Raw genomic sequence first — 57,671 nt, 5'->3', positions numbered from 1 at the left:
ATGCCAGGAAGCGCCTCTACAAACATCACACGAAAGATGATCTGAAATTTCGAGCTACCAAAGCTTTGTGCTGCTTCGATGATGCCTTTATCAACCTCTTTTAGGGCATTTTCAATGAGCCTTGCTACAAAGGGAGCCGCTCCGATAGTTAGCGGAACGATCGCAGCTGTAGTGCCGATGCTTGTACCTACGATCATTTTTGTGACAGGAAAGAGCACGATGATCAAAATGATAAACGGAAAGCTTCTAAGCACGTTTATAACGATATCAAGGACAAAATAAAGCTGCTTGTTTGGCTTTAAGCCGTTTTTGTCTGAAAGTATGAGCAAAACCGCTGGTATTATGCCTATAGCAAAGGCGAGCAGGGTGGAGACGATACTCATATATAGCGTCTCGCCGATAGCTGGCAAAAGTATCCTAGAGAAAACATCTGGAAATTTAGAAAAATCAATACCAAACATCAAGCAACCTCCCACAAAACGCCACTTTGCTTGATGTAGTTAAGCACGTTTTCTTTATCTTTTTCATCTATGTTTATGACAAGCGAGCCAAGGACGTTGTCGTTTAGCTTTTCAAGCTTGCCCCAGACTATGTTAAAGTCGATATTTAGGCTTCTAGCCATGTGCGTGATCACGCTGTTTTGAGCCACTTCTTTTGGGAAAAATAGCCTGATATTTGTCCCAGTGCTTGGCAGAATTTCCACCTCACCCAAAAACTCTTTCATCTTCTCATCTGGCTTTAAAAATAGCTCTTCGATGCTTCCAGAGCCTATGATCTTGCCGCCTTCAAGCAAGATGGCGCGTTTTGCGATCGATTTAACCACCTCCATCTCGTGCGTGACGATGATGACGCTGATGTCTAGCTCTTTGTTTATCTTTTCAAGCAGCTCTAAAATTTGATTTGTCGTGTTTGGATCAAGAGCCGAAGTCGCCTCGTCGCTTAGTAAAATTTTAGGATTTAAAGCAAGCGCTCTAGCGATGGCGACACGCTGTTTTTGACCGCCGCTTAGCTCGCTTGGATAGCTTTTTGCCTTGCTTTCAAGACCGACTAAATTTAAAAGCTCTCTCACTCTTTTTTCAGTTTCATCGCTTTTGTAACCCCAAAATTTAAGCGGAGTAGCGACGTTTTCAAAGACATTTTTTCTAGCCATCAAGGCAAAATGCTGAAATATCATCCCAACATCTCGCCTCAAATGTCTTTGCTGTGTCTCATCTAAATTTTTTATCTCTTGATCAAAGACTTTTAAACTGCCACCTTGATAGCTCTCTAACCCGTTTATGCACCTTAAAAGCGTTGATTTACCAGCGCCACTATGACCCACGATAGCAAAAATTTCACCCTTTTTAACCTCTAAATTTACATCAAAAAGGATCTGTGTATCACCATAAAATTTGGTTAAATTTTCTATTTTTATCACTAAATTTTCCTTATTTTTAACTGCCTAAATTTATAAAATTTCTCGCCTTAGCTCATCAGCGCTCTTTGGCGAAAGAAGTGCTGGGGCTATATCAAATACGCTAAATGCGCCACTCTCACCTCTTTGCGCCAAGCGATATGCTGCTCTGGCGTAGGCTACTAGCACACTTGCTGTAAATTCTGGATTTGAGTCAAGTTTTAGCGAAAATTCTATCAAATGTTTGTTCTCGCCACACTCTCCACTCACTCCGCTTCGCAGTACAAATCCCCCATGTGGGATACCGCCATGCTCTTTTTTAAGCGTCTCCAGATCGATAAAATGCACGCTTGTGTCGTAGTCGGCAAAATAATTTGGCATCGTTTTTATCTCATGCTCTATACGTGCCTTATCAGCGCCGTTCTGCGCCACTACGTAGCAATCACGCAGGTGTTTTTCTCTTGTGGTTAAATTTGGATTTTCCCCAGCGCGTACTCGCTCCAAGGCGCTATCTATGGGCACTGTGTATTGGCGTGCATCTACGACACCTTTTATCCTGCGTATGGCGTCTGAGTGGCCTTGGCTCACACCTTTGCCCCAAAATGTATAGCTGCTGCCATTTTCAAGCACGCTCTCGCCGTATAGTCTATTTAGAGAAAATAGCCCTGGGTCCCAGCCAACAGCGATGGCACCCACATTGCCACCTTTTTTAGCAGCAGCATCCACTGTGGCAAAGTGCTCAGGTATTTTTGCGTGCGTATCGAAGCTATCAACTACGTTAAACTCTTTTGCAAACTCTGGCGTCTGCGTTGGAAGGTCAGTTGCGCTGCCACCGCAAAGGACTAAAACGTCAAATTTGCCCTTGTGCGATAAAATTTCATCCACGCTAAATACTGGTGTGCCACACGTTTTTACATCACTTGGATCTCTGCGGCTAAAAACGGCCACAAGCTCCATATCCTTACTATTTCGCACCGCAAGCTCGACGCCGCGACCTAAATTTCCATATCCTAAAACTGCTATTTTTATTTTTTCACTCATTTTTGATCCTTTAAATTTTAAATTTACATGCAAGATAGTGCAGGGCGATAAATTTTACTTTAATAAGACAATACATTAGCACCCAGGGTAGCGTGGCAACTACAAGCTGCCAAAGATAAAACGCCACCCTTCAACTTTTGCCGCAAAACCTACTCGCCAAGAGCCTTTAGCTCCTCGCATACTTTTTTAAATTTAGCCTCAGCGCTCTGCAAAGCCTCTTTGTTTGTCTCTATAACTTCTTTTGGTGCGTTTGCAACAAAATTTTGGTTATTTAGCATGCCTGAAAGCTTGGCTATCTCTTTTTCAAGCTTTGTCTTTTGAGACCTTAGTCTTGTGATGATACCGCTCATATCAAGCCCCTCAAGCGGGACAAATGCCTCTAAATTTTCGCTCACATCTCTTATTGAGTTTTCTATTTTTTCATCTACAAAGCCGATCTTTTCGCATTTTGCAAGCAGTTTGATATACTCTTTTACCTCGTCAAGGTCTATTTTTTCATTAAATTTAATAAAGGCTTTTGCTATCTTTGAGTTGCCAAGATCGATAGTAGCTTTAGCACGGCGAATAGCCACGATCGCTTCGATAACTAGCTCAAATTTCTTCTCAACCTCTAAATTTCGCTCTTTTACCTCTGGGTAGCTCATCACCATTATTGACTTTGCATTTTCAAGCTGTGTGTCGCTAAGCTCTTGAAATAGATACTCTGAAAGAAACGGCATAAAAGGATTTAGTAGCTTCATCGCCTCTTTAAATATACTACCAAGCTCTTTTACGCTCGCTTTGTCAGCCTTGCTTAGCTCGATACCCCAGTCGCAAAACTCATCCCAAAGGAATTTATAAAGTGTGTTTGCCGCGTCATTAAAGCGGTATGCGTCGATGTTTTCACGCACCTCTCTCACGCACTCATTAAAGCGGCTGTTCATATAAATTCCAAGCTTTGTTTCAAGCTTGATATCCTCTAAATTTGCAAATTTACTCTCATTTAGCATGAGATATTTGCTAGCGTTATAAAGCTTGTTGGTGAAATTTCTTACCTGCTTCATCTTAGTGTCGCTTAGCTTGATGTCGCGTCCTTGAACGGCTAGAAGTGTCAGCGTAAAGCGCAAGATATCGGCGCTATACTCATTTATGCTATCAAGCGGGTCTATGACGTTACCAAGGCTTTTACTCATCTTTCTGCCAAACTCATCCTTTACAAGCGCGTGCAGGTAGATGTCGTCAAACGGCAGCTTGCCAAGGGCATTTTCCCCCTGAAACATCATCCTAGCAACCCAGAAAAATAATATATCAAAGCCAGTTATGAGAAGGTTGTTTGGATAAAACTCGGCTAAGTCGCCTTCAAACCATTTTTCATTTTTTAGCTCAGTTTCATTGCCCCAGCCAAGCGTGCTAAATGGCCAAAGACCAGAGCTAAACCACGTATCTAGCACGTCTGGGTCTTGGTGAATGTTTTTACTTTTACACTTTTTACACTCGCACGGCTCGCCCTCGTCAGCCCACATATGACCGCACTCGTCGCAGTAAAATACTGGAATTTGATGTCCCCACCAAAGCTGGCGTGAGATACACCAATCTCTTAGCTCTCTCATCCACGCATTAAAGCTGTTTATCCAGTGTGGTGGGTAAAATTTAGCAAGACCTTCTGAGACCTTTTGTATCGCCTCGTCTGCGATCTCTTTTTTGACAAACCACTGCTTTGAGATATATGGCTCGACGACGTTTTTGCAGCGGTAGCAGTAGCCTACTTGATTTTCGTAGTCTTCTATCTTTTCGACATTGCCGAGTTTTTCAAGCTCGGCCACGACGATATCTCTAGCCTCAAGCCTCTCAAGACCTGCAAATTTATCGCACTTGTCGTTTAAAATGCCCTTTTCATCAAACACGGTGATAAACTCAAGGTTGTGTTTTTTGCCTACCTCGTAGTCGTTTTGATCGTGCGCAGGCGTGACCTTAACAAGGCCTGTTCCAAACTCCATATCAACGTGCTCGTCCGCGATGATCTCGACCTCTCTATTTATGATAGGTAGCACCACTTTTTTGCCGATTAAATTTTTATAGCGCTCGTCATTTGGATTTACCATTACCGCCGTATCACCAAAATATGTTTCAGGTCTAGTGGTCGCAACAACAACAAATTCGCTTGGCTTATCTGCAAAGTAGTATCTCAAATGATAAAGCTTGCCTTTATTTTCTTTGTGTTCGACCTCGATGTCAGAGAGTGCGCCATCATGCGTACACCAGTTTATCATGTAGTTTTTCTGGACTATCAGACCCTTGTCGTATAAATTTACAAAGGCTTTTTTCACAGCTTTTCTTAAGCCCTCATCCATAGTAAATCTCTGGCGTGACCAAGCTGGAGTGATGCCTAGTTTTCGCATCTGATGGACGATCATACCGCCGCTTTTTTCCTTCCACTCCCACACTTTTTCTACAAATTTTTCACGGCCAAGCTTTTCTTTTTTGATCCCTTGAGCCAAAAGCTGCTTTTCAACGACGTTTTGAGTAGCGATACCAGCGTGGTCGAGGCCTGGCTGCCAAAGCGTCTTGTAGCCGTCCATTCTTTTGTAGCGAGTCATGATATCTTGGAGCGTGAAGGTTAGGGCGTGTCCGATGTGAAGCGAGCCAGTCACATTTGGAGGTGGCATCATAATGCAAAATTTACGTCCATCTTTTTGGATATCTTTGTTTGCGTCTATCTCGAAGTATCCGCGTTCTTCCCAAATTTTATAAAATTTGTCTTCTATCTCTTTTGCATTGTAAAATTCTGCCACTTTTATCTCCTCAGTTTCGTTTAAAAAATGCTTAATGTTATCTAAAATTTGTTTAAAAAAATCTTTGCAAAAGTGGGGAAATATGGGCTTGGGGCGGTTAAACGCCCCGGAGTTTAAATAGCTATTTGACGTTAAAGCTTTTTACGGCTAGGTCGTAGTCGTTTTGTCTTTCGTTGTACATATTTTCAGTTGTGACTGCGCCAAGAGAACATTTACCGCCAAGTCTTACTCTATAAGGTGTGTAAAGCACGGCGTCTTTTTCGTCGCTAGCAAGCGTATAAAAGCTTAGCACGCGGTCATCTTTTATGCTTTTATACTCAACTTGCAAGCTGTTTTTTAAGCTCTTGCTAAAGTTGCTTAAATTTTCATTTATCGGCTCAAAGCAGCTACTTACGATCTCGTTTATAACGCCGTTTTTAACCATTGTTTTTGAGTTTATCACCACTTTTGAGTAGATGACGTCATTTACTTTTAGACTGTCAAGACCCAGCTCTTTGCCTTTTTCATCAACAAAAACGCGATAGATATCAAGCTCTTTTGGCTCGATCTTATGCCTAATATCAAGCGGCAAGTAAGCGTAGCTTAAGATAGTCGCATAAAGCTTGTTTGAGCCTAGTGGAGCGATGCTAAATTCGCCATTTTTTGTAGTAAATGACGTGCTTAAAAGACCGTCAAATTCTTTGCTTTCGCCATTGTAGCTAAGCTTAAATTTGTTATTTTTCTCGCCGCTATCTTTGCCAAAGTATGCATTTAGCGCTCTTAGCGTAAATGCACGCTCCTGCGTTGAGCTAAGCTCATTTAAATTTGTGATTAAGAAATTTGCAAGATCATCTGAGTAGTCGTCTTTTTCGAAGTATTTTGCGTGCAAGTATAAGATAAAGGCGTTATCTCTCATCTTTGAGCCAAAGCTAGAGTACTCTTTGGTGTAGTCGGCTGCTTGAGCATTTTTGATATCTTTTAGCGCGACCTTTGCCTCGTCATTTAGGCCGTTTAGCTTTAGAGCTGCTGCCATTAGGTATTTATTGAGGGCTGTTTTATTGTAGGCTTTGTCGTCGTAAATTTTATTTAAGATCGATTTGTCAGCCATATTTGCACGTGAGCTTACATAAAGGGCGTAAAGTGCCTCAAGGTCATTATTTGCGTATTTTAAGAGAGAGTTTAGCGCATTTTGTTTGACGCCTTTGCTTACCTCATATCCAGCCTCGCTAAGATCAAGTAAAACATCAGTTGCAAAGATGCTTGCAAATGCGTTTGTCTCGCCTAGATCGCTCCAGTAGCCAAAGCTGCCGTCTGGTTTTTGCATCTTAACTAGCTCATCTATGCCACTAACGATAAATCTCTTTTGGTCGCCCTTTTCAAGCTCATCTTTTGATTTTAAATTTAAAAGCGCAAGCAGCCTTGAGCTCCTTTGCTCTGTGCATCCGTAAGGATACTCTACTAAATTCTTTGAAGCTGCCAAAAGCACGCTTGAGACCGAGCTTGACGCATCAATACTCACATCGTGATAGCCTTTTGGAAGTGAAATTTTACTCTCTTTGTCAAAGACACTGCTCTTTGCGTAGGTGCTGATCGTATAAGGGCTAATGACGCCTAGTAAATTTTGAAGCGTTTTTGAGCTATTTTTGTCGCTTACTGTTATATTGTATTCGCCAGCACCTGTTTCAAGGGCTGAAATTTTAAGCACAAACGCCTTGTTTTCAAGCGGCTTTAGGTTGGCTTTTTCTTGCGTTTTGATGTTTAAATTTTTGCTTGTTACGATGTTTATAGTAAGGTTTTTGTCCGTATTTGTTGTATTTATAAGCCTTAAATTTGCGCTTAATTCATCGCCTTTTAAAAGATAAACTAAAGCGCTTGGCTTAATGATCACATCATCTTTTACTTTTATCTCGCTATTTACGGCGTTCATTGCAGTTGCGTCATTTGCCACAGCATCTACTCTAACAGCGCCGTTAAAGCCATTTGGCGTTTTAAATTCGTATGAAATTTCGCCTTTGTCATCCGCTTGAAGGCTCACTAAATTCGCATAAGTTTTTACATTTTTGCTATCAACTGGGCTTGCGTGTTTTGCCATTTTCGCCGCCACAGCCATCGCCGCGGCATCACCGCCAAAGCTTAGCGTTTTACCCTCGACCTTGTAGTTTGTGAGCATATTATAAATGTCGTAGTCAAAGACGCCATCAGGTAAAATTTTGTCAAAAAACTTAAGCGGATCGGCTGGTTTTTGTGATGTAATATCAAGTACGCCGACATCTGTAATAAATAAATTTACATAAGCTTTTGGCTTTGTTTTTAGTGAAATTTTGATATTTTCATCGCTCTTTGCACTTTTTGGCGCATCAAGAGTAAGCTCTATCTTTCTTGAAGATTTATCGCCGTTTGCATAGACCTTGCCGTAGGTTCTAAACGGAGTTAGCCCAGCGTCAGTCATGCGGTAGATATTTGCACTCACGTAAAGGCCATTAAAGTCAAAGTCTAGCTTAAATTTAACATTTGCTGAGTTGTTTTTGATCTTGACGACCTTGTAGGCTTTGACACCTGCATCTTCAAGCGTGACAAGTGCGATACCTTCTTTTATGGCTGAGCTTATGTCTGCGCTTAGCTCGTCGCCTTTTTTATAGACGCTTTTGTTTAGCTTGATCTGAGACTTGCTAAGCTCTTTTGTAGGGGCTAGGGTTGAGTAGTTGTAGCCGCTTACATCGATGTCTAGGCTCGTGCTCGCACCACTTACTAAATTTGTAGCAGTGATGACGTATGAGCCACTTTGCGTAAATTTATAGCTAAACTCGCCACTATTTTTATAAAAACTATCCACATCTTCAAGTGTTTGGATCCATTTTATATAGCCGTTTGCGTCCCTTTGATACTGCCATGAGACACGTTTTATATCAAATTTCAAATTTGACTTCACTGCCTTTTGGCTTGGCATATCAATGACGACTGTTCTTATCTTTACATCTTCGTTTGGATCAGCAAATGCCGTGCTAGCAGCGATGCCAACCATATCTTTATAAGGATAGAGCGTAAAGCTTTTTGCGTCACTTACGTTTTTGCCATCGTCATTTACGTTGAAATTTATGACACCTTTTATTATCGAAGGTGCGTTTTTGGTGTTAAAGCTAAGATCTATCATCTGGCTTGATTTGCCATCTTTTGAAAGAGTTAGATCATTTTCTATGCTTGGATAGGCAGCCGCTTTTAGGGTGTCGTTTTTAAATTTATACTCTTTAAAATCGCTATTTTTATACTCATCATCAAAGAAGCTAACCTGCATACTGCCAGCTAAGTCGCTAGCTGCTCCGCCAAAGAGATAACTACTTGTTAAATTTACCTTTACTAGCTCGTTTGCAAAGAATTTATCAGCGTCTATGGCTATGTCATTTTTTATCTTGTTTGGCACGAAGCTCTCGACGTAAAATGGCACACTCGCTATCACTTTGCTAGCGTAGATTATCTGCATGTTAAATCTACCGCTTAAATCGCTTAAAATTTCTTTTTCGAAATTTATCATGCCAACATCATTTGTATTTTGCGTGATCTGGGCACTACTTTTGCCTTGCGGATCGATAAATTTGATCTTAACTGGCATATTTTTAAGCGGGTTAAAGTCCCTATCTCTTAGATAAATTGCTCCTTTTAAGCTCTCGTTTGGTCTTATGATATTTGAGGCAAAATGCGTGTAAGCGTCAATGCTCTCGCTTGGATTTTGACTGATGAGCTTTGCTTCATTTAGCGCTTCACCATCTTTTATGATGAGGAAATTTTGCTCCTTGCCAAGTGAGACGACGACTGATGAGATCTCTTTGTAGATATCTTTTTTGTTAAATTTAAAGACGCCAACATCATTTGTCGCGCCAACTGCGATCTCTTCGTTTCTTTTGCCATAAATTTTTACATTTGCATTTGGTAGCATTGTGTTTTCGCCAAGGCGGTTTGCAAAGACGAAAATTTCATCCTTACCAAGCTTTGCATTTATGGCGATGTCGCTTAGATAGACGACCTTTGAGACGCTCTTATCTTTGCCGTAGTTTAAGCTTATCTTATAAATTCCGTCTCCTGCTCCTGCAAAGTCAAGCTTGATCTTGTTTAGTGAAATTTCGTTTAATGCGCCTTCTAGCTTGTAGCTTTTGCTTGCTACTTTTGAGCTAAAGTTGCTTAGATCTTCGCTATTGTCGTTGAAATTTAAAAAGTATCTAAAATTTTGATCGCTTAACTTTTCAACGCTCACATTTAGCTCAGCTAAATTTGCACTTCTAATGCCGATCTCGCCCACGCTTGAGATGTAAGGCTCTTCGTTTGTGAAATTTGCAAATGGAGTGAAGTTGCTAGCGACCACCTCGTAGGTTTTGGCCTCTCTTACGACATTTCTATCATCTCCAAAGCCCGGTTTTATAGTGATCTCGTAGCTATTTTGTGGCTTAAACTCATCGCTTGTGATATCGATGTAATAATCAAACTCCTCAAGCTCAGAATTTGGCGCGCTATTTTCATCATCATTTTTATATGCCACGTCGCTTATGCTAAAGCTTTTTACGCCTTTTATCTTTATAAATTTCTTTAGATTATTATCATCGCTTAGCCACTCTTTTAGATAAATTCTAAATGCTAAGATGCCGTTATCAAGGCTAGTTGGATAAATTTTAGCTATCTCAAAGCTTTTAGCTTCAGCGTTTATATTTATGCTCTCACTGCTTACTTGCTCACTAAATTTAATCGCGCCATCGCCTGCAAGTTTAGCGCCAAATTTACTCTCAAAATTTTCTCCAAACTCAAAAGTAGGCTCGCTTATATTTTTATCAAGATCAAGCTCAAAGCTGTTTTGAGAGAGCTGCAAGGCATTAAAACTTGCACCTTTTACGGCTATTTTTTTTACAAGCTCATCACTAACTTCGTCATTAAATTTAAGGACAAATTTACTATCAGTGAGCTTTTCTATCTTCTCAAGCGCAAATTCTTTCGTCTCAAAGCTAGCGCTGCTGCCATTTTCTAACTTACAGCTGTATTCAGTACCTGCGTGCATATTTTTTGTAAAAAGTGTAAGGCTTTGAGCGTTAAATTTCACCGTGCCACTTAGTGCTGGCTCGCACGAGATAAGCTTTTTCTCGCTTAGCGTGCCTATGAGATTTTTGCTAACATCATCTTCTAGCCCAAATTCCACGCTTAAAGGCGACTTCACCTCGACATTGCCATTTAGACTTAAAGCATATAAATTTACTGCTCCTAAAAGTGCTAGAAGTAGCGCTTTTTGCTGCATTTTATCTCCTTAGTTTTATTGTTATTTCACTTTGATTTGAGTTTTGATCAAGGCATTTTAAAGTGTGCTCGCCAAGAGTTAGATCTAGCCTTTTTTCACTTGCATTTTCTATCTTAGAAAAGTTCAAATCATCCACTTTTAGGTAAATTTCATCACCTAAAAACGCGTAGCATTTTAGCATAATTTGTGTTACATTTTCATCTGTCACGATCTCTTCGCCGTCATACGGATAGGCAAAGACTGGCTTTTTATCTTTGTAAACTTCAGCGCAAGGGCTATTTTTGACCTCGTCTTTGTCTAAAAAGCCATTTTTTATCAAAAACTCAAGCTCCTCGCCCCTTAAACTCTCGCACTTATCTTGCAGTTTAACTCCAACTATCATATCATCAAGCGCCGTTTTTTTGCATGTTTCATAACTAAAAGCATCAAGGCAGGTTGGCACTTTTTCAATGCCATCTGGCTCGCTCATAAACTCTAAATTTTGCCTTTGCGCCGTGATCTTAAACATATCAAAAACGATCTTTGAAACGTCATTTAGCCCAGTTAGCTTGTCAGTTTTTTCGGCGTTAAAGTTGCCCACCCAGACGGCTATCGTGTAGTTTTCATTGACACCTATGGCGTAAAGATCGCGTGAGTTTGCGCTAGTGCCAGTTTTAAAGGCGATCTTTGGCGTATTTTGCGCGTATTGCCAAGCATTTTTTAGATATGATCTTGAAGCTTCGCTCATCATTTTAGCAGTTAGATAGGCGCTTTGAGGCGAGATGAGGGTTATGTTTTTGTCTTCATTTTTGTAGTTTTTCCCAGCAAACTCAAGCGGCCTATAAACGCCATTATTTGCGTATATCGTATAAAGATGCGCAAGATCAAGCAGGCTCATCTCAGCACTGCCTAAAACTATCGAAGAGCCGTAAAACTCCTTGTTTTCATCAACTAAATTTACCTTTTCAAGCAGCTCATAAAGCGAGTTGTCTTTTAGCTTTAAGTCTAAATTTATGACTGGGATATTAAGGCTAAAATTTAGAGCGTCCTTTGCGCTTACAAGCCCCAAAAAGTCGTTGTTAAAGTTCTTTGGCACATATTCATTTACATAAATTTGCGTATCTATTAGCTGCGAATTTGGCGTGATAAGACCGCTATCAAGCGCAAGAGAGTAGATAAAAGGCTTTAGTGTGCTGCCTGTGTTTCGCTTCATATTTAGGGCCGAGTTTTTGCCATCACGCGCACGCTCATCATGAGAGCCGATAAAGGCAACAACGCTCATTTTTTTATTGTCAATGACCACAGCTGCGGCGTTATTTGCATTTTTAGCCTTTAGCGAAAACATCGCATCTTTTAAAATTTTAAGCATATCTTTTTGCAAATTTAGATCCAAACTTGCCTTTACGATTTGGTTTTTAAAAGCGACATTTGCATAATCATTTGCATTTACAACAGCTCTTATCCTTACATTTTTAAATGGCTCAGCTTGAGCTCTTTTAAAGGCACTAAGATCGATTAAATTTGCCTTATAAAGTATCTTTATGACCCTATTTTTTAGGGCGTTTATGTTTGAGACGCGGTCAAGTCTATTTTTATTTGGATTTTTAGGTATCGTGCTTAAAAGTGCGGCCTGAGCGTAGCTAAGCTCGTTTAGCTCTTTGCCAAAGTAAAAGAAGCTTGCCGCCTTTGCTCCCTCGATATTACCGCCATACGGGGCTAAATTTAAGTATAAATTTAAAATTTCATCCTTACTAAAGTGAAGTTCAAGCTGAAATGCTCTAAAAATTTCTCTTATCTTATTTTTATAGCTTCGATCTCCAGGCTCCAGCATCCTGGCTACTTGCATCGTGATAGTGCTGGCCCCTATGCGGTTGTCGCTTTTTATGTTGTGAAAAAATGCTCTAAAAATGGAGGCAAAATTTACGCCAAAATGGTAGTAAAAGTATCTATCTTCAAAGAGCACGACGCATTGTTTTAGCGAGTTTGGGAAGCTTTGCTCGTGAAATCTCCAAATTCCGTCGCTACTAAGCTTCATATTTATAATGTTTCCATTTTTATCAAGCAAAATTTTGGCTTCGTCTTTTTTGAGCGCATCTAAATTTAGTGGATAAATTTGATCTAGTATCAAAAAAATAGCGACCATTAAAGCCAAAAATAGGGCAAGGAATTTTAGAAATTTAAACTTTTTCATCGGCGTGATTATAGCTGTTAAAGTTTAAGTAGCTATAATTAGGCCTTTTTAAAAAAGAGGAAACAATGCCCTTATCTAGGTTAAACAAAGAACAATACACCGCCGCAACTGCGCCATTTGGACACAATCTCATCATCGCCTCAGCTGGCACTGGCAAGACTAGTACGATTGTCGCTCGCATAGCTCATCTTTTAAATTTAGGCGTTGCGCCAGAGAAAATTTTGCTTCTAACTTTCACTAACAAAGCAGCCAGCGAGATGATAGAGCGCTTAAATAGGTATTTTGATAAACAAGTCACCTCCAAAATCACCGCAGGCACCTTCCACTCGGTCTCATTTTCGCTTTTAAAAAGCCTTGATAAAGGCGTCACGCTAAAGCAGCCAAGCGAGCTAAAGACGCTTTTAAAAAGTCTTGTTGAGAGGCGTAAATTTTACCATTTAAGCGACGTCAAGCCTTACGGCGGAGCTTATCTATACGACCTTTACTCGCTCTTTCAAAACAGCGAGCAAGGCACAACTTTTGGCAAGTGGATAAGAGAGAAAAGCGAAGAGCAGGGCGTTTATGCTGAAATTTATGAAGATGTCTTAGAGGAGTTTGAGGCCGAAAAGGCTAAATTTTCTTACGCTGATTTTAACGACCTTCTCATAAAAATGCGCGACGAGCTAAAAAATGGGGCAAATTTAGCTTATGATGAAATTTTGATCGACGAGTATCAAGATACAAACACGCTTCAAGGCAGCCTAATAGACGCATTTAAGACAAAGAGCCTATTTTGTGTGGGCGATTTTGACCAGAGCATCTACGCATTTAACGGCGCAAATATCGAGATCATTGGCTCATTTAAAGATCGCTTCCCAAACGCAAATATCTACGCTTTAAATGTAAATTACCGCTCAAGCTCAAGCATACTTGCCCTTGCAAATAAGGTCATAAATAACAATCCAAGGCTTTATGAAAAGCACCTCACAGTTAGCCGCGAGGGAAATTTCAAGCCTCCAAGACTACTTGTCTATAACGAGCTTTTTGATCAGTATCAAAATATCGCTGACATCATCTCATTTTCGCCATTTAATAGAGAAAATATCGCCATAATTTTTAGAAATAACTCATCAGCGGACGGCATCGAGGTTGCGCTAAAAGAGAGAGGTATCGGCTCAAAGCGAAAGGGCGGGGTGAGCTTCTTTGAGAGCCGTGAGATCAAGGCACTCATCGATATCATGGGAATTTATGTCAATCCAAAAGATATAATGGCTTTTATCCACATCTGCGAGTACGCAAAGGGCGTTGGCAGCGCAGTTAGCAAGGAAATTTTTGACGCACTTCTTAAGCTTGGGCATGGAAATTTGATAAAAGGGATAGTTGAGCCAGACGAGAGCGTAAATATCTCATCAAATAAAAGGCGAAACTACCAGTTGGGCCTTTTTGACGACCTTGACGAATTTGCCGAGGTTTCGAGGTTTTCTAAGCTTGGCTTTAGTGATAAATTTCTGGGTCATCCAGTGCTAAAACTACAAAAGCTAAGCGAGAGTGGGGCGCAGTTTTTATATGAAATTTACAACTTTTTAAAAGGCATGAGAAATATCTCAAAGCCAGCCACGATGATAAATGAGATAAAAACTAGCAAAATTTACTCGTTAATCGTCGAAAACATCAGCACAAAAAGGGCAACTCTAAAAAATGGCAACGTCGATCTTGCTCTAAAAGAAGAGGTCAAAGAGCGCATAATGGCAAAGAGCGTGGTGCTAAGCGAGCTAGCTAAAAAGTATCAAGATATCAGTAAATTTTACAACTTCTTAGCCCTTGGCAGCAACGAGATGAGCGAAGGGCAGGGCGTTAGCTTGCTTAGTGTGCATGCGAGCAAGGGGCTTGAATTTGACCAAGTCTTCATCGTCGATCTCGCGCAAAATCGCTTTCCAAATTTAAAGCTAATGAGCATGGGCGGCAGCTTAGAAGAAGAGAGACGGCTCTTTTACGTAGCAGTAACAAGGGCTAAAGACGAGCTATATCTTAGCTATGCAAAATACGACAAGATAAAGAAGGTGACCTACCAGCCAAGCAGGTTTTTGATAGAGGCTGGCATGGCAAAAGAGGAAGCTTAAAGAGTATTTACTCTTGTGAAGTAGAATTTACCAATTTTTTACAAAGAGAAGCGATGAAAAAAACTAAAATTTTAATAATCCTGCTTATTTTAGGCGTCGGTGGATATTTTATCTACGATAAATTTTTTAAGGTAAAAGACGAAAAGGTAGAGTTTATCACCAAAAAGGCAAAGAAGGGTTCATTTAGCAAAAAGGTCGATGCCACTGGAGAAATTTTCGCCACCGAGCTAATCGACGTGGGAGCTCAGGTGAGCGGTCAGATAAAAAAGCTCTACGTTAAGCTTGGAGATCAGGTAAAAAAGGGCGATATGATCGCAAGTATCGATAGCTCTACCCAGCAAAATAGCATTGATAACAAAGAAGCTCAGCTAGCCATCTACAAAGCCCAGCTTGAAAGCGCAAAAGTAGCTCTAAATATCGCTAAAACGCAGTTTGATAGAGAAAATGCACTTTTTGCCAAAAACGCCACTTCAAAGCAAGAATTTGAAAGTGCAAAAAACACTTTTAGCGCAAACAGCGCCAAGATAAAGGAGCTTGAAGCACAGATCAAACAGACAAATATCGAGCTAAGCACCGCTAAGATAAATTTAGGTTACACAAAGATCACCGCACCAAGGGACGGCACCGTTGTAAGCGTGCAGGTTGAAGAGGGTCAAACTGTAAATGCCAACCAAACTACACCAACTATCGTAAATATCGCCGATCTAAGCCGCGTCAAGATGAAGATGCAAATAGCAGAGGGCGACATCACCAAGATAGAAGTCGGCACGCCTGTTGAGTACTCGATACTTTCTGAGCCAACGAAGAAATTTCAAACGACTGTTAGCTCGATCGACCCAGGGCTCACCACACTAAGTGATGGCAGCTACGGCTCAAGTAGTAGCAGTAAGTCTTCATACTCAAGTAGCTCTAGCAGCAGCTCGGCGGTCTATTACTACGCGCAAAGCATCGTTGATAACAAAGATGGAATTTTAAGAATAGGCATGACCACGCAAAACGAGCTTTTAATAGCAAACGTCGAGGACGCCATCATCGTGCCAAGCATCGGCATCAAAAAAGATGAAAACGGCACTTTTGTCTATCTGCTAAAAGATGGCAAAGCTGTAAAAACAGCGGTCAAAACCGGCATAAAAGACAACCTCGATACGCAGATCATCAGCGGTATAAACGAGAATGACGAGATCATCACATCTCAAGGCTCATCAAGCGAGATCGCTAAGATGATCGCAAAAGAACATAAGAAGTTTTAAGTGATAAGCCTAAAAAACATCACTAAAAGCTTTAAGCTAGGCGATAATGAGATAGAGATCTTGCATGGCATAAATTTAGAGATAAAAAAGGGCGAATTTATAGCCATCATTGGTCAGTCTGGCTCTGGCAAATCAACCCTTATGAACATACTTGGCTGCTTAGACAGCCCAAGTGGTGGGCAATACCTGCTAGATGGCAAAGATATATCAAAATTTGATAGCGACGCACTTGCTAAGCTTAGAAGGGATAAATTTGGCTTTATCTTTCAAAGATATAACCTTCTTAGCACGATGAACGCCCTTGAAAACGTAGCGCTACCAAGCATCTACGCAGGGGCAAACAAGAGCGAGCGAGAGAAAAGAGCTAATGAGCTTCTTGGCTCACTTGGACTTAGCGAAAAAGCGAAAAATTTGCCAAACAAACTTTCAGGCGGACAGCAGCAAAGGGTCTCCATAGCAAGGGCACTGATGAATGGCGGCGAGATCATCTTAGCAGACGAGCCAACTGGCGCGCTTGATAGCAAAAGTGGTCTTAGGGTGATGGAAATTTTGGTTGATCTTTACAAAAAAGGCCACACTATCATCATCGTCACGCACGACCCAAAAATCGCTGAGTATGCTAGCCGTGTGATCGAGATAAAAGATGGCAACATCGTAAGTGACAATGTCAAAAATAGCAAAATTTACGAGGCTGCAAAGCAAACTCAGCCAGAAAAGAGCAAATTTACCTACTATAAAGATCAGCTCATAGAGAGCTTTAAAATGTCGGTAAATGCGATGCTAGCTCACAAACTAAGATCGCTTTTAACCATGCTTGGCATTATTATAGGTATCACCGCGGTCATTAGCGTCGTGGCCCTTGGCAAAGGCTCGCAGGAGCAAATTTTAGCTGGCATTAGAAAGATCGGCACTAACACGATCGATATCATGCCAGGCAAAGGCTTTGGCGATATGCTCTCAGGCAAGGTAAAAACGCTCTCCATAAGCGATGCAAACATGCTTGCTAAGCAGTCCTTTCTGGACTCAGTCACGCCAAATACAAGCACCTCAGGCGTGCTAACTTATGAAAATATCTCGCTAAGTGCGAGCCTAAAAGGTGGTGGAGTAGGGAGCTTTGACGTAAATGGGCTAAAGCTAGAAGAGGGCAGAATTTACGATGATGACGAGGTTTTAAACTCTGATTCAGTCGCTCTAATCGATCAAAACACCAAAAATAGCATCTTTAAAAATGATGATCCTATCGGCAAGATCATACTTTTTAACAAAAAGCCACTTCGCATTATCGGCGTTTTGCAAAAGGATGATTTTAAAATGGGCGACTCAAGCACGCTTAAAATTTACGCCCCGTACACGACCGTGCTAAACAAGGTCACAGGAGATAAATTTATAAGCTCGGTCACCGTCAAAGTAAATGAGGGCGTCAATGCGCAAATCGCCGAAAAAACACTAACTGAGCTTTTAGAGATCAAGCACGGCAAAAAGGACTTTTTTACAAGAAACTCAGACAGCATCAAGCAAACGATCGAAGAGACCATCTCGACCATGCGCCTGCTCATCTCAAGCATCGCCGTCGTCTCGCTCGTAGTTGGGGGCATAGGCGTCATGAACATCATGCTAGTCTCAGTCACCGAGCGCACCAAAGAGATAGGCATAAAAATGGCGATCGGAGCCAGACAGAGCAACATCTTGCAGCAGTTTTTGATAGAGGCGGTGCTACTTTGCCTTATCGGCGGAGCCATCGGCATCGTCCTATCCTACGCGATCGGCTACATCTTTAATAACTTTTTAAACGGCTTTAGCATGATCTTTTCAAACGGCTCGATCGTGCTTGCACTTGTCACATCGATGGCGATTGGCATCATCTTTGGCTACATGCCTGCCAAAAATGCCTCAAAACTAAATCCAATAGATGCGCTTTCAAGGGAGTAATATGAAATTTCTAAGCCTAGCTTTAGTGCTTGTTTTAAGTGGCTGCGCAGTCAAAAATATAGATGAAAACTATAAGCAAATTTTACTTGAAGATAACGCCAGCAGGGAGCTAAATTTAGACACTTCTTGGTGGAAGCAGTATGAGCAAAGCTACCTTGATGAGCTTGTAGAACTTGCTCTTAAAAACAACACCGACCTTGCAAAAGCTGCGGTAAATGTAAATAAAGCGCTCGCTCAAGCTGGCGTTTTGCAGGCAAATCTCATCCCAAGCTTTAACGCTAGTTTTGAGGCAACAAGTAGCAAAAACATAAAAGAGGGCGGTGCGGTCACTAGAAGTTTTGGCTCAAGCATAGGGCTTAGCTACGAGCTTGATCTTTGGCAAAAGCTAGCAAACAGCAAAGACGCAGCGATGTTTGAAGCAAGGGCAACGAAATTTGATCTGGAGGCTAGCAAACTAAGTGTGATAAACTCCGTGGCAGACACTTATTTTCAAATTTTATATCTAAACGAGAGCATCAAAACTTATGAGCAAATTTTAGAAATTTATAACAAGCTAAATGAGATAGTTGGGCTTAAATTTAAGCTTGGCAAAGAGGAGGCGCTAAGCCTAAAGCAGATAAACTCACAGCTTTTGAGCGCTCAAAATAAGATAGAAAGTGTCAAAAAAGAGCTTGTGAGTGCTAAAAAAACGCTTAGGATTTTGCTAAATGAGAGGCCAGAATTTGAGCTTAAATTTGATGGCCTCACGCTAAGTCCCGTTAAAAGAGTGGGCGTTGATCTAGATGTGCCAACAAGCGCCATAGCAAACCGACCTGATCTAAAAGCGGCCATTTACCGCATAGAAGAGGGCATCTTAAACTACAAAGCGAGCCAAAAAGAGTTTTATCCAAGCATCACGCTAGGAGCCAGCCTCAAAAGCAGCACCGACAAAAAAGAGGAAGCATTTAGCCTTAAATTTCTAAATGGCAATGTCGCTCTAAATTTACCATTTTTAAACTACCACAAGCTAAAGTCAAATTTAAAGGTTAGCGAGGCAAATTTCGAGCTTGCAAAGCTAAACTACATAAGCGCTCTAAATAGCGCATTAAACGAGATAGACGCATTTTACAAAGGTTACTTAAACGACGAAAAGCTACTTACCAACTACCAAGAGCAGATCAAAAATTACGAGGAAATTTCAAAAATTTACGAGCTAAAATACTCCTACGGCAAGGTCGAGCTAAAGCAGTTTTTAGAGGCTAAAAATAGCGAGCTAGAGGCCAAAATAGGGCTTTTAAGGGCAAAATACACGCTTTTACAAGATGAGCTAAATATCTACAAAGCCATGGCAGGCAAATTTAATAGGTAAATTTAATAGGTAAATTATGAGCTCAGCTTGGGACTACGAGGCAAATGCATGCAGCAAGGATGGCAAATTTAGTGCTAAATTTGAAGGCTGCGAAGTCGCTATGGGCGCTCCAACCCTTGGCGAGCTACGACTTTTTATAAATAGCGAGCACTTTATAAATTTAAAAAATAAGCCTTCAAACCACGAAAAAACACTATCAAATTTGGATCAAAATTTAGTTAAAGATGGCAGCGCCCATCAAATTTTACTTAGCGAGAGAGCGACTGCTTGCTTTTTGTTTTCAAATGACTCTAAATTTCTAGCTTTTTGTGAATGGACGACAGATAAAATGCAGATCGTAAAGATACTTCGCCTAGCCGATATGAGCATAAAAACTGACAACAAACGCAAAAGAGTAGTGGAATTTCTCTCATTTGATGATGGCGTGCTTAAAATTTTAGACTCACCGATCTTTATGCCCAAAAACTATACACTAGATATCCGCACACTTTTTAACGATAAAATTTAATTCACGCACTTTATCTTTAAAAATAGTTTTTAGCACGCAAGATCGCTCAAATCTAAAATTTAACGCAAAATATAACTCTTTGATATACAAAAACAAATTTTAGTTTTAAGTTGCCTTTTACTCCAAAATTTAACGCGCAATTTCAATATTTGGCGCACAAAAACAAAATACCACGCACTATTCTTATTTCATGCTGCTCTTAAATTTAGCATGTGTAAGATTGTTCTACTAGCTTTTAGAAAAAACTCGCTTTGAATTAAATTTGCTTTCAAAAATGCCATCTCAAGCAAGTACTTTATTTACATTTATCGCGGCTTTTGCAAGGTCGTATTTTTTTAACAGCTACAAACTCCAAAGATAGCTCTTGCTCACATTTTCAAAATAGGGTAGATCAAATTTTAAGTTATGTATAAGATAAATGCAAATTTCACAATTTTTGAAAAGTATAAAATTTAACTCATTTTCTTACAAATTTTTTTACACCAAATTTAATGGATAAATTTAGATCACACAAAAGATAAAATGCAAAACCCAGCCAAATATGGCCATTTAAAACTTTTAAAAGAGCAGAATAAAGATTTTAAAATATCAATTTGAAATTTATAGTTTTCAATACAAAATATATAAAATACCTTGCATTTTACCTTTTGTCATATTTTGGTATTGCAATTATGGTTGATTTTAAATTTGCTTTTATGGTTGGTAATTTGAACTTGAAATGGTTAAATTACCAAGTTTGAGTAAAAATATTTTTTGGTTCAAAAACAAAACTTGCATTTGAAAAATAAAATAGGCAGATATCCTTTGTGTCTATCAAATCACAATAAATGAATTTGCGTTTTTTTCTAAAACTTATCTCTGATGTTTCTTTGGGTGGTCAAAAAACAGAGCTTTTGCACTGCCCTCTTTTAGCTCTTTAAATTCAGACTCAAACTCTATACAAAAAATGCCTGAAGTTGGGATATTATCAATCGATGAGTCGCTTAGGTATTCGCAAATTTCTGTTATGCTAGGATTGTGCGTGATGATGAAAATTTCATCTAAATTTTTGTCTAAATTTCTTATAAACCCCAAAAGATCTTCAAAACTTATGTCGTAAAGCTCGTCTTTTATCTCTATGGATTTTTCTTTAAATTTTAAAGTTTTAGCGATGATTTTTGCTGTTTGCTCGCTTCTTTTAGCGCTACTTGAAAAGATAGCTCCTGGCATCACATCATACATTTTTAGCCTGCTAGCCATAAATTTAGCGTCCTCTTTTCCTTTTGGGCTAAGCTCTCTTGAAGCGTCTTTTGCGCCGTCTTTGTTCTCATCGACTGCTTTTGCGTGCCTTATGAAGTAAATTTTGCTCATGATCTCTCCTTTGAGAAATTCTTTATCCAACTAAGCTCTTCCTCGCTAAAACCTGCCTTTAAGCGGTCTTTTTCGTTGATCTCTCTAATGCTTTTAAATGAATTTGGATATAAATTTAATATTATGTCAAAGTAGCTTTTCTCATCGACGCCCTCTTTTTTGCAGGCAAATTTAAACCATTTATCGCCCTTATAAACGTGAGAAACTTCCTCTTTTAAGATGACTTTTAGACACTCAATAAGCTCCTCTTGCCCACCCTCGCCTTCTAGCCTTTTAATGATGTGAGCGTTTGCGTCAAGGCCGTTTGCCTCCATATATCTTGGTAGCAGTGCCATGCGACTAGTAAGCCTATCTGAAGTCTTTTGAAGTGCGATAAAAAGGCCGTCATGCACGCTTAGCTCGCCGTATCTGCCGCCTTGTTTTGTGAGTAAATTTTCTATCATGCAAAAGTGCCTGATCTCATCCTCAGCTACCTCCAGCCAGTCCTCGTAAAACTCCCTTGGCAGCCCTCTAAATCTATAACAAGCATCAAGCGCGATGTCAATGGCACTAAACTCGATGTGAGCGACTGAGTGGATGAAATTTAAGTTTTTATCTTTTGGTTTTACCTTTTTGTTTAGCTCTTTCATACTAACGACGTCGCAAAATTTAGCGTAGCATGGGGTAATTAGCTCATTTGGCGCAGAAATTTCATCAAAACAAATATCCAAATTTGATATAAATTTCTCGTAAAACAGCTCAAATTTTAAAAATTTAAGCCCCACGTCGCCTTCGTTTAAAATGTTCCAGATCTCATCAAAAAATCTCATCTGCTCTCTTTAAGTAAAATTTAGCGTACAAACAGCCGACAGTCCAGCCTATAAAGTGTGCGTACCATGCGACATTTATACCCATAAGTAGTGGCAAAAAACTCATGGCAACAACGATGGCAAAGTAGCCAAACCACGCCTTTTTATCCGAGTAAAGTAACGAGGTCGCCAGCATACCAAAGAGCATACACAAAGCGCCGCTTGCACCGACTAAATTTATAAATTTCTCATTTTCAAATGCAAAATATATATAAATAAAGCTTAAAATTTGCGTCAAAACGCCACCAACGATATAAAAAATGATAAATTTTTTCGTGCCAAGATATAACTCGCTCATTGAGCCAACTTGATATAAAAAGAGCATATTCATGAGCAAGTGACCTGCGCCTGCGTGCATAAAGATAGATGTAAGAGGCTGAAATAGATAGAGTTTTTCTAAAAAATAGATATTTAAGCCAAGCGCGAGCCATAACTCACGCGAGTGCAGAAAGGTGGCACCAAAAAATGCAGCTAAATTTAAAAGAATAAGTACAAATGTAGCTGGGCTACTTAGCTTTGCCATATCCAGCAAATCTATTTGCCGCAAGGCAGCTAGCGTTTGAGCACCTTACGACATAGCTATTTATCTCTTTATCGCCCTTTAGATGCGTGTTTTTTTGTTTTAAATTCATATAGCTGTGGATGATCCTGCCGCCAGAGTTGTGGATAAATTTCACCGTCTCATCTGGGAGTATGGCCGTTACGATGCCAACGTGAGTAACATTTTTCTTGTCTTTATTTTTTTGTATGCCTTTGCCAAGGGTATTTGAAAAGAAGATAAGATCGCCTTTTTTTGGATTTTTATGAGTGATTAAATTTTGGCTTTCGTAGAAGTTGTAGATGGCTTTTGACTTCCTGCCGCCCTTGCTGTAATAGTTATTGATGGTTTTTTCATCAAAATACATATTTTTATATTTTGCATTTACGATAGAGACAAAGCCTGAGCAGTCACCCCCTGCTCTAGTGTTTAAGTATTTTTTAAAAAATGAACCAAATTCTTTATCTGCTCTGCCGTCATCTTCGTCCAAAAGCTCACTTGAAGTTTGTCTGCTAAAGTCTTCGTTTGTAGAGGCGGTTTGATTGTAGTCATTTTGTGGGATTTTAGGCTCATTTGAGGTGAAAGAACAACCTGTAAAAAGCGCAATGCAGAGTGCAAAAAATATTCTTTTATTTATTAAACTTAACATATTTTTATCCAAAATAATTAATTTTCGTAATTTTAACTCTTAAATGTAAATAAAGCGAAAATAGCGCCCTGTTTTCTTTACTCTAAGTTTAAAAACAATATAATCGGCAAAAAATATATTTTCTTAAGGCAAAAAATAATGATGCACTATCTAAAAATAGAAGGCAATGCCAAATTAAGCGGCGAAGTAAAGATCAGCGGAGCTAAAAATGCCGCCCTACCTATCATCGCCCTAACCCTACTTGCTAAGAATAAGATAAATTTAACAAATATCCCAAATGTCGCTGACATAAAGACGCTTTGCCAGTTGCTTGTTAATCTTGGAGCAAAGTGTGAATTTAAAGATGAAAACTCACTATGCATCGACACAAGCAGCGTAAATTCGACCACGGCAAACTACGATATCGTTAGAAAGATGCGCGCATCTATCTTGACGCTTGGTCCGCTTTTAGCGCGCTTTGGACACTGCGAGGTGAGCCTGCCTGGAGGCTGTGCGATCGGACAAAGACCAATAGATCTACACCTAAGCGCACTTGAGAAAATGGGCGCAAATATCGAGATAAAGCAAGGCTACGTCGTCGCAACCGCGCCAAATGGCCTAAAAGGCGCAAAGATAGTTTTTGATAAGATCACCGTAACTGGCAGCGAAAACATCATCATGGCAGCAGCTCTAGCGCACGGCACGACAGAGCTTTTTAACGTCGCACTTGAGCCTGAAGTGGTACAAATTTGTGAAATTTTGGCAAAAAGTGGCGTAAAAATCGAAGGCATCGGCACGAGCGAGCTAAAGATCACTGGTAGCGGTCAAAAGCTACTTGAAATTTGCGATATCGAAGTCATCCCTGATAGGATCGAGGCTGGCACATACCTTTGCGCTGGAGCTATCACAAATAGCAAAATTTCAGTCACAAGGGCAAATGCTGCGCACATGACGGCCATTTTAAATAAATTTGAAGAGATGGGCTTTGGTATCGAGGTTGATGGCGATAAGATCACGATTTTGCCGACAAATGAGATAAAACCAGTCGAGATAAGAACGACTGAGTATCCTGGCTTTCCGACCGATATGCAGGCTCAGTTTATGGCGCTTTGTCTAGCAGCAAATGGCGTTAGCACGATAGATGAGAGGCTTTTTGAAAACCGCTTTATGCACGTTAGTGAGCTAGCTAGGATGGGCGCAGATATCCGCCTAAACGGTCACATCGCAAGCGTTTATGCCCCTGCAAATTTAAACGCAGCTGATGTCATGGCGACAGATCTTAGAGCGAGCTCAGCGCTGATACTAGCCGCTCTTATCGCAAATGGCGAGAGTTTGGTGCATAGAATTTACCACCTTGATAGAGGCTACGAGAGGCTTGAGGAGAAATTTAAAAGCCTTGGGGCAAAAATAGTTAGGCTTGAGGAGTAAAAATGCTAGTAAATGACGCACTTGAAGCTTTAAAAGCTAAATTTAAACCAAAAAATGAGAGTGAAATTTTACCTCTTAGCGAGGCTCTTGGTAAAACCTTAGCAAATGACGTGATAGCCGTCAAAGACCTGCCCTGCTTTGATAACTCAGCGCTTGATGGCTTTGCGGTTAAATTTGATGAAAAAGATGAGCCTTATAAGATCATAGCAAGTGCCTTTGCAGGTGATAAAGAGCAGCTAAGTATCGGCAAAAACGAGTGTGTGAAGATAATGACAGGCGCTAAGATGCCAAAGGGCTCTGACACGGTCATGAGATTTGAAGATTGCGTCGTTGAGGGCGAGTTTGTGAAAGCACCAGCTAAGCTTAAAAAAGGCGAGGCCTACCGCTTTAAAGGCGAAGAGACAAAAGTTGGTGAAATTTTACTAAAAAGTGGCGAAAATTTAAACACAAGAAGCGTGATGATGTTAGCAGCTCAGGGTATAAGCTTTATAGAAGTTAAAAAGCAGCCTAGTGTTGGAATTTACTCAAGCGGAAATGAGATCATCGAGCCTTGGCAAAGAGCGAGTGAGGATGAAATTTACAATGCAAACGCACTTGGCATAGCTGCACTTCTTAGCTCAATCGGTCAAAAAAGCTCATATCTTGGTATCATAAAAGATGAGCTAAATGCTGTAAAACAGGCATTTTTAAACGCTGCAAACTACGACATCATTATCTGCTCTGGTGGAGCGAGCGCTGGTGAGGCTGACTTTATGAAGATAGCCCTAAGCGAGCTTGGATACAATGAAATTTACTCGCACCTTGACATAAGACCTGGCAGACCTTGCAAGGCTTACGAAAAAGATGGCAGACTTGTTTTTATCTTGCCTGGCAACCCTATGGCTGCTTATCTTTGCACGATGATGCTTGTTTTGCCACTTCTAAAAAGCGAATGTTTTGTGACACAAAAAGCTATCAATAGTGAAAATTTAAAGGTAAAATCGGGCAGAGCAAATGCTGTTTTTGGCAATGTAATTGATGGCAAATTTATAGCAACTGATGGCGGAAAATATGGCTCAGGTATGATAAATCATATATTAAAGAGTGATTTTGTGTTGATAACTAGCCCTGATCAAGGTGAAATTTTACAAAATAGCGAAATTTCACTCATAAAACTTCCATAATTCTTGACAAATGAAAAACAATCTGATAAAATGCGGACTTCATTTTGATTGCGGGAATAGCTCAGGGGTAGAGCACAACCTTGCCAAGGTTGGGGTCGCGAGTTCGAATCTCGTTTCCCGCTCCATCTTTTTTATGCTCATTTTTTTATTTTCCACAAAACTTTTTGCAAATGAAGTCAGCATCTATCCGATGTATTGTGTTGTAAATGATCAAATTTCACTCACTACTTTTGGCTTTGAGGGCGAAGATAATGAAATTTTAAACTTAGAGGGCAAAAGAGCTGCCAAGATAGATAGCAAAAAACTCCATGAAATTCTAACAGCAAATTTTAAAACATATAATGACAAAAGCGGCGGTAGCGTGGCTTTTGTGAAAAACTGCTCTATCATGGATGAAATTCAAATGCACTTTCTAAGAGAGATCAGCAACGAGTATCCAGGCATCAGCGTGAGCGATCTTAGCATCAGCCCGCAAAACAAACTCCCTGCAAATTTCAAAGACTTAGTCTTTAAAAATATCTTTTTAAACGATCAAAATAACCAAAAAGGCATTTTTAGAGCCTCATTTGAGGATGTTGATCTAAGCCTAAAAAGCCTTTACTTTAAATTTAGCTTTAACGCCAAAATGCCAGTTTTTATCGCTATAAATTCTATGAATACAAACCACATTTTGAGCTTGCTTGACTACCAACCAACGATGATAGAGTTTAGCAAATGGCCACGTGACGCGCTTTTTGGACTTAGTGTCTCAACACTTGTTACAAAAGTACAAATAAGAAGCGGAGAAATTTTAACCAAACGCCAGTTTAACGCCATTAGTTTAGTCAAAAAAGGTCAAATGCTAAATGCAGTCTTAAGCGAGGGTGGCGTCAAGATAATCGCCGAGGTAAAGGCGCTTGAAGATGGAAATTTAGGCGATATGATAAAGATAAGAACAAGAGAAAATAAAATTTTACAGGCCACAGTTTCAGGTAAAGACGAGGCAGTTATAAGATGAAAAAAGTAGTTTTTGCAGCCACCGGAGCAAGCGGAGCTGGGCTTTTTCTAAAGCTAGTAAATGCCGCCAAAGATAGTTGCGAGGCGCATGTCATAGTTAGTAAAAATGCCATGAAAGTCTTAGCGGCTGAAGAAAATTTGAGGCTAAATTTAGATGATCTTGGTGTGAAAATTTATGATGATCAAGACCTTGGCGCAGGCCCAGCTTCTGGCTCGTTTGGCACAGAGGCGATGATCATAGCGCCCTGCTCTACCAACACTCTAGCAAAGGTTGCAAATGGCATAAGCGACACGCTCATCACAAGGGCTGCAAGCGTCGCGCTAAAAGAGAGGCAAACCCTAGTTTTGGGCGTTAGAGAGATGCCGTTTTCTGCGATCGTACTTTCTCAGATGCAGCTACTCTCATCTCTTGGAGCTACCATCGCTCCGCCAGTTTTAGGCTACTACGCAGGCATAAAGAGCCTTCAGGATATGGAAAATTTCATCATCGGCAAGTGGCTTGATGCCTTAAAAATCCAAAATAATCTTTACAAAAGGTGGCAAATTTGAAAAAATCTTGCATCTATCCAGGGACCTTTGACCCCATAACAAACGGCCATTTAGACGTTATCATAAGGGCTACAAAAATTTTTGACAAGGTAATTGTCGCAGTTGCAAAAAGTGACAGCAAACAGCCGATGTTCGCACATGAAAAGCGCATAGAGATGGCAAAAGAGGCAGTTTGCGAGCTAAAAAATGTAAGCGTTCTTGGCTTTGATAACTTGCTTGTTGATTTTGCTAAGTCTCACGGCATAAACACCGTCATTAGGGGGCTTCGTGCGGTTAGTGACTTCGAGTATGAGCTACAAATAGGCTATGCAAACGCTGCACTCTGGGACGAATTTGAGACGGTTTATCTTATGCCAAGCTTAAATAACGCCTTCATCTCAAGCTCGATCGTCCGCTCAGTCTTGCGCCACGACGGCGATGTGAGCAACCTAGTGCCAGCAAAAATTCTAAAAAATTTAAAGGCGTAAAATGTATGTTTTATTTGAAGGCATTGACGGCGTTGGCAAGAGCACGCAGATAGAAATTTTAGCTTCTAAATTTAGTGATGCCATCGTCACAAAAGAGCCAGGTGGCACGCAGCTTGGTGTAAATTTACGTGAAATTTTACTAAGCTCAAGCATAAAAATAGGCAAAAGGGCTGAAATTTTACTTTTTTTGGCTGACAGAGCCGAGCATTTTGAAAAGCTAGTCGCTCCAAATTTAGGTAAGCTCATTTTAAGTGACAGAGGCTTTATCTCTGGCATCGCCTACGCTTTGGCAAATGATGAAAACTTAGACGAAAACATGCTTTTAGAGCTTAATAAATTTGCACTAAATGATAAATTTGCAGATAAGATCATCTTTTTTGAAGCAAGCCATGAGCTTATAAGCTCGCGCCTAAAAGCAAGAGGCACAAGCGATAAGATCGAGGCTCGTGGGCTAGAGTATCTTTTAAAAGTGCAAAGTTTGATGAAGCAAATTCTCATCAAAAATAGCTTTGAAACGCTTTTTATAGACGCATCTAAAAGCATAGAGCTAATTTCAAAAGAGATAGAAAATTTTATAAATTTTAAGTAAAATCACAAAAAATAAAAAGGATAATGCGATGATAACGGCACTTCGTGGCATGAAAGATATGCTTCCAGCTCGCGCAAAACTTTACGCACAGATAATAAAAACCTGCGAGGAAGTCGCAAAAAACTACGGATATGAGCAAATTCTGACCCCACACCTCGAGGAGACGGCGCTTTTTAAAAGAAGTGTCGGCGAGAGTAGCGACATCGTGGGCAAGGAGATGTATCAGTTTGAAGACAAGGGCGGCAACGACGTTTGTTTGCGTCCTGAGGGCACGGCTGGCGTGGTTAGAGCCTTTATCGAGGCAAAACTTGACAGGGCAAACGTGACAAAACGCTGCTTTTATCACGGCTCAATGTTTCGCTACGAGCGCCCACAAAAAGGCCGCTTGAGAGAGTTTCACCAGTTTGGCTGTGAGTGCTTTGGCGAGGGCAGCGTCTATGAGGATGCGAGCATTATCTTAATGGTGAGCGAAATTTTTAACAGACTAAATATAAAAACAACCCTAAAAATAAACTCGCTTGGCGACGAGAGCTCGATGAAGTCTTATAAAGAAAAACTTGTTAAATTTCTAGATGAAAATGACGATAAAATTTGCGAGGACTGCAAAAGACGCAAGCTTTTAAACCCTATCCGCGTGCTTGACTGCAAGATAGAAAGTTGTCAAGAAATTTACAAAAACGCTCCAGTCATCACCGATAGCTTAAGCTGCGAGGCGCAGGCTGATTTTGCAAAACTGCAAGAAATTTTAACGGCAAATGGCGTTAAATTTGAGATAGACACCAAGCTCGTTCGTGGGTTAGATTACTACTGTAAGACGGCGTTTGAGTTTATCAGCAACGAGATCGGCTCACAAAGCGCAGTCGCTGGTGGCGGCAGATACGACAGGCTGGTCGAGTACCTTGGAGGTAGAGCAAGTTATGGCGTTGGCTTTGCGATGGGCGTTGAGAGGATAATGGAAATTTTAGGCGAAGCTGGTGATGAGCGAGACGGAGTTTATCTTTGCGCGCTTGATGCGGCAAATGTTGATTTTATCTATAATCTTGGCTCAAAACTTCGCAAAAAATATCAAGTTGAAATTTCTTATGAAGCTAAAAAACTTCAAAAACATCTGCAAAATGCCGACAATAAAAATGCAAAAATTTTCCTTTGCGTGGGCGAAAATGAGATGAAAGAGAATAAAATTTGGTATAAAAATTTAGAGACCAAAGACGAAAAAACGATAAATTTAGATGAGCTTGAAAAGGAGCTGGGATGAATGATTTTGGACTTAGCATTTGGGGCAATTCAAATTTTGTGATAGAAGACGGCAAAGTCTGCATAAACGAAGCTAGCAAGCCAGCGATCATCGACATCGTTAAAGAGATAAGAGACGATGGCTACAGAGGGCCGCTACTGCTTCGTTTTCCGCACCTTATCCAAAAGCAGATCGAGCAGATCCACGCAAGCTTTGCAAAGGCAAAGAAAGAGTTTGCCTACAAAGGCAGCTTTAATGCCGTTTTTCCGCTTAAGGTTAATCAATATCCTGGCTTTGTAAAAAATTTAGTTCGCCTTGGCAAGCCCTACAACTACGGCCTTGAAGCTGGTAGTAAGGCTGAGCTACTTTTAACTATGGCTTATAACAACGACAAAGCGCCTATAACGGTAAATGGCTTTAAAGATAAAGAGATGATAAACATAGGCTTTATCGCCGCTGAAATGGGGCATAACATCACACTAACGATCGAGGGCTTAAACGAGCTTGAAGCAATAATCGCCATCGCAAAAGAGCGCTTTAAACCAAAACCAAAGATCGGACTTAGGGTAAGACTGCACTCGACAGGCTCAGGACTTTGGGCAAAAAGTGGCGGCATACACTCTAAATTTGGACTAACATCAACTGAGCTAATAGAAGCTGTAAAGATGCTAAAAAAGGCAAATTTACTTGAAAACTTCACGATGATACACTTTCACATCGGCTCTCAAATAAGCGAAATCCATCCGCTTAAAAAAGCACTCATCGAGGCTGGCAACATCTACGCTGAGCTTAGAAAAATGGGTGCAACAAATTTAAAAGCTATAAATTTAGGTGGTGGCCTTGCGATCGAGTACTCGCAGTTTAAAGAAGAGAGCAGCAGAAACTATACGCTAAACGAATACGCAAACGACGTTGTTTATATGCTTAAAACCATAAGCGAGCAAAAAAAGGAGATCGAGCCAGATATTTTCATAGAGTCAGGTCGCTACATCGCCGCTTCTCACGCACTTTTGGTCGCTCCTGTGCTTGAGCTATTTTCTCAAGAATACACCGAAGAGAAGCTAAATTTAAAGAAAAATAATCCAAATTTGATAACCGAGCTAGTTGATCTTTACAAGTCAATCAAGCCTTCAAACGCCCTAGAATACCTGCACGACGCCATCCACCACACTGAGAGCATCCTCACGCTCTTTGACCTAGGCTATGTCGATCTGCAAGATAGGTCAAACGCAGAGGTGCTTTTAAGGCTCATTAGCAAAAAGGCTGTCGTGATGCTTGGCAACAAGAGCAACTCAAGCGATCTAACTAAAATTCAAAAAGAGGTTCAAGAGAGATACCTGCTAAATTTCTCAATCTTTCAAAGCTTGCCAGACTTTTGGGGACTAAAGCAAAATTTCCCTATCATGCCACTTGACAGGCTCGATGAGCGCCCTACTCTGCCAGCTTCGATCTGGGATATCACTTGCGATAGTGACGGCGAGATCAGTTATGATGACGAGAAAAATCCGCTACTTTTGCACGACGTGGATGTGGAGAAGGAGGATTATTTCTTGGGATTTTTCCTAGTTGGCGCATACCAAGAGGTGATAGGCATGAAGCACAATCTCTTTACTCATCCAACAGAAGCTACCGTGGAGATAACAAGCGATGGCTACAAGATCACAAATTTACTAGAGAGCCAGTCGATCCTTGATATCATGGAGGATATGGACTACGATATCTACGAGATCCAAGACACTCTAAATGAGCGCTTAGAGAAATCAACTCTGATAAACGAAACACAAAAGAAGCAAATTTTGGGCGAACTTTATCTATTTTTAAATGATAATAGCTACTTAAAGACAATCAACTAAAAAGGACGAAAATGCAACTAGCAAACAGAATGCAAACATTAAGCGAATCAATCACAATCGCGATCAGCACAAAGGCCAAAGAGATGAAGGCTGCTGGCATCGACGTGATCTCGCTTTCAGCTGGTGAGCCTGACTTTATGACTCCAAAAAAGATAAGAGATGCTGTAAAAAACGCACTTGATAACGATAGCAAAAGCGGCAAATATACGCCAGTACCAGGTTTGCCTGAGGTTATAGATGCCATTAGAGCAAAGCTAAAAAGAGATAACGGACTTGACTACAAAGCAAATCAAATCGTCACAAACATCGGCGCAAAGCACTCACTTTTTAATGTATTTCAAACGCTTATCAACCCAGGCGACGAGGTCATCATCCCATCTCCATACTGGGTGAGCTATCCTGAGATCGTTAAATTTTGTGGTGGCGTGCCTGTCTTTATCGAAGCAGACGAGAGCACAAATTTCAAAGTCACAGCCGAACAGCTAAAAAAAGCGATCACGCCAAAAACAAAGGTCTTTTCGCTAAATCACCCGACAAATCCAACTGGAGCTGTATATACAAAAGAGGAGATCGCGGCATTTGGCGAGGTTTTAAAGGGCACTGACATCATCATTACAAGCGATGAAATTTATGAAAAAGTGATCTACGGCAAGAAATTTCATGCAGTAGCTTCAGTGAGCGAAGATCTTTTTAAAAGAACGGTCACTATAAATGGGCTAAGCAAGTGTGGCGCGATGCCTGGCTGGAGGTTTGGCTATATCGCAAGCTCGATGGACTGGCTAATTGCTGGCATCAAAAAGCTTCAAAGCCAAAGCACAAGCAACATTAGCTCGATCGTACAAATAGGCGCTATCCCGTCACTTCTTGGCGAAACTGACGAAGATATCGAAAATATGAGAAAAGAGTATGAAAGAAGACGCGACGTGGCAGTTGAGATGATAAATGCTATCCATGGGCTAAGCGTAGTTAAGCCTGATGGCGCGTTTTATCTATTTGTAAAATGCAAAGATGTAGATAGCGACTCACTTAGATTTTGCAAAAAGATGCTTGAAGAGGCGAACGTAGCGACCGTGCCAGGCGTGGGCTTTGGCATGGAGGGATACTTTAGAATTTCTTTTGCGACAGACATCGAGAGCATAAAAAAAGCGATCGAGAGGATCGCAAATTTTGTAAAAAGCTACAAAATTTAATGATCAAATTTAGAGTAAATGGCAAAATTTTCGAGCTTGAAAACGATATAAATGTTTATGAATTTTTAGCTCAAAATGGCTATGAGCTTAAATTTATAGCCCTTGAGCGAGACGGAGAAATTTTGCCAAAAAAGCTTTGGCGTGAGCGCTTCATGAGCGAGGGCAAAGCTTATGAGATCGTCACTTTAGTTGGCGGTGGATGAGGAGAAAATGATAGAGATTGTATTAAACGGCGCAAAATTTAAGGTGCCAGTAAAAAGCCTTGACGAGCTAAAAGAGCTTGCTCTTGGCGATAAAGAGAGTGAAATTTATAAATTTTTAGAGAAATTTAACGCGACAAAGCCAGATATTTTTATCGTTGATGGCTTTGCTATAAAAGAAGATAGCGAGCTAAAAGATGGCTCAAACGTCGTATTTATAAGGCGTGGCGTAATGCCTGAGCGTGAAGTTTTACGCGCGATGATCGCCTCACGAAACAGCCCTGAGCTAAATTTAGCCCTAAGCAAAGCAGTAATCGGCGTGGCTGGACTTGGCGGACTTGGCTCAAATATCGCCCTAAGCCTTGCCAGAGTTGGTGTAAAAAAGCTAGTGCTTGCCGACTTTGACGTCGTTGAGCCAAGTAATCTAAACCGCCAGCAGTATTTCGTCCGCCATATCGGTATGAAAAAGACGCAGGCACTTAAAGAGCTAATAAATGACGTCAATCCCTTTGTCGAGGTCGAAACTCACGATATATTTTTAGATGAAAAAAACGTGGCTAGCGTCTTTAGTGAGTGCGAAATTTTATGCGAAGCCTTTGACAACGTCGCTGGCAAGGCGATGATATTAAACGAAGCTGGTGCTAGCCTAAAAGAAAAAAAGATCATCGGAGCTTCTGGCATGGCTGGGCACTTTAGCTCAAATCTCATAAAAACCATAAAATTTGCTAAAAATGTCTATCTTTGTGGCGACCTCACAAACGAAGCAAAGATCGGTCAAGGGCTCATGGCACCGCGCGTCGCAGTCTGCGCAAACCACCAAGCAAATTTGGCCATTAGACTACTTATGGGCTTGGAGGCGTAAGTGCAAAATGATAGTTTGATCCTTGGCGGCAAGGAGTTTCAAAGCCGCTTTATCCTTGGCTCTGGCAAGTACTCACACGAGCTCATTGACTCAGCCGTAAACGAGGCTGGAGCGCAGATTCTAACCCTTGCTCTTAGGCGCATAAACGAGAGCAAAGAGCGAAATATACTTGACTTTATCCCAAAAGGCGTGACGCTATTGCCAAACACAAGTGGCGCTAGAAACGCCAAAGAGGCCGTTCGTATCGCCCAGCTCGCACGTGAGCTTGGATGTGGCGAGCTTGTTAAGATAGAGATCATCACTGACTCTAAATTTCTCTTTCCAGACAACACTGAAACTATAAAAGCATGCGAAGCACTGGCAAATGACGGCTTTGTGCCGATGCCATATATGTTTCCTGATCTAAACGCCGCAAGAGCGATGTTAAGTGCGGGAGCTAGCTGCATAATGCCTTTAGCTGCGCCAATCGGCTCAAATCAGGGGCTAGTTTTTAAAGATATCATTGAGATTTTGATAAACGAGCTTGATACGCAGATCATAGTTGATGCTGGCATTGGCAGGCCATCACAAGCGTGCGAAGCTATGGAGATGGGAGCAGCTGCGATCATGGCAAACACAGCCATCGCCTCATCTAAAAATATCCCGCTCATGGCAAGAGCCTTCAAAGAGGCTATCATCGCTGGTCGCAACGCCTATCTAGCAGGCCTTGGCGCAAAGAGCAAAAGCGCAAATGCCTCATCTCCACTCACTGGATTTTTAGACTGATGAAATTTACTAGAACCGACCACATGCGGCTACTGCCTCACATGCAGGATGTTGGCAGCGACATTATGGATGAGATTTTAAAAGAGCGAGCGAATTACAAGCCTGAAATTTACACCGAGGCTGACGTAAAAGCAGCTATTAATGCAAAGCACTGCTCGCTTGAAAATTTAAAAGCCCTACTCTCGCCTGCAGCAGCGCCATTTTTAGAGCAAATAGCCCAGCTCGCTCAGGCAAAAACAAGGGCAAATTTTGGCTCAAATATAACTCTTTTTACCCCACTTTACATAGCAAACTACTGCGATAATCTCTGCGTTTATTGCGGTTTTAATGCCAACAATAAAATAAAAAGAGCAAAGCTAAGCGACGAGGAGATCACAAGAGAGCTAAGAGAAATTTCAAAGAGCGGCTTGGAAGAAATTTTGATCCTAACTGGCGAGAGCGAGACCAACTCAAGTGTCGCCTACATCGCAAATGCCTGCGCTTTAGCAAAGAAATTTTTTAAAGTCGTTGGGGTTGAAATTTACCCATTAAATTCAGACGGCTACGCCCTGCTTCACAAAAGTGGCGCAGACTACGTGACCGTCTTTCAAGAGACCTACAATCCCACAAAATACGAGAAGATCCACCTTGGTGGCAACAAAAGAATCTTTCCATACCGCCTAAATGCGCAGGAGCGAGCGCTTCTTGGGGGTATGAGAGGGGTTGGTTTTGCGGCACTTCTTGGCATAGATGACTTTAGACTTGACGCCTTTGCGACCGCACTGCACGCAAGCTTGGTTCAAAAAAAGTATCCGCACGCCGAGATCGCATTTTCATGCCCAAGACTTCGCCCTATCATTAACAACGACCGCATCAATCCGCGTGACGTGGGCGAGCGCGAGCTTTTGCAAGTGATCTGCGCTTATAGAATTTTCATGCCAACAGCTAGCATAACGATCTCAACTAGAGAAAAAGCTAAATTTCGCGATAACACCGTAAAGATCGCCGCAAATAAGATAAGCGCTGGCGTAAAAGTGAGCATCGGCGCTCACGGCGAAGAGAAAAAGGGCGACGAGCAGTTTGAGATAAGCGACGACAGAAGTGTGGATGAGATCAAGGCTATGATAAAAGCAAACGGCCTAGAGCCACTAATGAGCGAGTATGTCTATGTTTAGAATTCTCTGCGTGGCTGACTTTGAAAGCTATGAGGGCGATGACTTTTTAAAGAGAATTCAGTTACTTTGCAAGGCTGGCGTGGATGAAATTTTGCTTCGTGCAAAGGGGCTAAGCGAGGCTCAATTTTACGATCTTGCTAGGGTTGTGGCTCAAATTTGTGAAAACTACCGCAAGAAATTTATCATTAATCAATTTTTTGACGTAGCTTGCAAGCTAAAGAGTGACTTTTGGCTCACTTCAGCACAGCTTGATTTTTTTAAAAATCACGCCGTTTTTTTAGATGAATTTAGACAAACGGCTAAAATTTACGCCCCAGCTCACGACCTAGAGCAGGCTAAAATTTCAGCCTCTATCGCTGACGTGCTCGTTGCTTCTCATATATTTGCTACCTCTTGCAAGGCGGGTTTGGAGCCAAAAGGGCTAAATTTTATAAGCGAGCTAATAGGCTTAGACAAAGAAATTTACGCACTTGGCGGACTAGACAACCAAAACTACAAAGAGGCCATAAAAGCTGGCGCAAGTGGCATTTGCTTTATGAATCTTGCAATGAACGGCGATCTGGAGCTTATAAAAAAGATAATAGATAGCAAAAACGGCTAAATTTAGTATAAATTACACAAAATAATACGTAAAATTTTACTCATTTTTGCTAGCGATATATGTTTTTATATCAAATATAAGTAGCGTCACAAGCGATGGCAGCATATAGGAGTTTAGCACTAAAAGCAGCGACTTTGTCAAATTTGACTTTATTAAAGTCTCTATGTCAAGGCTGTTGTTGTAGTTTAAAAAATATAGCAAGGCAAACTCGCTAACAAGAACTATGCGAAAGACCTTTAGCAAGATGTCATTTCCCAGTCTTGCAAATTTATCATCGACCACAAGCGACAAAGTGATCCAGCCAAGCAGCCAAATTGCGCAGGCTAAAGCATAAATAGTAATGCTTTCATCAAATTTTTCAAGTAGTAAAAATACCAAGGGTTGTAAAAATACAAGGCTAGCGATAAACCAAAGAAGTGAGCTAAAGGCTAGCAGACAAACACAGCCAAAGATAGAAATGGCAGAGATAAAGCCAAAAACCTCTAACTCAAAATAATATGCTAGCGCATAGGATAAAAAAGAAAAAACAAGCCAAATTTTAATAACAAGTCGCCACCTATTTGCAAAGGCAGTGGCTTTTAAATTTAGGCTATCTTTCAAACCCATTTACGAAATTTTCTTTTGTTTAGGGCGGAAAACTTTCATCACGTTTTCATCGGTCTCGATAAATGCACCCTCGATCAGGTCTATGCAGTATGGCACCGCTGGAAATACAGGCTCCAAGCACTCTTTTATCGCCTTTGGCTGACCTGGTAAATTTATGATGAGCGCGTGGCCTCTGATGCCTGCTGTTTGGCGTGATAGGATCGCTGTTGGGACGTATTGCAAACTCGCAGCTCTCATTAGCTCGCCAAAGCCTGGCATCATCTTCTCGCAAACTGCCTCAGTAGCCTCTGGCGTGACGTCTCTCACTGCTGGTCCAGTGCCGCCAGTCGTTAGTACAAGGTCGCATCCTAGCACGTCTATCATGTGCACGAGTCTCTCTTTTATGAGATCAAGCTCATCTGGGATCACCTCGTAAAAATACTCTCTCTCGCTTACTATCCAACCATCAAGCACCTCTTTGATCGCTGGGCCTGATTTGTCCTCGTATGTGCCCTCACTTGCGCGATCTGACATAGTCAGAATTCCTATTTTTGCTTTCATTTTTTCTCCTTTATTAGTAGTTTTCATTTAAAATTTTAGCAAGCGTCTCTTTATCTACGCTTTCATAAGCAAGCAGATACGAGCTTATCCTTGCGATTTGCTCGTTTGTGCCCTTTAAAAAGGACATTATCTCATCTTTTGCTTGTTTTAAAATTTCTTCCACATCATTTGGATTTGGCACGAAAGAATTTCCCATGCCGTATTCATAAACCATCTTTGAGGCGATCTCTTTTGCTAAATTTAGATCGTTACTTGAGTTTGAAAAGATATCGTTCTCATCTATCTCAAGCTTGCACATGCCAGAGATTAAAACCTTTATGCGTGAGAGCATCTGAGACTTTGACTCGATCTCTTGCTCAGTCGCCATAAAGCGGTCTTCTATGAGCGAAATTTTTTCAAATTTCACGTCAAACCAGTAAGCACTTAGCGCCTTTGCGCCTTGATAAATGGCTTGAATTTTCTTCTCGCTCTCGCTGTAGCTTAGCACCTTTTTCTTGCCGAGCAAGACCTTGTTTAAAACAGCCTCAAAGTCTCTCATCCTAAGCACGCTTTCGCCGTTTCTTAGGGCATTTATCGCTGCTTCATTTACAAGCGTGCTAAGTGCCGCACCAGAAAAGCCAACGCTCATCCTAGCGATATCCTCGGCTGACACTTCACAGTTTTTATCTCTTAGATATGTATTTAGGATCGCCACCCTGTCGTTATAATCAGGCATTGATAAAAATATACGCCTATCAAAGCGCCCTGATCTAAGTAGCGCCTCGTCGATCATCTCGATCCTATTTGTAGCAGCTATCACTATAACACCTGAGTTATCCTCAAAGCCGTCCATCTCGGTTAGCAGCTGATTAAGCGTGGCTTCTCGCTCGTCGTTTCTAGTGCCACCCCTGCTCTTGCCAACGGCGTCTATCTCGTCGATAAAGATGATTGATGGTGCGTAGGATTTGGCTCTGCTAAAGAGCTCTCTAACTCTTTTTGCGCCCATGCCGACGTAAATTTGCACAAAGCTTGCGCCATTTTGGTAAAAAAACGGCACATTTGCCTCGCCAGCGACTGCCTTTGCCACAAGCGTCTTACCAACGCCTGGAGGGCCGATCATTAGCACACCTTTTGGCATTTTGATACCAAAATTTCTATATTTTTGCGGATTTTTAAGAAAATCAACTATCTCGCTAAGCTCGCTTTTGACCTCGCTAATGCCCGCTACATCGCTAAATCTCACGTTTGAGATGACTGGCATCGCATTTTGATTTAGCACGCTTTCTATCTCAAAAGCGCCGTCCTTTTTGTTTAAAAGGCTCTCCTCTTTTTTCTTGATAGCCCTAAAAATATAGGCATACCAAAGCACAAGGCAAACAAAGATGATGCTTCCCCAGACCATGCCTGGCGTGATATACTGCACGCTTCGCTCGACTGGGACCTTTTTGATGAGCTCTTTTATGTCTATGCCCTCTTTTATGATGGCAAAGCGGTTATTTTGCGCATAGAGGATGACCTCATCTTCGTCGATGACCGCTTTATCGATGAAATTTCCATCCATTAGTTGCATATATTGCGAGTAGGTGATGTTTCGTGGCTCTTTGCTCACAGCAAAAAGTAGCGCTATTATCAGAGCCATAGCGGCTATTATCAGGATGTTTTTTTTGTTAAATTTAAATTTTTGCATAATTGGCATCTGGCTTAATTTCATATTCGCTTACCTCCAACCACTCTTTTGTTATATCATTTTGACTAGAAATTTTAGCTTTGTTGTAAAACTGATCAAAGCCCTCGTAAAAGTCGCCGTTTCTTTGCTCGACTAAAATTTTTAAAGTCTCATTGTGTTTTTTTCTAAAATTTTCATTATTTTGCAAGGCAATGCCTTGTAAAACTTTCAGCCTTGCCTTTGCCACGTCCCCACTAACGTCGCTCTTTAGCGTCGCTGAGTGCGTATCGCGCCTAGGCGAATAGACAAAAGCGTGCAGATGTGTGATAGGAAATTTCTTAAAATTTTCCACCGCTTCTGCCCAAATTTCTTCACTCTCACCTGGATGACCCACGATATAGTCAGTCCCCAAAGCAAAGCCAAGGGAGCTTAGCTCATTAAAAAGCTCTAAGTCGCTAAATGCGTTGTTTCGCCTGCGCATGATCTTTAGCATCGCCTCGCTTGTGTGCTGAAGTGCGATGTGAAGATGGCGCTCCAGCCACTCCTCTTTTAAAATTTCTCTAAAGCTCTCATCTATCTGGCTTGGCTCGATACTGCCAAGTCTTATGCGTCTGATGCCTGAAATTTTGCCTAAATTTGCTAGCAATTTGCCAAGAGAGCTATTTGTATCTTTGCCGTAACTGCCTATGTTTGTGCCAGTTAGAACGAGCTCATTATAGCCATTTTGAGCTAAAATTCTAGCTTCTTTTAATATCATCGCCTCGTCCATGCTTCTAGCTTTGCCACGCACTGATGGGATGATGCAGTAGCTGCAGTTAAAGTTGCAGCCTTCTTGAATTTTTATAAAGGCCTTTGTGTGGTTTTCGTAGTTTGTGACGATGTTTTTATCGACTGAGTTTAAATTTCCAAGCTCAAAAAATGGCTTTTCTTGTTTTAAAAGCTCGTTTATGTCGCTCTTTTTACTAGCTCCTAGCACTCCGTAAATTCCGCTTGCAAACAGCTCCTTGCCCTTACTAACCGCCCCACATCCTGTTAGTATGACCTTTGCCCCACGTCTTTTTACGCCGTTTATATAGTTTCTGACGCCGCTATCAGCCGAGTTTGTCACGGTGCATGAGTTTATCACGACAATATCAGCGACCTCTTCGTCGTTTGTGATCTCGTAGTCTTTGATGTAGCTCTTTAAAAGCTCGGTATCATAGATGTTTGTGCGGCATCCAAATGTCTTAAAAAATATCTTTTGCATTAGATATTTTCGCCCTCTTGCTCAGCGTGAGCTACATGATCGCTTGGCGTTTCTTTCTTGCCTATAAACATAGTTTGCGTTGGGTAAGCTATCTTTATATCATCGTGAGCCAAAAATGCCTCGATTATCTCAGCACTTATTGTGCTTCTTAGAGCGAGCGTGGCGTATGAGTTAGACATATACCAGCATGAGATATTGATGCCATAAGGCTCAAAAAATGTATAAATTCTTGGCTCTACATTTGGATTTTTGATGCTGTACTGGCTTCTTAGCTTGTTCATCTGACGTTTTGCGATGTCTGTATAGCCTTTTGAATATTTTTTTACTATATTTTTTGCTAGATAGGCTGCCTTTTTGTGATTGCTATCAAAGCTTATCACGACATCTATGCCGTCCCAAACGGTCTTCATGCCGTAATGCGAGTAGTTTGCGATGAGGTCTGTAAAGATGTAGTTATTTGGCACAAAGATGATCCTACCTGCACGGCGGTTTGTCTTATAAGTTGAGTAGCTAACGTCTTCAAAAACGGTTAGGCGAAGCAGTGAAATGTCTATCACATCGCCCACAAATTCGCTCCCGTCGTGATAGACCCTGACGCGGTCTCCCACGTGGATCGTGCCACCAAACATGATAACCATCCAGCCAAGCATACTCATAAACATATCTTTCATCGCGATGGCGATACCAGCTGAGGCAAAACCTAGCACGGTGACTAGATACGTGACGTTTTCGATGTATGAAAAGAGTAGGATTATGATGATAACTGTGATGTTTAGCACGTTTAGAAATTTATTGACCGTGTAAAATCTCTCATTATCCGTGATCGTTCTTTTAACGATAAATTTAGCGATAAATGTTAGTCCGATCGTTAGAAGTATGACGATGGCTGTGTAGCCCATGCTTAAAAACTGAGCCTTGATGTCAGAGGTCGTCAAATTTATCGCTTCATCAGCCCTTTTTTCATAGACGCTATAAGTGGTATCAGCGATCTGTTTTGCCGCTTTGAAGTCGCCTATCTCTTGTTTTGCAAGGTTTAGACTTGCTCTATTTTGCTCGCTATCATCTATTAAATTTAGTCTATTTAGCAAATTTTCTTTTGCTTCAAGCTTTTCAAGCAAAGTGTCAAGCTCTTTGATGTGCCTTTGGTATTCGATCTTGTCGCTTCTTATCTTTTTGATATATGAAAAGCCAGATATTAGCGCAACTGGGCTATTTATCCTAGGTGGCGTCTCCATTTCTGGGGCTGCTAGCATATTTGAAAATGGCGTTTTCTCATACTCTTTTAACAAATTTATCTGCTCTTTTAGAGTTTGACTTCTCTTTATGAGATCGCCACCTCTTTTTGAGCCTTTATCAAGCTTTTTAAGCTCATTTTCATTTTGCTCTAGCTCATCAAGAAGCTTTTGATAGGTGTTGTAGTTGGCGTATCTTGTGATCCAGATGTTGTTTTTTAGGGAGTTATCTAGGTTTGAAATTTCTTTTATAAGCTCGCTATTTTGTAAATTTTGTGAGACATTTTGCTCAAGTGTAGCATTTTCTTCAGCATAAAGTGTAAAGCAAAAAAGTAGAAAAACTAGGATCTTTTTCATTTAAATTCTCTCAAAGTTTCTAAAACGTCCTCTTTTTTGACGTCATTTTTGATAATCGCACTGCCGATTTTATCTGCGATGATGAAATTTATCTTATCACCTTTTGTCTTTTTATCCATAAAAAACGCCTCGTAAAATGCATATTCATTTTCTATTTTATAGCATACAGGCAGATCAAATTTTACTAATACCTGCTTGATCTCCTCTGCCTGCGCCTCGCTCATGAGACCCAGTCTAACACTTAGGTGATTTGCCATATTCATACCTATCGCCACCGCTTCGCCGTGTAAAAATTCTTTGTAGTTTGTCTCATTTTCGATGACGTGAGCAAAGGTGTGTCCGTAGTTTAGGATGGCTCTTAGACCCTTTTCTTTCTCGTCTTGCTCGACCACCCTAGCCTTTAAATTTATCGACTTTTCAACTAGTTTTTCCAAGTTTTCATCGTCTAAATTTACGCTCTTTAGCCAGCTAAACATCTCTTTATCAAAGGTTATCGCCATTTTCAAGGCTTCAGCCACGCCAGCTGCAAATTCTCTCTTTGGCAATGTTTTTAAGAAATTTATCTCGCAAAAAACTGCCTTTGGCTGATAAAATGAGCCTATTAAATTTTTACCAAATTTGTTATTTACCCCAGTTTTTCCGCCCACACTAGCATCGACTTGTGCTAGAAGCGTGGTTGGGATATTAATGAAGCTTATCCCTCTTTCATATATGCTTGCCGCAAAGCCAGTCATATCGCTGATGACGCCACCGCCAAGAGCTATGAGCGTAGATGAGCGGTCAAATTTACTAACAAAAAGCTGCTCCAAAATTTGCCCTATCGTCTCAAGGTTTTTATACTCTTCGCCATCTGGCACGCTAATGATAAATTTCTCATCACACTTTAAAACGCTAAGTAGTTTTTCAAGGTGAAGCCCAGCTACTTTGGCATTTGTGACGATGCCAACCTTGCCTTTTAGCTCCAACTTCTCAAGCTCATTTATATAAATTTTATAGCTTGAGCCCTTTTCCTTAAGGTTTAAATTTATCTGCATTTTCTACTCACTTACTGGCACAAAAAGCTGTGCGTTTTGGCTTAGTTTTTTATAAAGTCTATTTAAATTTGTCGATAAAAAGGCAAACGCGTCGCCCTTTGCCACGCTCTTGCTAAACATCACAAAATGAAGCAGATCATTTGTGCCTTTTAGCTTCACTAGCGGGTTTTTGAGGCTGTGATTTTCTATCTTTATGCGCTTTGAAAAGAGCGTGCTAATGCTCTCAAAGTGCTCTTTTAGCGCCTCATCGTCGCTATGCTTGTTATCAAAATAGTAAAATCTCATCTCCAAATCAAGCTGCGCGCAGCAGTCTGTGATGATGGCTGATTGATTTTCGACCTCTTGGCTTTGATCGCCAAGTATCACGCCCTCTTTTACCTTTGAGAGCAAAATTTTACCCGTTTTTAGCACTGGGATTTTAAGCTCATAAAATAGCTTTTGAAATTTAAAAAAGTATCTATCATCGCTTATGATTAGTCCGATGTCGTGTTTTAAAACGTCATCTTTTATCGATTTATTGTCGCTATTAAAATAATCCATCAAAACAAGGATATTTTTCTCTTTTATCGCCTTTAGCGTCTCTAAATTTTCGCCTAAAGTTGGGTTTATCACCCTAAAGATAAGACGTTTGTTATTTAGCTTTGAATGCACATATAGGCTATCTTTTATGAGCTTACTAACGCGCTCTTTGCTCATTGATCTCATATCGATTAAAGTGTAGATGTTGCTACCAAATGGACTTGGAAACTGCCCGCTTTCGCGTTTTATCGAACGATAAACATTTTGAAGCACGTTTGGATCGCCAACGATTAGCAAGATGTCGCTTGGCTGTATCATCAAATTTGGCTTTGGCAAGATGATCTCAGCACCTCTGTAAATGAGCGCTATCCGCCATCTTTTTTGAGCGATCGAGCTTACATGGCGATACATATATGAGCTGCCAATAGGCACCTTAACCTCCATGATCTCGCCCTCGCTAAAGCCGATATTATCAGCATATACAGGCATGTCTGGCAGATAGTCCATGAGCCTTGAAGCTGCGATATCTCTTATATCAACCACGCTTAGGTGCTTATCGCTTGCAAAGGTCTCCTTGCACTTTTCATCTAGCTCCCATGAGTTCATAAAAATGGTCTCAGTCTTTGTGCTGATCTGTCTTAAATTTTCATAAACAGCAACCGCCTCTTTTTCATTGTCGCTTACGATACAAAACTGGCTAAAATAGCCGTCGCTTATGCTCTTTAGCTTTGAAAGGCTTGTTGGGTCAAACTGATAAAATGTAAAATTTTCGTAATTTACCTTTTGGCTGTGATCTTCGTTTGAAACAACGATGTAGTGGTGTAAATTTGACTTTGCTCCAAGAAGTCTGCTTAAAAAATTTCTAGCAAAAGTTCCATCTGCGATTATTAAAATTTTTTTCATTAATTCTCCGTATTTTAAAGCCACATTATAACAAAAGGTCTTTAAAATAAGCTATTTTTGGCTGTAAATTTAAGCTTTCACAGCCAAAAAATTTAAGAAAATTTTAGTAGATTATTTCAGAGATTAAAGTATCGATAGCTAAATTTGCAGCCTTATTTATCGTCTCAAAAATGGTGCTCGAGCTTGGATCTGGGCAGAAAATTTCTTTTGTTATCATGCCTGATTTTAGCGAGGTGTTTGCGTTAAATAGCTCATAAGCTAGCGAAACTTCGGCTTTGTCGCCTCTTATTTGAAGTGAGATGATGCTAACTTTTAGCCTAAGATCCTTTGCATTTGGCGAAAATATCGGCTTTGCAGCGCAGTTTGAGTATAGTCCTTTTACGAGTGATTTATAGACCATTTCACTTGGCTCAGAGACAAATTTAGCATCGCTCAGGTATCTTATCTTGTTATTTTCAGCGACGATTAGTATCTTTCTGGTATCGACCATATCAAGGGCGCTCACGTTTTCTATGAAGACATTTTTTAGCTCTTTTTGCTTGTTTTCAGCCGAGCACTCCTTGTTTGAGTAGTGTATCTCATACATCGTGGCTTGTGGTACGTCGGTCTTTAGCGAGCAGCCAAGAAACAAAAATGCAGCCGCTAGAAAGATTAAATTTCTCATTTTTTGTCCTTTTTATCTGTATTTGGCACTGGATTTGTGAAGAAAAACTCATAAGGATTGTCCTCAAGTCTTTGAAGCGCACCCCTAAACTCACGAAGCGTCTTGTCAAATCCATTGAAAAACTCGCTAGCCTCTCTAAGCAGCGGTGAGATGGTGTTTCTAAGGTCATACTCGCCGTTTTTTACCTTTTGAGTGAGGATATCTTGAAGCGAGCTATATCCAGTGACGGCTGAATTTGCTGACTTGAAAACCGAATTTGCGCTTGCGATTAGCGTGTTTAAATTTTTAGCAAGCTCTTTTGTGTCGGTTTTGTTTAAACTATCGGTGAAATTTTTTACATTTTTAACGATGCTATCAACCTCGCTTAGACCATTTTCATCGGTTAAAACCTGTGTAAATTTATCGATATTTCTTAGGATTGACTCGATGTGAGAGATATTTTCAGCCGAGAAAAATCCATCAACCTTATCAAGGGTTTGATTTATCTTAAAAGTGATGTTTTCTGCGTTGTTTCCGAGCTTTGAAAAGAGGCTCTCCTTAAGATGCAAGACAGGCTTTTGACCTGACTCAAAGTCCTTTGTACCTCGGCTTATATTGATACTAGCCACGCCACTAATAGCCTGAACTTCGATGCTTGCCACGCTATCAGCCTTGATAGGCAGATCCTCTCTTATCTTCATAGTTATATTTATAAGAGCGTTTTTATCATCGACAAAATTTATATCACTAACACTTCCTGCTGGCACGCCGATAAATTTAACCGTAGAATCAACCTTTAGCCCGCTTGGCAGCTCGCTTGTGTGAATGTAATACTCTTTAAAATCAACCTTTGTGTTATTTTTGCTAGTCATCCACCATATAAATATGGCAAACGCTGTAAGGCAGGCTATGAAAAACATGCCGACAATGGTATAAGAATTTCTATTTTCCATCTACTTTTTCCTCATTTTAAATAGCTCTTCAAGCGGGTTATTTTCAAGATGCTCAAGCTCTTTTATATCTCCCTCAAAGGCTATCTTTTTGTTATCTATTATCAAAAATCTATCCAAAATATCAAAAATACTATCCGCATCATGCGTCACCATGACGACAGTTACACCGATGCTATCACGAAGCTCTTTTATGAGCGCGTCCATCTGGCGTGAGCTAACAGGATCAAGGCCGCTGTTTGGCTCATCTAAAAATAGCACCCTAGGACTTAGCACCAAGGCTCTTGCAAGCGCAGCTCTTTTTTTCATACCGCCACTTAGCTCGCTTGGATAGAGCATTGAAACCTCTTTTTTAAGCCCCACCTTTTGTATCCAAAACATCGCTATCTCATCGATCTGGCGCTTATTAAATTTAGAGTACTCGTGAAGCAAAACACCCACGTTATCAAGGATCGTCATCGAGCTATAAAGCGCTCCAAACTGAAACATCGTCCCACTTTTTAGCTTTATCTCTTGCTGTTCTTGTTGGCTACTTTTCCACATATTGACGCCATCAAAAAATATATCTCCCTTGCTTGGCTTTTTTAGATATATCATCGTCTTCATAAGCGTCGTTTTACCAGCGCCACTACCGCCTAAAAAGCCGTAAATTTCAGCCTCTTTGACGCTCCAGCTCACATTATCGTGCATTATCTTATCGCCATAACTTGTCGTTATGTTTTTTCCAACTATTATCTCGTTCATATCTTTAGCCACATAAAAATTATCGCGAAAAATGCATCAAGCGCAATGACCCAAAATATCGCATTTACAACGCTAACGGTTGTCATCGCTCCAAGGCTTTGGGCGTTTTGACTCACGCCAAATCCTCTCATGCAACCAATGATCGCTATCACCGCGCCAAAAAACGGAGCCTTTATCATGCCAACAGCAAAGTGCCTAAGCTCGACCATCTCGCGAAATCTATTGAGATAGTCGCTAAAGCTGATATCAAGAATAGTTTGACAAATAATCATCTGCCCTAAAATGCTTATGCTATCAGCTATAAAGATGATGACAGGCACGCAAAGCACCATGGCGATGATGCGTGGCAGCACCAAGAAGTTAAATGGCTCAAAACCCATCGTCTTCATCGCGTCTATCTCCTCGGTTAGCTTCATAGCGCCAATTTGCGCGGTAAAGCTAGAGGCCGATCTACCCGCCACGACGATAGCAGCGATGAGCGGGGCAACCTCTCTAAGCGTTAGCATGCCCATGATCTCTACTATAAATATACTTGCCCCAAAGCTTGCAAGCATCGCACTGCCAAGATAAGCAAGCACGACGCCTATCAAAAAAGCGGTGAGCGAGACGATGAAAACGGCATTTACGCCACCATCTTTTATGTAGTTGCTAAATTCTCTAAACCTTAAATTTGCAGGATTAAATAAAATCCTCACGCTCTTTATCAAAAACTCGCCCAAAAACGAGCCAAACTCAAGTAAATTTACAAATCCCTCACAAATTTTCTCACCAAGGCGCGAGAAAAAATTTAGGCTATTGTGCGGTGGCATATAGTTAAAGTCGATCTTCTCGTCATTTAAAAGATCACTCATCGCCTTTATCTTCTCATCATTTGTGATGATCTCAAATTTCTTGCCATTTAGCGTGTTTTTTAAAAGGATCAAAACAGCGTAATCAATGCTCCTTAGCTCGCTAAAGTCAAATTTAACATTGCCGTTAAGCTTTTGGATTTTTTTAAAAATGCTTTGTAAATTTTTTGCGTCTTTGTAGCTAAACTCACCTGCAAATTTTATGGTCGCAGTGCCGTTTGCTTCGGTAAAAACGATATCATTTCTCTTTTGCAAAAAGTTCCTTTGCCTTAAAATTTCTGGATTATATTATAAATTTTGTTAAAATAAAAAATCAAAAAATTTAAGGACTTAGATGAAATTTGAAGTTATAAAAAAAGATGGCAACGCAAGGCGCGGCGTACTCACCACAGCCCACAGCGTGATACAAACACCAGTTTTCATGCCAGTTGGCACTGTTGGCGCAGTTAAAAGCCTAGACGCCTTTGATATGAGTGAAATTTTAGACGCAAAGATAATTTTAGCAAACACCTACCACATGTATCTGCGCCCTGGCAGCAAGGTCGTGCGTGAGTTTGGCGGACTTCATGGCTTTTCTAAATTTGATCGCTCGTTTTTAACTGATAGCGGCGGATTTCAGGCATTTTCGCTTAGGTCAAACACCAAAAACGACGATGGCGGGATAAAATTTAAAAGCCACATCGACGGCAGCACGCACTACTTCACTCCAAGGTCCGTCCTTGATACGCAGTATGAGCTTGGCAGCGACATAATGATGATACTTGATGATCTAGTCGCCTTGCCAGCTGAGCCAAAAAGGATAGATCTCAGCATAAAGCGAACGATAAAATGGGCAAAAGAGGCGATTGATTATCACAAATTTATGCAAAGCAAGGGCGTTGGCTTGCAGCAAAATATCTTTGGCATAGTCCAAGGTGGCACCGACTATGAGGCGCGTAAATTTTGCGCTGAAGCCTTAAATCAGATGCCATTTGACGGCCTTGCCATAGGTGGGCTAAGCGTTGGCGAGAGCAACGAGGCGATGTATGACACGGTTGAGGCGGTTATGCCATTTATGGATGAGCTTAGACCTCGCTATCTAATGGGCGTTGGCACACCAGAGGACCTAGTCGAAAATGTCGAACGCGGCGTCGATATGTTTGACTGCGTCATGCCAACTAGAAACGCAAGAAACGGCACGCTCTTTACTAGCTTTGGCAAGATAAATATAAAATCAGCCAAATTTATAAACGACCACGCGCCGATAGACCCAGCTTGCCAGTGCTACACCTGCAAGCGCTACTCCAGAGGCTATCTAAACCACCTTTTTAAGGCTAGAGAGCTCACATTTTTTAGACTAGCAAGCCTTCACAACCTGCACTACTATCTAAATTTAATGAAAGAGATGAGAGAGGCGATAGAGGTCGGCGAATTTGCTAAATTTAAGCGAAATTTCTACGCAAAAAGGAGCGCAGATGAGCTATAAAAGCGCACTTTGTGGATATTTTTATGGAGATGCATTTGACTACATCACGCTCATCTCATCATCGCAAAAGCAAGTTTTTAAATTTTTATTCAAAGATGGCAAAATTTACAAAGAAGATCTTGAGCATGAATGTGACAAAAGCGCGTTTGAAGCAGCTATTAAGGGGATTTGTAACGAATATGCAAATAAAATTTTAGAGCACCAAGACGAGCTAAATGAGTATGAGAAAATTTATGCTAGTCAAAAAAATTTTGAGAAATTTATAAAAAGACACCACTTTTTAAAGTATGAGATCAGAAAATTTCAAAATAGCATTTCGCACTTTTATGAAGCACTTGCAATATGTCAAAGTGAGCAGCAAGGGCTAAAAAAAGAGCTTAAAAACAGCATCCATGAAGCAAGTGTCTTTAAAACAATAGCTAACGAATATGCTTGCAGGGTCGAAGACATCTATACATTTATACAAAGCGCTAAAAACGACAAGATAAATAAAAACATCTACCTCTTGACGCTCATTTCGGCTCTATTTTTGCCGCTAAATTTCATCACTGGCTTTTTTGGTATGAATACAAATGGCATGTTTTTAAGCTCATTTAAAGATGGTACGTTGATAGTTTTTGCCTTTGTAGCGATGCTTTGCGTGCTGTTTTTTATATTTTATTACAGATCAAATAAGGATATTAGTTAAATTATTTATAGTAGGCTTGGCAAGTTGATCCAACCTGCCAAGTAAATTTGAAGTTATTTTTTCTTAATGATAATCTTCTCACCGTCGCTATCAATGGTGATCTCATCGCCACTTTCAAGCTCATCTTTTAAGATCATATCAGCGATCTTATCTTCAACTAGCTCATAAAGTGCTCTTCTAAGAGGTCTTGCACCATAAACTATGTCAAAGCCAGCTTTTGCGATAAATTTCTTAGCCTCTTCGCTTAAAACTGCCTTGATGCCGCGGTTGTGAAGAGTTTTTTCAAGCTCTTTAAACATGATCTCAACGATAGAAATAAGCCCTTGCTCGTTTAGAGGATTAAAGATGATAGTATCATCTAGCCTATTTAAAAACTCAGGCTTAAAGTAGTTTTTAAGCTCGTTTTTAACAGCCACGTCACGGTCTTCACCCTTTAGCTCCATAATGAAATTTGAAGCGATGTTTGAAGTTAAAATAATGATCGTGTTTTTAAAATCAACCGTTACGCCTTTGTTATCAGTCGCGCGTCCATCATCAAGTATGCCCAAAAGTATGTTAAATACGTCTTTGTGAGCCTTTTCAACCTCGTCAAAAAGTATGACTGAGTAAGGCCTTCTGCGAACTGCTTCTGTTAGCTGACCGCCCTCATCGTAGCCTACATATCCTGGAGGCGCACCAAGAAGCCTGCTCACGCTATGTTTTTCCATATATTCGCTCATGTCAAAGCGGATAAGCGCCTTCTCATCGTCAAACAAGAACTTAGCCAAAGCCTTAGCTGACTGAGTTTTACCAACGCCTGTTGGTCCAAGAAATAAAAATGAACCAATCGGCCTTTGACCCTCATTTAGACCAGCCTTATTTCTCTTAACAGCACGTGCAAGTGCGTGTAGTGCGTCATCTTGACCGACAACGCTCTCTCTTAGATGCTCTTCGATGCGCAGATATTTCTCTTTTTCGCTTGTTAGCATCTTTTTAACTGAAATTCCAGTCCATTTGCTCAAAATTTCAGCTACAAGCTCTTCATCGACCTGATTTTTAAGAAGCACGCCCTCTTTTTTCATGTGTTCCCATTTTTCTTCAAGCTCGTGTTTGTGCTTTTTAGCGTCTGCTATTTTGCCGTATTCTATCTCGGCAGCTTTTTGAAGATCGCCATTTCTTTTTGCTATCTCGGCTTGTGATTTTAAGCTATCGATCTCTTTTGTAGCTTTTGAAATTCCGCCAAAAACAGCCTTCTCGTTTTCAAATTTAGTATCAAGCGCTAGCTTTTTCTCATTTAGATCAGCTATCTCTTTTTCGATCTCGCCAAGTCTCTCTTTATTTTTATCCGCATCCTCCATCTTTAGAGCTTCTTTTTCTACTTGAAGCGTTACGATCTCGCGTTTTATCTTTGAAAGCTCGTATGGCTCGCTCTCTATTTGCATCTTAAGCTCAGCTGCTGCCTCATCTATAAGGTCTATCGCCTTATCTGGCAAGAAGCGGTTTGCGATATATCGGTCACTTAGTCTTGCAGCGGCAACTAGCGCGCTATCTGTTATCGTGATGCCGTGGTGAACTTCAAGACGCTCTTTTATACCACGTAAAATTTGAAGTGCCTCATTTACACTTGGCTCTTTGACGTCTATTGGTTGAAAACGTCTTTGAAGTGCTGCATCTTTTTCAAAGTATTTTCTATACTCTTTTAATGTTGTCGCACCAACAGCGTGAAGCTCACCACGTGCAAGGGCTGGTTTTAGGATATTTGCAGCGTCCATTCCGCCCTCGCTCGCACCTGCTCCAACTATTGTATGAATTTCATCTATAAAAAGTATGATATTGCCAGCTTTTTTAACCTCGTCTATGACAGCTTTTAGCCTATCTTCAAACTCGCCTCTATACTTTGCTCCAGCTACGACTGCGCTCATATCAAGCGCAATAACACGCTTGTTTGCAAGGCTTGTTGGCACGTCACGAGCCACTATCTTTTGAGCTAGACCCTCAACGATGGCTGTTTTACCAACGCCTGGCTCACCAAGCAAGATAGGGTTGTTTTTGCTTTTTCTTATTAAAATTTGCATCATCCTAGTGATCTCTTCATCACGTCCGATGACTGGATCAAGCTCTTTATTTAGCGCTTTTTGCGTTAGATCGATACCAAATTTCTCTAAACTATCAAGGGTATCATCGCCAGTTTGGCTATCTATCTTTTTACCACCTCTTATGCTCTCAAGGTTCTTTTTGATCTCTAAGATATCGCAAAATTTGCTTAAAATTTGTTTGATCTCACTAAGTTCAAGAGCAGAGATGATCCATGTATCAACAGCTATGTAGCTATCGCCCATGCTTACCATTAAAGCTTTTGCATTTTCAAGCGAATTTATAAGCTCTCTTGAAACTGAAACGTTATCTTTTGTGACGTTTGAGCTGCTTGGGAGTGACGAGATCTTACTTTTTATCTCAAGCTCGACTGCGTCCTTGCTTATGTTCATCTTATTAAATACTTGATTTAAAATAGAATTACTATCAGCGAGCAAAGCCCAAAAGACGTGAAGTGGCACAACTTGTGGATTTTTGGAAAAGATCGCTAAGCTAACGCCTTTTTCGAGTGTCTCTTGCATCTGCGCTGTTAAATTTTCTGTTATGTCAGCCATTAAAGCTCCTTAAGTTATTTTATAATGGCGGCATTATATAACTTTAGTCTTATATTGTCAAGTATTTTTATAGCCTTTGTCACTCTTTTTATATAATTGCTAAAATTTGCTGTTATAAATTTGTGTTAAAAATAGACAAAAGCTAAAAATATAAGGTTAAATTTATGCTTTTTTTAGCCAAATGTTAATAAAATTGAGCCAAAAAATATAGGAGATATTTTGAACAAATTTACTAGATCTTTTGCGCTAAAAATAACAGGTGCCCTACTCATCTCAAGCGTAGCAGTAAATGCACTTTTTGCTAAAACTGAAGATGAGGCGAGTGCAAAACTTGAAGCACTTTCAAAACTTACAAAAACCATCTCAACTGTTGAAAAATACTACGTTGATGACATTAAATTTAAAGAGATAATCGACAAAGCCATCGCTGGTTTGATGCAAAATTTAGATGCTCACTCAAGCTTTTTAAATGAAAAAGCATATAAAGATATGCAGGTGCAAACAAGCGGAGAATTTGGCGGACTTGGCATAACAGTTGGCATGAAAGATAGCGCACTAACCGTTATCTCGCCTATCGAGGACACTCCAGCTGATAAAGCAGGCATAAAAGCAGGTGATATCATTTTAAGGATCGATGGCAACTCAACTATCGGCACAACGATAGATGAAGCCGTAAATAAGATGCGTGGCAAGCCAAAAACTCCGATAACAATTACGATTTTGCGAAAAGGCGAGCAAAAGCCATTTGACGTAAAGATCATAAGAGATCTTATAAAGGTTGAGTCTGTCTATGCAAAAATGATAGAAAATGAAAACATCCTTTATATACGCGTCACAAATTTTGACAAAAACGTCGTTACAAAGGTCAAAGATGCTATCAAAGAGCATCCAAAAGCAAATGGCATCATACTTGATCTTAGAAACAACCCTGGCGGTCTTTTAAATCAAGCTGTCGATCTAGTGGATCTTTTCGTAGATAATGGCATCATAGTATCTCAAAAAGGTCGTGATGCATCTGAAAATGTAGAGTATAAAGCAAGTGCTAGCAAAACCTTATCAAAACTCCCACTTGTTGTCCTTGTAAATGGCGGAAGCGCAAGTGCTAGCGAGATCGTCAGTGGCTCACTGCAAGATCACAAGCGTGCGGTGATAATTGGCGAAAACACATTTGGTAAAGGCAGCGTTCAGGTGATCTTACCAATAGACGACACTGAAGCCTTAAGACTAACCATTGCAAGATATTACTTACCAAGCGGCAGAACTATCCAAGCTGTGGGCGTCACGCCTGATGTAGTCGTGCATCCTGGCAAAGTGCCACAAAGCGATGATAGTGCATTTAGCATCAAAGAGAGCGAACTAAAAGCACACCTAAAAAGCGAGCTAAACAAGATAAATCCAACAAGCGAAGGCAATAAAACTGAAGCAAAAGATGATAAAAACATAATCACACAGAAAAAAGTCGATGAGGATATTCAGTTAAAAACAGCGATTGATACGATCAAAATTTTAAAGATAAAACAACAATAATCTAAAGGAGAACAACATGCAAAAAAGAGAGCTTATCTACGAGGGAAAAGGCAAGAAAATGTACGCCACAGACGATCCAAATCTACTTGTGGCTGAATTTAAAGACGATTTAACAGCATTTGACGCTCAAAAAAGAGGCAACGAAGCTGGCAAAGGTGCACTAAATAACAAAATCTCTACTCAGCTTTTTAAACTGCTAGAGAGCAAAGGTATCGTGACTGACCTAGTTGAAACGATCAGCGACACTGAGCAAGTGGTCAAAAAATGCGAGATCATACCTCTTGAAGTTGTTGTGAGAAATATCGCAACTGGCTCACTTAGCAAAAGGCTTGGCATAAAAGAAGGCACAGTTCTACCTTTTACACTTGTTGAGTTCTACTACAAAAATGACGATTTGCACGATCCATTAGTTACTGACGAGCACTGCATCATCATGGGTCTAGTAAAGAGCGAAAAAGATCTTCAAACTCTAAGACACACAGCAAGAGAGATCAACTCTATCTTATTTAAATTCTTTGCAGAGAGAAATTTAAAACTAGTTGATTTTAAAGTTGAATTTGGTATCGACAAAGATGGCAACATCATCTTAGCTGACGAGATAAGCCCTGATAGCTGCAGATTTTGGGATGCAACAACAAATGAAAAACTTGACAAAGATAGATTTAGACAAGACCTTGGTAGCGTAAAAGTGGCTTACGAAGAAGTTTTAAGAAGAATTCTTTCTTAAGGACAAAGATGAAAGCTGTCGTAAATATAGCATTAAGAAGCGGGGTCTTAGACCCTGCTGGTAAGGCAGTGGAGCACGCGCTAAATTCGCTTGGATTTAGCGGTGTTTCAAATGTCAGGATAGGCAAACAAATCGTTTTAGACATCGACGAGAGCGATAAAAACAAAGCAAAAGAGCAGCTAAAAGTGATGTGTGAAGAGCTTCTAACAAACACCGTCATCGAAGACTACGAGATCGTGCTATGAAAGTAGCGATCATACTTTTTCCCGGCACAAACTGCGAAGAAGACACAGCTCACGCCTTTGGGCTACTTGGCTGCCAAACGCAGATCATCTGGCACAAAGAAGATAAGATCGATGCTGATCTAGTCGTTTTGCCTGGTGGTTTTAGCTACGGCGACTACTTAAGAACGGCTGCGATAGCTAAATTTAGCCCAGCGATGCAGGCCGTAAAAGAGCATGCGAAAAAAGGCGGCTATATCCTAGGAATTTGCAATGGCTTTCAGATGCTTCTTGAGCTTGGACTTTTAAAAGGTGCAATGAGAAGAAATGAAAATTTAAATTTCGTCTCAAAATATCACCACCTAAAAGTGATCTCAAATAACAATAAATTCCTAGTAAATTTAGCCAAAGACGAAGTAGTAAACATCCCTATTGCTCATGGCGAAGGCAACTACTACACCGACGAAGAGACGTTAAAAAGCCTATATGATAATGAGCAAGTCTTGCTAAAATACTGTGGCATCAACGGTAATGAGATAAATCCAAACGGCTCAGTTGATAACATAGCTGGGATTTGCGATGAGAGCAAAAAGATCTTTGGTCTTATGCCTCACCCAGAGCGCGCTTGCGAGAAAATTTTAGGCACAGATGATGGCATGAAGATGTTAAAAGGGCTAGTTTGGTAAAACGAACACTTTTTATCGCCCTACTCGCGCTAAATTTATTTGCCGCAAACACTGATGAAGTCAGCGTTTTTGACATGATGGATGAGGCAAGAGAGGATAAATTTGTAAATAGCCAAGCATCAAAGCCGCAAGCAAAGACTCCAAGCGAAGAAGATATATCAAGAAAGCTCGTCTCTCCACGCTCTATCGCCCCACAGCCAGAGCGTATCACTCCAGAGCAGATGCGAAATATCGTCCCGACAAACGAACCAGATATCAGCGTCCCTGACAATCAAGTCTATGACAAGATCAAGATAAAAGAGCTACTTTTAAAAGCAACAAATATCCCTAAAAACGTCGTAGTAGGAGAAATTTTTAGCATTGAGATCGTGGCTGATACGCAAAGTGACCTTGAGTTTGAGTTTGAGACACAGCTTGATGAGACAAATATCAAATGGCTAAATAAGAAGAATTTTCAATGGGTAAAAGGCGATGAAAACAAATACATCGGCACTTTCTACCTTGAAACAACTAGCATTGACGCAAAGACTTTACGAGTTAGCTTGGATCTAAAAAGAAATGGTGAGAACTATCAAAACTCAAACATAAATATCTTTTTACCAAAGCTAAAAGAGCTTAGAAGTGACGAAAACTACAACCACATCGTCGCTGATAACCTTGAGGTAAAGAAATTTAAAACGACTAAATTTGATGATATAAACAACATCATGGTCGTTGAAATTTACGGCAACAATGTCGATCTAAGTGCCTTTAATATCGAAAATAAAACGATCCTAAAGCAAGGTGTAGATACGATAAACGGCGACTTTAACTCGCAAAGTGCATATTATTTTGCAGTATTTAAGCCAAACAAAAAGACGCTTGACTTTAACTACTACAACCTAAAAAAAGCTAAATTTGAGAGCTTTTCACTGCCTGTGAGCGTTGAAGAGGACGAGGTTAGCACGCAAATCGGTCTAAATCCAAAACAAAGCGAATTTAGCACCTACAAAGATATCACGATCTATTCTTTGGTCGCTATCTTTATCTTGCTAGCGATCTGGCGAAGAAAGCTAAGCTACTTCTTTGTAGCGGCCGTTTTTATCGCACTTGGAATTTATACCTACAATCCTTTTGGCAAAGCAGTGCTTAAGCCAGATGTGAGCGTCACTATCTTGCCAACTAAAAATTCAACCGTTTTTTATACATCTCGTAAAAATGAAAATGTTGAAATTTTAGACACAAAAGATGACTACTCAAAAATTTTATTTAGCGACGGCAAAATCGGCTGGGTAAGAAAGGGTGATCTTGTCAAAAATTAGAGCTTTTTTCTTTTCTATTGAATTTGTGATAAGCGTCGTTTTTGTCGTATTTTTTATGTGGCTCTTTAACTCTAAAAATAGAGCCATTAGAAAATTTTGGGGCAGATCGCAGAGATTTTTTGGCGGATATAAGCTTGAAGTGATCGGTAAATTTAGCGACGAAGCAAATATCTTGCTGATAAATCACCAAAGCATGCTTGATATCATCGCACTTGAAGAGATCCATCCTAAAAATATATGCTGGATCGCAAAGGCACAGATAGGTAAGATCCCAATCATTGGTAAAATTTTGAGCCTTCCTAAGATGATAGCAGTCGAGCGAGAAAATAAACACTCGCTAATAAAGCTTTTAAGCGAAGCAAAAGACAGAGTAGAAAATGGCCGTGTTTTAGCGATATTTCCAGAAGGCACAAGGTCTCAAACCAAAGAGCTCTTGCCATTTAAAGGTGGCGCAAAACTGCTAGTTGAAAAGCTAAATTTAAAGGTTCAGCCTATCGTGATCGTTGGAAGCGATGCGATGAAAGTGAAAGAATTTAGCTTTAAAAAGGCTGACATCAAGCTCTTTTGCCTTGATCTAGTCGATACCTCAAAACAAAACTGGCTAGAGGCGACTAGAGAGAGCATGCAAAAAGTCCTAGACGAAAATAGAAAATAAATTTAGCTTTGTAAATTTACAAAGCCCTACTCTATTATTATTTATAAATTTTTTGTTTTATATAAGAGAAATTTTTGTCTATAAATTTAAAAAGGTCCAGCTCTCGCTAGACCTAAAACATTAAATTTAAGAGATAAAAACTTAAGTTCTAAATACACTAAGTTTTGTATTTAGCGCATCTGTCATCTTATTTAGATGCTCAGCTGCAGAAGCTATCTCTTCGACACTTCTAGCATTTTCAGATGAAATTTGATTGATCTCTGAGATGCCATCCATGATCTCATTTACATTCTTGCCAGTTGCGATATAGTCTTGCATAGTCTTATCAGACA

Annotated in this window: 49 protein-coding genes, 1 tRNA gene and 1 pseudogene (1 of these 51 running past the window's edge); 28 read left to right on the top strand and 23 right to left on the bottom strand. The window is 40.5% G+C overall.

Translation table 11 applies throughout. From position 1 onward, the window contains the following. The 6 genes from FZ945_RS03470 to pbpC form a co-directional block, all read right to left on the bottom strand. On the bottom strand, positions 1-461 hold the 5' portion of the coding sequence (locus FZ945_RS03470; RefSeq protein WP_148802488.1) for a methionine ABC transporter permease. Its footprint begins 214 nt before the window's first position; the window shows 461 of its 675 coding nt (coding positions 1-461); the start codon lies at positions 459-461; its stop codon lies off the left edge, out of view. Next, positions 461-1,417, bottom strand: a complete 957-nt coding sequence (locus tag FZ945_RS03465) for a methionine ABC transporter ATP-binding protein (protein WP_148802486.1) — start codon at positions 1,415-1,417, stop codon at positions 461-463. The genes FZ945_RS03470 and FZ945_RS03465 overlap by 1 nt, the downstream gene beginning before the upstream one ends. Positions 1,418-1,447: 30 nt before the next feature. Then, positions 1,448-2,434, bottom strand: a complete 987-nt coding sequence (locus FZ945_RS03460; RefSeq protein ID WP_148802484.1) for a diaminopimelate dehydrogenase — start codon at positions 2,432-2,434, stop codon at positions 1,448-1,450. A 149-nt stretch (positions 2,435-2,583) separates the two neighbouring features. After that, positions 2,584-5,205 (bottom strand): valine--tRNA ligase, encoded by a 2,622-nt coding sequence (locus tag FZ945_RS03455; RefSeq protein WP_148802482.1) that lies wholly within the window; start codon positions 5,203-5,205, stop codon positions 2,584-2,586. A 121-nt stretch (positions 5,206-5,326) separates the two neighbouring features. Further along, on the bottom strand, positions 5,327-10,456 hold the full coding sequence (locus FZ945_RS03450; RefSeq protein WP_148802480.1) for an alpha-2-macroglobulin family protein: 5,130 nt from the start codon (positions 10,454-10,456) through the stop codon (positions 5,327-5,329). A 1-nt stretch (position 10,457) separates the two neighbouring features. Then, positions 10,458-12,626, bottom strand: a complete 2,169-nt coding sequence (gene pbpC / locus FZ945_RS03445; RefSeq protein WP_148802478.1) for a penicillin-binding protein 1C — start codon at positions 12,624-12,626, stop codon at positions 10,458-10,460. Positions 12,627-12,691: 65 nt separating this feature from the next. Here pbpC and FZ945_RS03440 point away from each other — a divergent pair, with 65 nt between their 5' ends. The 5 genes from FZ945_RS03440 to FZ945_RS03420 are packed head-to-tail and all read left to right on the top strand — an operon-like array spanning position 12,692 to position 19,760. Then, entirely contained in the window at positions 12,692-14,725 is a 2,034-nt protein-coding gene (locus FZ945_RS03440) for an ATP-dependent helicase (RefSeq protein ID WP_148802475.1), read from the top strand. A gap of 53 nt (positions 14,726-14,778) precedes the next feature. Continuing rightward, the gene (locus FZ945_RS03435; RefSeq protein WP_148802474.1) at positions 14,779-15,975 is read left to right on the top strand and encodes an efflux RND transporter periplasmic adaptor subunit; all 1,197 of its coding nucleotides are present in this window, start codon (positions 14,779-14,781) and stop codon (positions 15,973-15,975) included. Beyond that, positions 15,976-17,904: a MacB family efflux pump subunit gene (locus FZ945_RS03430; protein WP_148802472.1), complete on the top strand. Its 1,929-nt coding sequence runs from the start codon at positions 15,976-15,978 to the stop codon at positions 17,902-17,904. A 1-nt stretch (position 17,905) separates the two neighbouring features. Further along, positions 17,906-19,252 (top strand): TolC family protein, encoded by a 1,347-nt coding sequence (locus tag FZ945_RS03425; protein ID WP_148789577.1) that lies wholly within the window; start codon positions 17,906-17,908, stop codon positions 19,250-19,252. A 16-nt stretch (positions 19,253-19,268) separates the two neighbouring features. Next, entirely contained in the window at positions 19,269-19,760 is a 492-nt protein-coding gene (locus tag FZ945_RS03420) for a flagellar protein (RefSeq protein ID WP_148789576.1), read from the top strand. 852 nt (positions 19,761-20,612) lie between these two features. Here the strand turns inward: FZ945_RS03420 and FZ945_RS03415 are convergent. From FZ945_RS03415 to FZ945_RS03400, 4 genes are read right to left on the bottom strand one after another with little or no spacing between them, the layout of a single operon-like run. Further along, positions 20,613-21,110, bottom strand: coding sequence for a SixA phosphatase family protein (locus FZ945_RS03415; protein WP_148802470.1), 498 nt, complete (start codon positions 21,108-21,110; stop codon positions 20,613-20,615). Continuing rightward, the gene (locus tag FZ945_RS03410) at positions 21,107-21,919 is read right to left on the bottom strand and encodes a ferritin-like domain-containing protein (protein ID WP_148802468.1); all 813 of its coding nucleotides are present in this window, start codon (positions 21,917-21,919) and stop codon (positions 21,107-21,109) included. Before FZ945_RS03410 ends, FZ945_RS03415 begins: the two co-directional genes overlap by 4 nt. Then, complete coding sequence (locus FZ945_RS03405) at positions 21,906-22,481, bottom strand: rhomboid family intramembrane serine protease (RefSeq protein ID WP_148802466.1); 576 nt, start codon at positions 22,479-22,481, stop codon at positions 21,906-21,908. The genes FZ945_RS03410 and FZ945_RS03405 overlap by 14 nt, the downstream gene beginning before the upstream one ends. Next, positions 22,465-23,145, bottom strand: a complete 681-nt coding sequence (locus tag FZ945_RS03400; RefSeq protein ID WP_002939441.1) for an NlpC/P60 family protein — start codon at positions 23,143-23,145, stop codon at positions 22,465-22,467. The genes FZ945_RS03405 and FZ945_RS03400 overlap by 17 nt, the downstream gene beginning before the upstream one ends. A gap of 138 nt (positions 23,146-23,283) precedes the next feature. On the opposite strand from FZ945_RS03400, the gene murA reads away from it, so the two are divergent. The 15 genes from murA (at position 23,284) to FZ945_RS03325 (ending at position 36,175) form a co-directional block, all read left to right on the top strand. Further along, positions 23,284-24,552 carry a UDP-N-acetylglucosamine 1-carboxyvinyltransferase gene (murA, locus tag FZ945_RS03395; RefSeq protein ID WP_148802464.1) on the top strand — a complete coding sequence of 423 codons (1,269 nt, stop codon included), beginning with the start codon at positions 23,284-23,286 and terminating at the stop codon, positions 24,550-24,552. 2 nt (positions 24,553-24,554) lie between these two features. After that, positions 24,555-25,715, top strand: a complete 1,161-nt coding sequence (locus FZ945_RS03390) for a molybdopterin molybdotransferase MoeA (RefSeq protein ID WP_148802462.1) — start codon at positions 24,555-24,557, stop codon at positions 25,713-25,715. A gap of 50 nt (positions 25,716-25,765) precedes the next feature. After that, positions 25,766-25,840: transfer RNA gene (locus tag FZ945_RS03385), tRNA-Gly, on the top strand. 65 nt (positions 25,841-25,905) lie between these two features. Continuing rightward, positions 25,906-26,712, top strand: a complete 807-nt coding sequence (flgA, locus tag FZ945_RS03380) for a flagellar basal body P-ring formation chaperone FlgA (protein ID WP_148802586.1) — start codon at positions 25,906-25,908, stop codon at positions 26,710-26,712. Continuing rightward, a complete protein-coding gene (locus FZ945_RS03375; RefSeq protein WP_148802460.1) occupies positions 26,709-27,260 on the top strand; it encodes a UbiX family flavin prenyltransferase in 552 nt (183 codons plus the stop codon). Before flgA ends, FZ945_RS03375 begins: the two co-directional genes overlap by 4 nt. After that, positions 27,257-27,727, top strand: coding sequence for a pantetheine-phosphate adenylyltransferase (gene coaD / locus FZ945_RS03370; RefSeq protein ID WP_012001782.1), 471 nt, complete (start codon positions 27,257-27,259; stop codon positions 27,725-27,727). The genes FZ945_RS03375 and coaD overlap by 4 nt, the downstream gene beginning before the upstream one ends. Before the next feature lies 1 nt (position 27,728). Then, the gene (gene tmk / locus FZ945_RS03365; protein WP_148802458.1) at positions 27,729-28,316 is read left to right on the top strand and encodes a dTMP kinase; all 588 of its coding nucleotides are present in this window, start codon (positions 27,729-27,731) and stop codon (positions 28,314-28,316) included. A gap of 28 nt (positions 28,317-28,344) precedes the next feature. After that, complete coding sequence (gene hisS / locus FZ945_RS03360; RefSeq protein ID WP_148802456.1) at positions 28,345-29,571, top strand: histidine--tRNA ligase; 1,227 nt, start codon at positions 28,345-28,347, stop codon at positions 29,569-29,571. Next, a complete protein-coding gene (gene speA / locus FZ945_RS03355) occupies positions 29,568-31,403 on the top strand; it encodes a biosynthetic arginine decarboxylase (protein WP_103558040.1) in 1,836 nt (611 codons plus the stop codon). Before hisS ends, speA begins: the two co-directional genes overlap by 4 nt. An 11-nt stretch (positions 31,404-31,414) precedes the next feature. Continuing rightward, positions 31,415-32,593, top strand: a complete 1,179-nt coding sequence (locus FZ945_RS03350; protein WP_148802454.1) for a pyridoxal phosphate-dependent aminotransferase — start codon at positions 31,415-31,417, stop codon at positions 32,591-32,593. Further along, positions 32,593-32,796: a sulfur carrier protein ThiS gene (gene thiS / locus FZ945_RS03345; protein WP_021086176.1), complete on the top strand. Its 204-nt coding sequence runs from the start codon at positions 32,593-32,595 to the stop codon at positions 32,794-32,796. The genes FZ945_RS03350 and thiS overlap by 1 nt, the downstream gene beginning before the upstream one ends. Positions 32,797-32,803: 7 nt before the next feature. Further along, the gene (gene thiF / locus FZ945_RS03340; RefSeq protein WP_148802452.1) at positions 32,804-33,655 is read left to right on the top strand and encodes a sulfur carrier protein ThiS adenylyltransferase ThiF; all 852 of its coding nucleotides are present in this window, start codon (positions 32,804-32,806) and stop codon (positions 33,653-33,655) included. Continuing rightward, positions 33,656-34,420, top strand: a complete 765-nt coding sequence (locus FZ945_RS03335) for a thiazole synthase (protein WP_148802450.1) — start codon at positions 33,656-33,658, stop codon at positions 34,418-34,420. It begins immediately after the preceding gene. Further along, positions 34,420-35,574: a 2-iminoacetate synthase ThiH gene (thiH, locus tag FZ945_RS03330; RefSeq protein WP_148802448.1), complete on the top strand. Its 1,155-nt coding sequence runs from the start codon at positions 34,420-34,422 to the stop codon at positions 35,572-35,574. The genes FZ945_RS03335 and thiH overlap by 1 nt, the downstream gene beginning before the upstream one ends. Next, positions 35,561-36,175, top strand: a complete 615-nt coding sequence (locus tag FZ945_RS03325; protein ID WP_262367142.1) for a thiamine phosphate synthase — start codon at positions 35,561-35,563, stop codon at positions 36,173-36,175. Before thiH ends, FZ945_RS03325 begins: the two co-directional genes overlap by 14 nt. 36 nt (positions 36,176-36,211) lie before the next feature. Here the strand turns inward: FZ945_RS03325 and FZ945_RS03320 are convergent, their stop codons facing one another. From FZ945_RS03320 to FZ945_RS03270, 11 genes are all read right to left on the bottom strand, one after another. Continuing rightward, entirely contained in the window at positions 36,212-36,781 is a 570-nt protein-coding gene (locus tag FZ945_RS03320) for a nitrogen fixation protein NifR (protein ID WP_148802444.1), read from the bottom strand. Then, a complete protein-coding gene (gene mog, locus FZ945_RS03315; protein WP_002940911.1) occupies positions 36,782-37,321 on the bottom strand; it encodes a molybdopterin adenylyltransferase in 540 nt (179 codons plus the stop codon). A 13-nt stretch (positions 37,322-37,334) separates the two neighbouring features. Next, a complete protein-coding gene (locus FZ945_RS03310; protein ID WP_148802442.1) occupies positions 37,335-38,987 on the bottom strand; it encodes an ATP-dependent metallopeptidase FtsH/Yme1/Tma family protein in 1,653 nt (550 codons plus the stop codon). Continuing rightward, entirely contained in the window at positions 38,974-40,212 is a 1,239-nt protein-coding gene (mtaB, locus tag FZ945_RS03305; RefSeq protein ID WP_148802441.1) for a tRNA (N(6)-L-threonylcarbamoyladenosine(37)-C(2))-methylthiotransferase MtaB, read from the bottom strand. Before mtaB ends, FZ945_RS03310 begins: the two co-directional genes overlap by 14 nt. Then, complete coding sequence (locus FZ945_RS03300) at positions 40,212-41,801, bottom strand: mechanosensitive ion channel domain-containing protein (RefSeq protein WP_103571325.1); 1,590 nt, start codon at positions 41,799-41,801, stop codon at positions 40,212-40,214. The genes mtaB and FZ945_RS03300 overlap by 1 nt, the downstream gene beginning before the upstream one ends. Continuing rightward, positions 41,798-42,835 carry a 3-dehydroquinate synthase gene (gene aroB / locus FZ945_RS03295; RefSeq protein WP_148802439.1) on the bottom strand — a complete coding sequence of 346 codons (1,038 nt, stop codon included), beginning with the start codon at positions 42,833-42,835 and terminating at the stop codon, positions 41,798-41,800. Before aroB ends, FZ945_RS03300 begins: the two co-directional genes overlap by 4 nt. 3 nt (positions 42,836-42,838) lie before the next feature. Then, positions 42,839-44,257 carry a COG3400 family protein gene (locus FZ945_RS03290; protein ID WP_148802436.1) on the bottom strand — a complete coding sequence of 473 codons (1,419 nt, stop codon included), beginning with the start codon at positions 44,255-44,257 and terminating at the stop codon, positions 42,839-42,841. Positions 44,258-44,360: 103 nt separating this feature from the next. Beyond that, positions 44,361-44,921, bottom strand: coding sequence for an ABC-type transport auxiliary lipoprotein family protein (locus tag FZ945_RS03285; RefSeq protein WP_107891765.1), 561 nt, complete (start codon positions 44,919-44,921; stop codon positions 44,361-44,363). Next, complete coding sequence (locus FZ945_RS03280; RefSeq protein WP_148802434.1) at positions 44,918-45,853, bottom strand: MlaD family protein; 936 nt, start codon at positions 45,851-45,853, stop codon at positions 44,918-44,920. The genes FZ945_RS03285 and FZ945_RS03280 overlap by 4 nt, the downstream gene beginning before the upstream one ends. Then, on the bottom strand, positions 45,854-46,594 hold the full coding sequence (locus FZ945_RS03275) for an ABC transporter ATP-binding protein (RefSeq protein WP_009293777.1): 741 nt from the start codon (positions 46,592-46,594) through the stop codon (positions 45,854-45,856). Next, positions 46,591-47,697 carry an MlaE family ABC transporter permease gene (locus tag FZ945_RS03270; RefSeq protein ID WP_148802432.1) on the bottom strand — a complete coding sequence of 369 codons (1,107 nt, stop codon included), beginning with the start codon at positions 47,695-47,697 and terminating at the stop codon, positions 46,591-46,593. Before FZ945_RS03270 ends, FZ945_RS03275 begins: the two co-directional genes overlap by 4 nt. Before the next feature lie 79 nt (positions 47,698-47,776). Here FZ945_RS03270 and tgt point away from each other — a divergent pair, with 79 nt between their 5' ends. Together tgt and FZ945_RS03260 are read left to right on the top strand one after the other, a co-directional pair. Beyond that, the gene (gene tgt / locus FZ945_RS03265; RefSeq protein ID WP_087582176.1) at positions 47,777-48,907 is read left to right on the top strand and encodes a tRNA guanosine(34) transglycosylase Tgt; all 1,131 of its coding nucleotides are present in this window, start codon (positions 47,777-47,779) and stop codon (positions 48,905-48,907) included. Continuing rightward, entirely contained in the window at positions 48,897-49,595 is a 699-nt protein-coding gene (locus tag FZ945_RS03260) for a CorA family divalent cation transporter (RefSeq protein WP_107930596.1), read from the top strand. The genes tgt and FZ945_RS03260 overlap by 11 nt, the downstream gene beginning before the upstream one ends. Before the next feature lie 53 nt (positions 49,596-49,648). On the opposite strand, the gene FZ945_RS03255 is transcribed toward FZ945_RS03260, so the two are convergent. Beyond that, entirely contained in the window at positions 49,649-52,222 is a 2,574-nt protein-coding gene (locus FZ945_RS03255) for an ATP-dependent Clp protease ATP-binding subunit (protein WP_012001683.1), read from the bottom strand. Positions 52,223-52,474: 252 nt separating this feature from the next. Here FZ945_RS03255 and FZ945_RS03250 point away from each other — a divergent pair, with 252 nt between their 5' ends. Genes FZ945_RS03250 through FZ945_RS03225 form a run of 6 tightly spaced genes read left to right on the top strand, consistent with a single transcriptional unit; the run spans position 52,475 to position 57,339 of the window. Then, positions 52,475-53,749, top strand: a complete 1,275-nt coding sequence (locus tag FZ945_RS03250) for a S41 family peptidase (RefSeq protein WP_223228762.1) — start codon at positions 52,475-52,477, stop codon at positions 53,747-53,749. Positions 53,750-53,765: 16 nt separating this feature from the next. After that, positions 53,766-54,476 carry a phosphoribosylaminoimidazolesuccinocarboxamide synthase gene (purC, locus tag FZ945_RS03245; RefSeq protein ID WP_009293856.1) on the top strand — a complete coding sequence of 237 codons (711 nt, stop codon included), beginning with the start codon at positions 53,766-53,768 and terminating at the stop codon, positions 54,474-54,476. An 8-nt stretch (positions 54,477-54,484) separates the two neighbouring features. Beyond that, positions 54,485-54,721 (top strand): phosphoribosylformylglycinamidine synthase subunit PurS, encoded by a 237-nt coding sequence (purS, locus tag FZ945_RS03240; RefSeq protein WP_148802430.1) that lies wholly within the window; start codon positions 54,485-54,487, stop codon positions 54,719-54,721. Further along, on the top strand, positions 54,718-55,383 hold the full coding sequence (purQ, locus tag FZ945_RS03235) for a phosphoribosylformylglycinamidine synthase I (RefSeq protein ID WP_148802428.1): 666 nt from the start codon (positions 54,718-54,720) through the stop codon (positions 55,381-55,383). Before purS ends, purQ begins: the two co-directional genes overlap by 4 nt. Then, positions 55,377-56,684 carry an SH3 domain-containing protein gene (locus FZ945_RS03230; RefSeq protein ID WP_148802425.1) on the top strand — a complete coding sequence of 436 codons (1,308 nt, stop codon included), beginning with the start codon at positions 55,377-55,379 and terminating at the stop codon, positions 56,682-56,684. Before purQ ends, FZ945_RS03230 begins: the two co-directional genes overlap by 7 nt. Continuing rightward, positions 56,665-57,339, top strand: coding sequence for a lysophospholipid acyltransferase family protein (locus FZ945_RS03225; RefSeq protein WP_262367091.1), 675 nt, complete (start codon positions 56,665-56,667; stop codon positions 57,337-57,339). Before FZ945_RS03230 ends, FZ945_RS03225 begins: the two co-directional genes overlap by 20 nt. A gap of 141 nt (positions 57,340-57,480) precedes the next feature. Here the strand turns inward: FZ945_RS03225 and FZ945_RS03220 are convergent. Beyond that, a pseudogene (locus FZ945_RS03220) lies at positions 57,481-57,671 on the bottom strand (methyl-accepting chemotaxis protein); the annotation flags it as partial.

Origin of the sequence: Campylobacter concisus (genome assembly GCF_902460535.1) — a bacterium.
Lineage (GTDB): Bacteria > Campylobacterota > Campylobacteria > Campylobacterales > Campylobacteraceae > Campylobacter_A > Campylobacter_A concisus_AS.
Note: the sequence above shows the minus strand (reverse complement) of the source record. Positions and strands in the feature narration are given on the sequence as shown.

Bases quoted from the DNA above. Each gene is read 5' to 3' on its own strand.
- flgA (WP_148802586.1), top strand. From the start codon at position 25,906: ATGTATTGTGTTGTAAATGATCAAATTTCACTCACTACTTTTGGCTTT.
- FZ945_RS03375 (WP_148802460.1), top strand. From the start codon at position 26,709: ATGAAAAAAGTAGTTTTTGCAGCCACCGGAGCAAGCGGAGCTGGGCTT.
- aroB (WP_148802439.1), bottom strand. From the start codon at position 42,835: ATGCAGATAAATTTAAACCTTAAGGAAAAGGGCTCAAGCTATAAAATT.
- FZ945_RS03280 (WP_148802434.1), bottom strand. From the start codon at position 45,853: ATGGAAAATAGAAATTCTTATACCATTGTCGGCATGTTTTTCATAGCC.
- FZ945_RS03415 (WP_148802470.1), bottom strand. From the start codon at position 21,110: ATGAGCAAAATTTACTTCATAAGGCACGCAAAAGCAGTCGATGAGAAC.
- FZ945_RS03460 (WP_148802484.1), bottom strand. From the start codon at position 2,434: ATGAGTGAAAAAATAAAAATAGCAGTTTTAGGATATGGAAATTTAGGT.
- FZ945_RS03310 (WP_148802442.1), bottom strand. From the start codon at position 38,987: ATGCAAAAATTTAAATTTAACAAAAAAAACATCCTGATAATAGCCGCT.
- FZ945_RS03275 (WP_009293777.1), bottom strand. From the start codon at position 46,594: ATGAACGAGATAATAGTTGGAAAAAACATAACGACAAGTTATGGCGAT.
- speA (WP_103558040.1), top strand. From the start codon at position 29,568: ATGAATGATTTTGGACTTAGCATTTGGGGCAATTCAAATTTTGTGATA.
- FZ945_RS03425 (WP_148789577.1), top strand. From the start codon at position 17,906: ATGAAATTTCTAAGCCTAGCTTTAGTGCTTGTTTTAAGTGGCTGCGCA.
- thiF (WP_148802452.1), top strand. From the start codon at position 32,804: ATGATAGAGATTGTATTAAACGGCGCAAAATTTAAGGTGCCAGTAAAA.
- FZ945_RS03410 (WP_148802468.1), bottom strand. From the start codon at position 21,919: ATGAGATTTTTTGATGAGATCTGGAACATTTTAAACGAAGGCGACGTG.
- purC (WP_009293856.1), top strand. From the start codon at position 53,766: ATGCAAAAAAGAGAGCTTATCTACGAGGGAAAAGGCAAGAAAATGTAC.
- mtaB (WP_148802441.1), bottom strand. From the start codon at position 40,212: ATGCAAAAGATATTTTTTAAGACATTTGGATGCCGCACAAACATCTAT.
- FZ945_RS03405 (WP_148802466.1), bottom strand. From the start codon at position 22,481: ATGGCAAAGCTAAGTAGCCCAGCTACATTTGTACTTATTCTTTTAAAT.
- murA (WP_148802464.1), top strand. From the start codon at position 23,284: ATGATGCACTATCTAAAAATAGAAGGCAATGCCAAATTAAGCGGCGAA.
- tmk (WP_148802458.1), top strand. From the start codon at position 27,729: ATGTATGTTTTATTTGAAGGCATTGACGGCGTTGGCAAGAGCACGCAG.
- FZ945_RS03285 (WP_107891765.1), bottom strand. From the start codon at position 44,921: ATGAGAAATTTAATCTTTCTAGCGGCTGCATTTTTGTTTCTTGGCTGC.
- FZ945_RS03420 (WP_148789576.1), top strand. From the start codon at position 19,269: ATGAGCTCAGCTTGGGACTACGAGGCAAATGCATGCAGCAAGGATGGC.
- pbpC (WP_148802478.1), bottom strand. From the start codon at position 12,626: ATGAAAAAGTTTAAATTTCTAAAATTCCTTGCCCTATTTTTGGCTTTA.
- FZ945_RS03320 (WP_148802444.1), bottom strand. From the start codon at position 36,781: ATGGGTTTGAAAGATAGCCTAAATTTAAAAGCCACTGCCTTTGCAAAT.
- FZ945_RS03290 (WP_148802436.1), bottom strand. From the start codon at position 44,257: ATGAAAAAAATTTTAATAATCGCAGATGGAACTTTTGCTAGAAATTTT.
- purS (WP_148802430.1), top strand. From the start codon at position 54,485: ATGAAAGCTGTCGTAAATATAGCATTAAGAAGCGGGGTCTTAGACCCT.
- FZ945_RS03350 (WP_148802454.1), top strand. From the start codon at position 31,415: ATGCAACTAGCAAACAGAATGCAAACATTAAGCGAATCAATCACAATC.
- thiH (WP_148802448.1), top strand. From the start codon at position 34,420: ATGAAATTTACTAGAACCGACCACATGCGGCTACTGCCTCACATGCAG.
- tgt (WP_087582176.1), top strand. From the start codon at position 47,777: ATGAAATTTGAAGTTATAAAAAAAGATGGCAACGCAAGGCGCGGCGTA.
- FZ945_RS03440 (WP_148802475.1), top strand. From the start codon at position 12,692: ATGCCCTTATCTAGGTTAAACAAAGAACAATACACCGCCGCAACTGCG.
- hisS (WP_148802456.1), top strand. From the start codon at position 28,345: ATGATAACGGCACTTCGTGGCATGAAAGATATGCTTCCAGCTCGCGCA.
- FZ945_RS03325 (WP_262367142.1), top strand. From the start codon at position 35,561: ATGTCTATGTTTAGAATTCTCTGCGTGGCTGACTTTGAAAGCTATGAG.
- thiS (WP_021086176.1), top strand. From the start codon at position 32,593: ATGATCAAATTTAGAGTAAATGGCAAAATTTTCGAGCTTGAAAACGAT.
- FZ945_RS03450 (WP_148802480.1), bottom strand. From the start codon at position 10,456: ATGCAGCAAAAAGCGCTACTTCTAGCACTTTTAGGAGCAGTAAATTTA.
- FZ945_RS03435 (WP_148802474.1), top strand. From the start codon at position 14,779: ATGAAAAAAACTAAAATTTTAATAATCCTGCTTATTTTAGGCGTCGGT.
- purQ (WP_148802428.1), top strand. From the start codon at position 54,718: ATGAAAGTAGCGATCATACTTTTTCCCGGCACAAACTGCGAAGAAGAC.
- mog (WP_002940911.1), bottom strand. From the start codon at position 37,321: ATGAAAGCAAAAATAGGAATTCTGACTATGTCAGATCGCGCAAGTGAG.
- FZ945_RS03400 (WP_002939441.1), bottom strand. From the start codon at position 23,145: ATGTTAAGTTTAATAAATAAAAGAATATTTTTTGCACTCTGCATTGCG.
- FZ945_RS03255 (WP_012001683.1), bottom strand. From the start codon at position 52,222: ATGGCTGACATAACAGAAAATTTAACAGCGCAGATGCAAGAGACACTC.
- FZ945_RS03390 (WP_148802462.1), top strand. From the start codon at position 24,555: ATGCTAGTAAATGACGCACTTGAAGCTTTAAAAGCTAAATTTAAACCA.
- FZ945_RS03300 (WP_103571325.1), bottom strand. From the start codon at position 41,801: ATGAAAAAGATCCTAGTTTTTCTACTTTTTTGCTTTACACTTTATGCT.
- FZ945_RS03260 (WP_107930596.1), top strand. From the start codon at position 48,897: ATGAGCTATAAAAGCGCACTTTGTGGATATTTTTATGGAGATGCATTT.